Annotated in this window: 48 protein-coding genes and 1 other RNA gene (2 of these 49 cut by a window edge); 22 read left to right on the top strand and 27 right to left on the bottom strand. The window is 73.9% G+C overall.

The features are described 5' to 3' along the window. On the bottom strand, positions 1-1,594 hold the 5' portion of the coding sequence (locus tag AC3CHW_RS26420; protein ID WP_488468133.1) for an MFS transporter. It extends 113 nt beyond the left edge of the window; 1,594 of the gene's 1,707 nt are visible here — the first part of the coding sequence; it begins with the start codon at positions 1,592-1,594; the stop codon falls past the left edge of the window. Between the two features lie 368 nt (positions 1,595-1,962). On the opposite strand from AC3CHW_RS26420, the gene panB reads away from it, so the two are divergent. Further along, positions 1,963-2,910 (top strand): 3-methyl-2-oxobutanoate hydroxymethyltransferase, encoded by a 948-nt coding sequence (gene panB / locus AC3CHW_RS26415; protein ID WP_488468132.1) that lies wholly within the window; start codon positions 1,963-1,965, stop codon positions 2,908-2,910. A 104-nt stretch (positions 2,911-3,014) separates the two neighbouring features. Here the strand turns inward: panB and AC3CHW_RS26410 are convergent, their stop codons facing one another. After that, entirely contained in the window at positions 3,015-4,103 is a 1,089-nt protein-coding gene (locus AC3CHW_RS26410; RefSeq protein WP_488468131.1) for a methyltransferase domain-containing protein, read from the bottom strand. A 475-nt stretch (positions 4,104-4,578) separates the two neighbouring features. Here AC3CHW_RS26410 and AC3CHW_RS26405 point away from each other — a divergent pair, with 475 nt between their 5' ends. Then, complete coding sequence (locus AC3CHW_RS26405) at positions 4,579-5,616, top strand: ATP-binding cassette domain-containing protein (protein WP_398607874.1); 1,038 nt, start codon at positions 4,579-4,581, stop codon at positions 5,614-5,616. Further along, positions 5,613-6,476, top strand: a complete 864-nt coding sequence (locus AC3CHW_RS26400) for an ABC transporter permease (protein ID WP_488468130.1) — start codon at positions 5,613-5,615, stop codon at positions 6,474-6,476. The genes AC3CHW_RS26405 and AC3CHW_RS26400 overlap by 4 nt, the downstream gene beginning before the upstream one ends. A 141-nt stretch (positions 6,477-6,617) precedes the next feature. On the opposite strand, the gene AC3CHW_RS26395 is transcribed toward AC3CHW_RS26400, so the two are convergent. Continuing rightward, the gene (locus AC3CHW_RS26395; RefSeq protein ID WP_488471173.1) at positions 6,618-10,628 is read right to left on the bottom strand and encodes an AfsR/SARP family transcriptional regulator; all 4,011 of its coding nucleotides are present in this window, start codon (positions 10,626-10,628) and stop codon (positions 6,618-6,620) included. A gap of 401 nt (positions 10,629-11,029) precedes the next feature. On the opposite strand from AC3CHW_RS26395, the gene AC3CHW_RS26390 reads away from it, so the two are divergent. Beyond that, the gene (locus AC3CHW_RS26390) at positions 11,030-11,848 is read left to right on the top strand and encodes a site-2 protease family protein (protein ID WP_488468129.1); all 819 of its coding nucleotides are present in this window, start codon (positions 11,030-11,032) and stop codon (positions 11,846-11,848) included. Positions 11,849-11,903: 55 nt separating this feature from the next. On the opposite strand, the gene AC3CHW_RS26385 is transcribed toward AC3CHW_RS26390, so the two are convergent. The 6 genes from AC3CHW_RS26385 to AC3CHW_RS26360 all read right to left on the bottom strand — a co-directional run bounded on the left by AC3CHW_RS26385 (position 11,904) and on the right by AC3CHW_RS26360 (position 17,423). Further along, complete coding sequence (locus AC3CHW_RS26385) at positions 11,904-12,137, bottom strand: hypothetical protein (protein WP_176161317.1); 234 nt, start codon at positions 12,135-12,137, stop codon at positions 11,904-11,906. Positions 12,138-12,257: 120 nt separating this feature from the next. Continuing rightward, the gene (gene npdG, locus AC3CHW_RS26380) at positions 12,258-12,986 is read right to left on the bottom strand and encodes an NADPH-dependent F420 reductase (RefSeq protein ID WP_398607878.1); all 729 of its coding nucleotides are present in this window, start codon (positions 12,984-12,986) and stop codon (positions 12,258-12,260) included. A 57-nt stretch (positions 12,987-13,043) separates the two neighbouring features. Then, positions 13,044-13,892: a carbohydrate ABC transporter permease gene (locus tag AC3CHW_RS26375; RefSeq protein WP_176161319.1), complete on the bottom strand. Its 849-nt coding sequence runs from the start codon at positions 13,890-13,892 to the stop codon at positions 13,044-13,046. Further along, positions 13,889-14,812 carry a carbohydrate ABC transporter permease gene (locus AC3CHW_RS26370; protein WP_187064229.1) on the bottom strand — a complete coding sequence of 308 codons (924 nt, stop codon included), beginning with the start codon at positions 14,810-14,812 and terminating at the stop codon, positions 13,889-13,891. Before AC3CHW_RS26370 ends, AC3CHW_RS26375 begins: the two co-directional genes overlap by 4 nt. A 152-nt stretch (positions 14,813-14,964) precedes the next feature. Continuing rightward, complete coding sequence (locus tag AC3CHW_RS26365; protein WP_488468128.1) at positions 14,965-16,299, bottom strand: ABC transporter substrate-binding protein; 1,335 nt, start codon at positions 16,297-16,299, stop codon at positions 14,965-14,967. Further along, positions 16,296-17,423 (bottom strand): sialidase family protein, encoded by a 1,128-nt coding sequence (locus AC3CHW_RS26360; RefSeq protein ID WP_488468127.1) that lies wholly within the window; start codon positions 17,421-17,423, stop codon positions 16,296-16,298. The genes AC3CHW_RS26365 and AC3CHW_RS26360 overlap by 4 nt, the downstream gene beginning before the upstream one ends. Before the next feature lie 424 nt (positions 17,424-17,847). Between AC3CHW_RS26360 and AC3CHW_RS26355 the strand changes: the two genes are divergently transcribed. Continuing rightward, on the top strand, positions 17,848-18,075 hold the full coding sequence (locus AC3CHW_RS26355) for a DUF5708 family protein (RefSeq protein WP_176165985.1): 228 nt from the start codon (positions 17,848-17,850) through the stop codon (positions 18,073-18,075). A 401-nt stretch (positions 18,076-18,476) separates the two neighbouring features. Then, positions 18,477-19,757: an MFS transporter gene (locus AC3CHW_RS26350; protein ID WP_488471172.1), complete on the top strand. Its 1,281-nt coding sequence runs from the start codon at positions 18,477-18,479 to the stop codon at positions 19,755-19,757. A gap of 268 nt (positions 19,758-20,025) precedes the next feature. On the opposite strand, the gene AC3CHW_RS26345 is transcribed toward AC3CHW_RS26350, so the two are convergent. Next, positions 20,026-20,361, bottom strand: coding sequence for an ArsR/SmtB family transcription factor (locus AC3CHW_RS26345; protein ID WP_488468126.1), 336 nt, complete (start codon positions 20,359-20,361; stop codon positions 20,026-20,028). Positions 20,362-20,532: 171 nt separating this feature from the next. On the opposite strand from AC3CHW_RS26345, the gene AC3CHW_RS26340 reads away from it, so the two are divergent. Continuing rightward, entirely contained in the window at positions 20,533-21,675 is a 1,143-nt protein-coding gene (locus tag AC3CHW_RS26340; protein WP_488468125.1) for an FAD-dependent monooxygenase, read from the top strand. 167 nt (positions 21,676-21,842) lie between these two features. Here the strand turns inward: AC3CHW_RS26340 and AC3CHW_RS26335 are convergent, their stop codons facing one another. Beyond that, the gene (locus AC3CHW_RS26335) at positions 21,843-22,832 is read right to left on the bottom strand and encodes an NADP-dependent oxidoreductase (protein ID WP_488468124.1); all 990 of its coding nucleotides are present in this window, start codon (positions 22,830-22,832) and stop codon (positions 21,843-21,845) included. Positions 22,833-23,023: 191 nt separating this feature from the next. Beyond that, complete coding sequence (locus AC3CHW_RS26330) at positions 23,024-23,227, bottom strand: hypothetical protein (protein WP_176165987.1); 204 nt, start codon at positions 23,225-23,227, stop codon at positions 23,024-23,026. Positions 23,228-23,328: 101 nt separating this feature from the next. Here AC3CHW_RS26330 and map point away from each other — a divergent pair, with 101 nt between their 5' ends. Continuing rightward, the gene (map, locus tag AC3CHW_RS26325) at positions 23,329-24,186 is read left to right on the top strand and encodes a type I methionyl aminopeptidase (RefSeq protein ID WP_398607885.1); all 858 of its coding nucleotides are present in this window, start codon (positions 23,329-23,331) and stop codon (positions 24,184-24,186) included. 106 nt (positions 24,187-24,292) lie between these two features. Here map and AC3CHW_RS26320 read toward each other — a convergent pair whose 3' ends face one another. The 3 genes from AC3CHW_RS26320 to AC3CHW_RS26310 all read right to left on the bottom strand — a co-directional run bounded on the left by AC3CHW_RS26320 (position 24,293) and on the right by AC3CHW_RS26310 (position 28,740). Next, positions 24,293-24,976: a biliverdin-producing heme oxygenase gene (locus tag AC3CHW_RS26320; protein ID WP_187060889.1), complete on the bottom strand. Its 684-nt coding sequence runs from the start codon at positions 24,974-24,976 to the stop codon at positions 24,293-24,295. Between the two features lie 317 nt (positions 24,977-25,293). Continuing rightward, positions 25,294-26,967: an HtaA domain-containing protein gene (locus AC3CHW_RS26315; RefSeq protein ID WP_488468123.1), complete on the bottom strand. Its 1,674-nt coding sequence runs from the start codon at positions 26,965-26,967 to the stop codon at positions 25,294-25,296. A gap of 240 nt (positions 26,968-27,207) precedes the next feature. Continuing rightward, complete coding sequence (locus AC3CHW_RS26310; RefSeq protein ID WP_488468122.1) at positions 27,208-28,740, bottom strand: HtaA domain-containing protein; 1,533 nt, start codon at positions 28,738-28,740, stop codon at positions 27,208-27,210. A 120-nt stretch (positions 28,741-28,860) separates the two neighbouring features. On the opposite strand from AC3CHW_RS26310, the gene AC3CHW_RS26305 reads away from it, so the two are divergent. The 4 genes from AC3CHW_RS26305 to AC3CHW_RS26290 all read left to right on the top strand — a co-directional run bounded on the left by AC3CHW_RS26305 (position 28,861) and on the right by AC3CHW_RS26290 (position 33,114). Beyond that, positions 28,861-29,910, top strand: coding sequence for a heme/hemin ABC transporter substrate-binding protein (locus AC3CHW_RS26305; protein WP_488468121.1), 1,050 nt, complete (start codon positions 28,861-28,863; stop codon positions 29,908-29,910). A 128-nt stretch (positions 29,911-30,038) separates the two neighbouring features. After that, positions 30,039-31,163 carry a FecCD family ABC transporter permease gene (locus tag AC3CHW_RS26300; RefSeq protein ID WP_398607889.1) on the top strand — a complete coding sequence of 375 codons (1,125 nt, stop codon included), beginning with the start codon at positions 30,039-30,041 and terminating at the stop codon, positions 31,161-31,163. After that, positions 31,160-32,035 carry a heme ABC transporter ATP-binding protein gene (locus AC3CHW_RS26295; protein ID WP_488468120.1) on the top strand — a complete coding sequence of 292 codons (876 nt, stop codon included), beginning with the start codon at positions 31,160-31,162 and terminating at the stop codon, positions 32,033-32,035. Before AC3CHW_RS26300 ends, AC3CHW_RS26295 begins: the two co-directional genes overlap by 4 nt. Before the next feature lie 104 nt (positions 32,036-32,139). Continuing rightward, positions 32,140-33,114 (top strand): SCO2278 family lipoprotein, encoded by a 975-nt coding sequence (locus AC3CHW_RS26290; protein ID WP_488468119.1) that lies wholly within the window; start codon positions 32,140-32,142, stop codon positions 33,112-33,114. A 75-nt stretch (positions 33,115-33,189) separates the two neighbouring features. Here the strand turns inward: AC3CHW_RS26290 and AC3CHW_RS26285 are convergent, their stop codons facing one another. Both AC3CHW_RS26285 and AC3CHW_RS26280 read right to left on the bottom strand, forming a co-directional pair. Further along, entirely contained in the window at positions 33,190-33,903 is a 714-nt protein-coding gene (locus tag AC3CHW_RS26285) for a bifunctional DNA primase/polymerase (protein ID WP_176161330.1), read from the bottom strand. 472 nt (positions 33,904-34,375) lie between these two features. Then, positions 34,376-35,035: a TetR/AcrR family transcriptional regulator gene (locus tag AC3CHW_RS26280; protein WP_488471171.1), complete on the bottom strand. Its 660-nt coding sequence runs from the start codon at positions 35,033-35,035 to the stop codon at positions 34,376-34,378. Positions 35,036-35,184: 149 nt separating this feature from the next. Between AC3CHW_RS26280 and AC3CHW_RS26275 the strand changes: the two genes are divergently transcribed. Together AC3CHW_RS26275 and ddaH are read left to right on the top strand one after the other, a co-directional pair. Next, positions 35,185-35,364, top strand: coding sequence for a DUF6243 family protein (locus AC3CHW_RS26275; RefSeq protein WP_398607893.1), 180 nt, complete (start codon positions 35,185-35,187; stop codon positions 35,362-35,364). A gap of 484 nt (positions 35,365-35,848) precedes the next feature. Continuing rightward, positions 35,849-36,673, top strand: coding sequence for a dimethylargininase (gene ddaH, locus AC3CHW_RS26270; RefSeq protein WP_387589206.1), 825 nt, complete (start codon positions 35,849-35,851; stop codon positions 36,671-36,673). 223 nt (positions 36,674-36,896) lie between these two features. Here ddaH and AC3CHW_RS26265 read toward each other — a convergent pair whose 3' ends face one another. The 5 genes from AC3CHW_RS26265 to AC3CHW_RS26245 all read right to left on the bottom strand — a co-directional run bounded on the left by AC3CHW_RS26265 (position 36,897) and on the right by AC3CHW_RS26245 (position 43,009). After that, complete coding sequence (locus tag AC3CHW_RS26265; protein WP_488468118.1) at positions 36,897-38,069, bottom strand: small ribosomal subunit Rsm22 family protein; 1,173 nt, start codon at positions 38,067-38,069, stop codon at positions 36,897-36,899. Between the two features lie 10 nt (positions 38,070-38,079). Then, positions 38,080-39,324 (bottom strand): serine hydrolase domain-containing protein, encoded by a 1,245-nt coding sequence (locus tag AC3CHW_RS26260; RefSeq protein ID WP_488468117.1) that lies wholly within the window; start codon positions 39,322-39,324, stop codon positions 38,080-38,082. Then, positions 39,246-40,802, bottom strand: coding sequence for a Bcr/CflA family multidrug efflux MFS transporter (locus tag AC3CHW_RS26255; protein ID WP_398607896.1), 1,557 nt, complete (start codon positions 40,800-40,802; stop codon positions 39,246-39,248). Before AC3CHW_RS26255 ends, AC3CHW_RS26260 begins: the two co-directional genes overlap by 79 nt. Positions 40,803-41,064: 262 nt before the next feature. After that, the gene (locus AC3CHW_RS26250; RefSeq protein ID WP_381164717.1) at positions 41,065-41,253 is read right to left on the bottom strand and encodes a DUF2795 domain-containing protein; all 189 of its coding nucleotides are present in this window, start codon (positions 41,251-41,253) and stop codon (positions 41,065-41,067) included. Positions 41,254-41,368: 115 nt separating this feature from the next. Then, positions 41,369-43,009 (bottom strand): alkaline phosphatase D family protein, encoded by a 1,641-nt coding sequence (locus tag AC3CHW_RS26245; protein ID WP_488468116.1) that lies wholly within the window; start codon positions 43,007-43,009, stop codon positions 41,369-41,371. Between the two features lie 305 nt (positions 43,010-43,314). On the opposite strand from AC3CHW_RS26245, the gene AC3CHW_RS26240 reads away from it, so the two are divergent. From AC3CHW_RS26240 to AC3CHW_RS26220, 5 genes are all read left to right on the top strand, one after another. After that, positions 43,315-44,247 (top strand): PhzF family phenazine biosynthesis protein, encoded by a 933-nt coding sequence (locus tag AC3CHW_RS26240; RefSeq protein WP_488468115.1) that lies wholly within the window; start codon positions 43,315-43,317, stop codon positions 44,245-44,247. Between the two features lie 197 nt (positions 44,248-44,444). Further along, positions 44,445-45,206, top strand: a complete 762-nt coding sequence (locus tag AC3CHW_RS26235; RefSeq protein WP_187063009.1) for an SDR family NAD(P)-dependent oxidoreductase — start codon at positions 44,445-44,447, stop codon at positions 45,204-45,206. 138 nt (positions 45,207-45,344) lie between these two features. Continuing rightward, positions 45,345-45,953: a hypothetical protein gene (locus AC3CHW_RS26230; protein WP_488468114.1), complete on the top strand. Its 609-nt coding sequence runs from the start codon at positions 45,345-45,347 to the stop codon at positions 45,951-45,953. 236 nt (positions 45,954-46,189) lie between these two features. Then, a complete protein-coding gene (locus AC3CHW_RS26225) occupies positions 46,190-46,639 on the top strand; it encodes a cupin domain-containing protein (protein WP_398607900.1) in 450 nt (149 codons plus the stop codon). A 192-nt stretch (positions 46,640-46,831) separates the two neighbouring features. After that, positions 46,832-47,986 (top strand): Fic family protein, encoded by a 1,155-nt coding sequence (locus AC3CHW_RS26220; protein ID WP_488468113.1) that lies wholly within the window; start codon positions 46,832-46,834, stop codon positions 47,984-47,986. An 81-nt stretch (positions 47,987-48,067) separates the two neighbouring features. Here AC3CHW_RS26220 and rnpB read toward each other — a convergent pair. Then, an RNA gene (gene rnpB, locus AC3CHW_RS26215) (RNase P RNA component class A) lies at positions 48,068-48,494 on the bottom strand. A gap of 220 nt (positions 48,495-48,714) precedes the next feature. Here rnpB and AC3CHW_RS26210 point away from each other — a divergent pair. The 3 genes from AC3CHW_RS26210 to eda all read left to right on the top strand — a co-directional run bounded on the left by AC3CHW_RS26210 (position 48,715) and on the right by eda (position 51,733). Further along, a complete protein-coding gene (locus AC3CHW_RS26210; protein WP_488468112.1) occupies positions 48,715-49,977 on the top strand; it encodes an APC family permease in 1,263 nt (420 codons plus the stop codon). A gap of 154 nt (positions 49,978-50,131) precedes the next feature. Beyond that, a complete protein-coding gene (yaaA, locus tag AC3CHW_RS26205; RefSeq protein WP_398607911.1) occupies positions 50,132-50,938 on the top strand; it encodes a peroxide stress protein YaaA in 807 nt (268 codons plus the stop codon). A gap of 183 nt (positions 50,939-51,121) precedes the next feature. Beyond that, a complete protein-coding gene (eda, locus tag AC3CHW_RS26200) occupies positions 51,122-51,733 on the top strand; it encodes a bifunctional 4-hydroxy-2-oxoglutarate aldolase/2-dehydro-3-deoxy-phosphogluconate aldolase (protein WP_398608002.1) in 612 nt (203 codons plus the stop codon). 116 nt (positions 51,734-51,849) lie between these two features. Here the strand turns inward: eda and AC3CHW_RS26195 are convergent, their stop codons facing one another. The 4 genes from AC3CHW_RS26195 to AC3CHW_RS26180 all read right to left on the bottom strand — a co-directional run. After that, on the bottom strand, positions 51,850-53,076 hold the full coding sequence (locus tag AC3CHW_RS26195; protein WP_488468111.1) for a bifunctional RNase H/acid phosphatase: 1,227 nt from the start codon (positions 53,074-53,076) through the stop codon (positions 51,850-51,852). 5 nt (positions 53,077-53,081) lie between these two features. Further along, positions 53,082-53,825, bottom strand: a complete 744-nt coding sequence (locus tag AC3CHW_RS26190) for a zinc ribbon domain-containing protein (protein WP_387590856.1) — start codon at positions 53,823-53,825, stop codon at positions 53,082-53,084. Further along, the gene (locus AC3CHW_RS26185) at positions 53,822-54,688 is read right to left on the bottom strand and encodes a Nif3-like dinuclear metal center hexameric protein (RefSeq protein ID WP_187063002.1); all 867 of its coding nucleotides are present in this window, start codon (positions 54,686-54,688) and stop codon (positions 53,822-53,824) included. The genes AC3CHW_RS26190 and AC3CHW_RS26185 overlap by 4 nt, the downstream gene beginning before the upstream one ends. A gap of 150 nt (positions 54,689-54,838) precedes the next feature. Next, on the bottom strand, positions 54,839-55,776 hold the 3' portion of the coding sequence (locus AC3CHW_RS26180) for an ABC transporter substrate-binding protein (protein WP_488468110.1). Its footprint extends 112 nt past the window's final position; the window shows 938 of its 1,050 coding nt (coding positions 113-1,050); its start codon lies beyond the right edge, outside the window; the stop codon is at positions 54,839-54,841.

Below are 55,776 nucleotides of genomic sequence, written 5' to 3'. Positions count from 1 at the left end.
CGCCGGGCCCCTGGCCGGCCTCCTTGCCGGGCCCCGCGCCGGCCTCCTTGCCGGGCAGGAACACGGCGACGACCAGCGCGCCGAGCAGCGCGACGCCGGCCGCGCTGAGGGCGGTAACGTGCATGGCGTGGATGAACGCGTCGTGCGCGGGCTCGACCAGCGCCCTGCCCTGCTCCCCCATCCGCTGCACCGCGCCGAGCGTGGCCTCGATGGACTCGCCGGCGGTGTGCCGCTGGGCGTCGGAGAGACCGGGTACGGCCGCGAGATCGTCGTCGATCCCGTTACGGTACGTGGTCGACAGCAGCGACCCCAGGACGGCGACCCCCAGGGCGCCGCCGACCTGCCTGAAGGTGTTGTTGAGCGCGGAGCCGGAGCCGGCCTTGTCGCGCGGCAGGGCCTGCATGATCGCGACGGTGACGGGCGGCATGATGTGCGCCATGCCCGCGCCCTGGAGGAAGAAGAGCACCTCAAGGACCCAGATGGAGCTGTCGGTGTCGAGCAGCAGGAAGCCGGCGAGGGTCGCCGCGATCACCACCATGCCGCCGGTGCACACGGCGCGCGCCCCGAAGCGCTCGACCACCAGGCGCGAACGCGGGGCGAAGAGCAACTGCGCCACGGCGAGCGGCAGCAGCAACAGGCCGGACTCCAACGGGGTGTAGCCGCGCACGCTCTGGGTGTAGAAGACGATGAAGAACGTCACGCCCATGAGCGCGAAGAAGACCAGCGCGATGGCGGCGATGGCGGCCGAGAAGGCCGGCTTGCGGAAGTAGCTGACGTCGACGGCCGGGTGGTCGCTGCGCCTCTCGTGCCAGACGAACAGCGCCAGCACGGCCACGCCCAGGCCGATGGTGCCGAGCACCTCGGGGTCGGTGAAGTCGGCCAGTTGGCCGCCCTTGATGATCCCGTAGACGAGCGCGATGAGCCCCACGATGGACAGCAGCACGCCGATCGGGTCGAGCCGGCCGGGCTCGGGGTCGCGCGAGTCGGGCACCAGGACGACCATCGCGATCAGGCCGACGATCACGACGGGGACGTTGACGAGGAAGACCGAGCCCCACCAGAAGTGGTCGAGCAGGACGCCGCCGGTGATCGGGCCGATCGCGATGGCGAGGCCGACGGCGGCGACCCAGATCCCGATGGCCTTGGGCTGCTCGTCCCGCTCGAAGACGTTCATCAGGATCGCCAGCGTGGCGGGCATCACCAGCGCGCCGCCGAGGCCCATCACGGCCCGGTAGGTGATCAGTTCGCCGGGCGATCCGGAGAACGCGGCGAGCACCGAGCCGATGCCGAACACCACCATGCCGGCGAGCAGGACCTTCTTGCGGCCGTACCGGTCACCGCACAGGCCGGCGGTGAAGAGGAGCCCGGCGAAGACGAGGGTGTAGGAGTTGATCGCCCATTCCAGCTCGCTCTGGGTGGCGCCCAGGCCGGTCGGCTCCGGCGACGAGATGGTCTTCATGGCGACGTTGAGGATCGAGTTGTCCAGCACCACGATCAGCACGCTGAACATGAGGACGACGAGGATCGCCCACCGCCTGCGGTGGATCGCCTCGGGCACGGTGCGGACCGTGGCTATGTCGGAAGGTGTTGCCATGGCGCCCAGGCTACGACTATTCCGATACGGGACCGTCTCGTATTGGAAAGTCTTTACGTAGCGCCACGAGTGGATGATCGACTTCCGTAGCCGGCTTTCCGGCCACGCTCCGGCGCGGACGCGGGGGGCGCGGGTGCGCGCGGGCGGTCGCGGCCCAGCCGGGCCCGGCCGGTCACGCGGGGTCCCACGCCGGCGCGGGTCCCGGGGCGCTGCGGGTGGGGGCGCGGCGGCTGTCCAGATGGCGGGCGTGACCCGTGGGACGAACGAGGGTGGACGACCCTTCCGCAGCAGGTAGGCGGCGTGCCAGCATGGAGGCGGTCCAGGGACGCCGTGAGGGCGCCTTGAGATGACGAAATCGGAGCCATGTCATGACGACGCATGCCTCGCAACAGGCTGCACGCACCACACCAGCCACACCCGTCACACCGGCCGCCCCCGTCACGCCGGCCGCCCCCGCCGCCGCACCGGGCGCCGGCGCGCCCGACGGCGGCAAGGCGCTGTACGGCGGCAAGGGGACCCGGCGGATCACCGTCCGGGACATCGCCGCCGCCAAGGAGCGCGGCGAGAAGTGGCCCATGCTCACCGCCTACGACGCGATGACCGCGTCGGTCTTCGACGAGGCGGGCATCCCCGTCATGCTCGTCGGCGACTCGATGGGCAACTGCCACCTCGGCTACGAGTCCACCGTGCCGGTCACGATGGACGAGATCACCATCCTCTCCGCGGCCGTGGTGCGCGGCACCAAGCGCGCCCTCGTCGTCGGCGACCTGCCCTTCGGCGCGTACCAGGAGGGCCCCGTGCAGGCCCTGCGCAGCGCGACCCGGCTGGTCAAGGAGGCGGGCGTGGGCGCGGTGAAGCTGGAGGGCGGCGAGCGCTCGGCCGACCAGATCGAGTTGCTCGTACGGTCCGGCATCCCGGTGATGGCGCACATCGGCCTCACCCCGCAGTCCGTCAACGCCTACGGCGGCTACCCGGTCCAGGGCCGTGGCGAGGAGGCCGCCGCGCAGTTGCTGCGGGACGCCAAGGCCGTGCAGGACGCGGGGGCGTTCGCCGTCGTGCTCGAACTCGTACCGGCCGAGCTGGCCGCCGAGGTCACGCGCTCGCTGCACGTGCCGACCGTGGGCATCGGCGCGGGCGCGGAGTGCGACGCGCAGGTGCTGGTGTGGACGGACATGGCGGGCCTGACCGGCGGCCGGGTGCCGCGCTTCGTGAAGCAGTACGCGCAGTTGCGCCAGACCCTCGGCGACGCCGCCAGGTCCTTCGCCGACGAGGTCGTCGGCGGCACCTACCCGGCGCCTGAGCACGCGTTCCGGTAGGCCCTCCGGTAGGGCGGTCTCGTCCTACCGGCCCTTCGGGCCCCGTGCCCGGGTCGTGGCGCGCCACGACCCGGGCACACCCGGCCCGCGCGCCAGGCGGCTGCCTACGCGCGGGCCAGCGGCCACCCGCGCGCCGGATCACCGAGCCACACGCGGTGCTCCCGCGCCGTGACGGTCAACCCGAAGTCGAACAGCTCCGGCCGCCCCGCCCGCTCCCACCACGCCAGCGCCGCCGCGGTCTCGTCGGCCAGGTCGCGCGGCCCCCACTGGTACACCGTGCCGTCGCCGGCCGCGTAGGCCCACGCGTCGTGACCGCACCACCAGTGGGCACCGCCCTGCGACCAGTGCGCCACGTCCGCGAGCCGGGTGCCCACCGCGAACTCGGCGTGCGGGTCGCTCAGCAGGCCGACGTCGAAGGTGGCACGGCTTCGCCGACTGGTCTCCCACCGCGCGGCGGAGAAGACGGCGTCGATGCGAGGCCGACCACGTTGGCCGCGCACGGACATGAACGTGGTGGCACCCGTGAAGCGCCCCTCGGCGGTCTCCTCCGACACCGAGAGCCGCACCAGCCCGTGGGAGCAGAAGGCGGTCCGCAACGGGGAGAGGACCAGCCCGCCCGGGCGTACCTGCTCCACCCACGCCCACGGGATCGACGCGACGGAGGCCGTCGCCACCAGGCGGTCATAGGGCGCGCCGGGTTCCCAGCCCCGCTCGCCGTCCGCGGCCACGACCGTGACACCGCCGTAGCCCGCCCGTCGCAGAGCGCGACGGGCACCGGCCGCCAGGTTCGCGTCGATCTCCAGGCTGACGACGCGGTCGGCGCCCACCCGGGTGGCGAGCAGGGCCGCGTTGAAGCCGCTCCCGGTCCCGATCTCCAGGACGCGCTGGTCCGGGTGGAGATCGAGTTCGGCCAGCATGTCCACCACGGCGGTGGGTGCAGAGACCGAACTGGTGGGGACGTCGCCGCCGGCGGGGTCGGGCGCCCCGTCGTCCACCTGGGTCACCACGGAGGCGGTGGGGTCGCGCACCAGTCGCGCCCACCGCTCGGGCTCGCTGCCTCGGTGGAGTCGCCGGTACCTCGCGCCGTCGAGCACCCACACCGTGTCGGGCAGGAAGTCGGAGCGGGACACGGCGTTCCAACCCCGCTCGATCCACGGCTCGGGAAACGCGAGTCCGGCTCCGTACGCCGTCACCTCGGGGTCCTCACTTCCGGTGGGTGCCGCCACCCGGCTCGCGGACGTCGGGGTGTTGTCCGTCCTGATCGCGCGGTGATGGCTGCCGCGCCCGCGGATTGGGCTGTGGCGGCTTTCCGTGCGTACCCGTCGGTCCTCCCCTGTCGACGCCCTGTCGACGCGGACGGGGACAGCATGAGGCGGGTCGGCCGCGGGCGGGAGAGCGCACGGGGGCCCGTGCGCGCCGTGGGATGGGCCCGTGCACGCCGTGGGTGCGCCGTGGGGTGCGCGTCGGCCGGGGCGCGCGGGGCGCGACCGGCCCCGGAGTGGCCGAAGTTGATCGGGAGGGCCGCGCCCGGAATCGCCCCGACAGTGTGCGTAAGGGGCAGGTCAGAGGCGGGCGGAGGAGAGATCGACGGCCTGCCGACACGCGTATGTCGGCTGGCCGTCGGTGGCCTGTAGGTCGATTGTCAGTGGTGTCTGAGAGCGTTACGCCATGACGCGTTCGCAAAACTCACCACACGAGACAAGTCCCGGTCGCGGCAACGCGGTCGAGGTACGGGGGTTGGTCAAGCACTACGGCACGACCAAGGCGCTCGACGGCGTCGACCTCGACGTGAAGGAAGGCACCGTGCTCGGTGTCCTCGGTCCCAACGGCGCGGGCAAGACCACGCTCGTGCGCTGCCTTTCCACGCTGGTCGAGCCGGACTCCGGCAGCGCCCTGGTGGCCGGCTTCGACGTGCGGCGGCAGCCGCGCCAGCTCCGCCGGGCGATCGGCCTCACCGGGCAGTACGCGTCGGTGGACGAGAAGCTCTCCGGCTGGGAGAACCTCTACATGATCGGGCGGCTGCTCGACCTGTCGCGCCGCGCGGCCCGCAAGCGGGCCGACGACATGCTGGAGCGGTTCTCGCTGACCGAGGCCGCCAAGCGGCCGGCGGCCCAGTACTCGGGCGGCATGCGGCGCCGGCTCGACCTCGCCGCGTCGATGATCGGCAACCCCCAGGTGCTGTACCTGGACGAACCGACGACCGGCCTCGACCCCCGCACCCGTAACGAGGTGTGGGAGGAGGTGCGCCGGATGGTCGGTGACGGCGCCACGGTGCTGCTCACCACGCAGTACATGGAGGAGGCCGAGCAGCTCGCCAACGAGCTCACGGTCATCGACCGCGGCCAGGTCATCGCCGGCGGCCAGGTGGCCGAGCTGAAGGCGAAGGTCGGCGGCCGGACCCTGCAGATCCGCCCGGCCGACCCGGAGCAGTTGCACCGGATGGTCGGTGCCGTGGCGCAGGCGGGCCTTGAGGGCGTCGCGGGCGCGCGCGCCGACGAGGCCGAGGGCCTGGTCAGCGTGCCGATCGTCAGCGACGAGCAGCTCACGGCGCTGGTCGGGCTGCTCAGCCAGCGCGGCTTCACCATTTCCAGCATCGACACCCATCTGCCCAGCCTGGACGAGGTGTTCCTGGCCATTACCGGCCGCAAGACCTCGGACGCCGAGCAGGGCCAGGACGCAACCAAGCTTGAGGAGGTCGCCGCATGAGCGCGGCAACCATGACGGCTCCGGACAAGGCTCCGGACCAGCAGCGCGGCCAGGTCGCCGGGGCGTCCGACGACGTCCGGATCGGCCTGCGCGGGAACCTGCGCCACATCGGCGCGCTGGCGCGCCGCAACGTGATGCAGATCAAGCAGGACCCGGGGTCGATGATCGACGCCATGCTGATGCCGATCATCTTCACGCTGCTGTTCGTGTACGTCTTCGGCGGCGCGGTGGGTGGCAGCCTCGGCGGCAACCGCGACGTGTACACCAACTACGTCATCCCGGGCCTACTGGCCATGGGTGGCCTCAACATCGCCATGTCGGTGGGCACCGGCATCAACGACGACTTCAGCAAGGGGGTGATGGACCGCTTCCGCACGATGCCGATAGCCCGCTCCTCGGTGCTGGTCGCCAAGCTGATAGTCGAGGGCGGCCGGATGCTGGTCTCCTCGACCATCCTGCTGCTGGTGGCGTTCATCATCGGTTTCGACCTGAAGACGGGCCCGCTGGAGCTGCTGGCCGCCGCCGGTCTCTCGCTGGCCTTCGGCACGTCGCTCACCTGGATCTTCATGCTGCTCGGCCTGTCCATGAAGACCCCGCAGGCGGTGCAGGGCATCGGCTTCCTGATCCTGATGCCGCTGCAGTTCGGGTCCTCGGTGTTCGCCCCGACCGGGACGATGCCGGGCTGGTTGCAGGCGTTCACCGACTACAACCCGCTGTCCAACCTCGCGGACGCGGTCCGCGCCCTGCTCAACGGCGAGGGCGCGGTGGCCGACCCGGTGTTGGCCACACTGGCCTGGTCGGTGGGGATCACCGTGGTGATCGCCCCGCTGGCGGTGCGCAAGTTCCGCACGAAGGTCTGAGCCGTGGCAGGGCCGGCCGGTCTCCCGATCGGCGACCGCGGGGGTAGGGCACCCGGCGGCCACACGGGGGACGTCGGGCGCCGCCCGCCGCACACCGCGGCGCGGGGGTCGAGCCGGTGGCCTGCCCGGGTCAGCGACGCGTCAGATCAGGGCCGCGGCCTCCGCGAGGGAGAGGCCGCGGCCCGCCGCGTACTCCTCCTCGTACCGTGCCGCGGCCAGTTCGGCCCGAGCCGAGCGCTCCGCCTCGGCGCGCTCCGCCTGGTGCGTCCGGGCGAGGCACACGCCGGGCGGGAAGAGCGCGTCGTGGGCGCCGATCAGCCGGGCGGCGACGCGCGCCCGGTCGGTGCCACCGAGCGCGGTCAACGCGTGCGCGCCCGTGACCAGTTGGGCGACCGGCACCTGCGGCGCGACCAGCCAGCCCACCGCCGACTGGGTCTTGTCCAGGGCGCCCCGCAGCCGCCGCAGGGCCTCGGCCGGCCGGCCCTCCAACGTGTCGAGCCAGGCCAACAGGCCCTCCATGATTCCCTGGAAGAGCTCGTGGCTGCGTCCGCCGAACTCGGTGAGCTGGTGCTCGAAATGGGCCCGCGCCTCGGCGTGGCGGCCCGCTTCGGCGCACCACACGGCGTAGTGCAGGCGCGCGTACGACACGGCCTCGGTGTTCGTGCGCTGGCCATCGGTCATGATCTGGATGAGCATCTGCACGCCCTGCTCGGTCTCCCGCGGGCTCGCGGCGCGTTTGATCATCACGCCGGCGAGCCGCGCCCGCAGCAGCCACACCTGTGTCTGCGCGCCGAGCCGCTCGGCGTAGCCGATCGCCTCCTGGTAGTCGTCGGTCGCCGCCGCGTACTCGCCGCGCTCCTCGCGCGCCGCGCCACGGCCGGACAGCGCCTCGGCCGCGCCCCACGAGTCGCCGAGCCGCGCGAAGATCTCCAGGCTCTCGCCGATGTCCCGGTCCAGGCCCGTGGGGTCGAAGTGCTGGGCGGCGAGCACCTTGGCCCTCAGTTGCAGCATGAACGCCAACTCCCACGGGTCGCCGATCTCCCGGCCGACCCGCACGGAGGCGTCGACGATCTCGCGCAGGCTCGTGGAGTCGCCGACGACCAGCGGCGCGATGAACCACAGCAGGCCCGGCAGCCGGCAGGTCTGCGGCAGACCCGGCCGGTACGCCGCGACCACGCCTTGCAACTCTCCCCGGGAAGCGGGGTCTTCCAGCCCGCGCAGATCACCCTCCAGGAGGGCGAGCCCGATGAGACGCACGCTGCGCCGCGCCTCCCACAGTTGGTCGGGCGGCATGGGCGGCGGCGCGTCGGTGGCCCGCGCCAGCAGCGGCGGCGCCGGCGTGACGGGCGCCTGGAACGGGTTGGGCCCCAGCTCCGCCACGGCCGCCGCCCAGGTGCGCAGATCGGCGCGGTGATCCCGCAGGTGCCAGAACCAGTTCAGGGACAGCACCAGGCACAGCCCCTCCTGCTCGTCGCCGGCGGCGACGGCCCGGCGCAGCGCGGTGCGCAGGTTCTCGTGCTCCAGCTCGAGCCGCCACAGCCAGCCGCCCTGCGCGGCGCCGCGCAGCAGCGGATCAGCGCGGCGGGCGAGTTCGCGGTACGCGACGAGGTGTCGCCGCTCCACGGCCGCCCGCTCCCCCGCCTCGTCCAACCGCTCGGCCGCGTACTCGGCGACCGTCTCCAGGAGCCGGTAGCGCATCCCGTCGTCGTACGCCGGATCGGCCGGCCCGCCGGCGCCCGCCCCGGTCGCTCCCGCGTCTCGGGGCGCCCCCCGCCCACCCGTCGGGGAATGCGGCCCGGGCTCCCGCACGCCCGGCCCGCTCGCCTCGGCGGGGGCCGCGACGACCAGCGACTTGTCCACCAGGGAGCCGAGCAGGGCGGCGACGTCGCGCGGGTCGACGCCCGCGTCCACGCCGCCGTTCGCGGCGGCGCCCGGCACGCCGGTCCCAGCGGGCACACCTGCCTCGGCGGGCACACCGGCCCCGGCGGGGTCGTCGGTCCCTGCGGGGTCGTCGGCGCACACGGCCTCGGCGGCGGCCAGGTCGCAGCCGCCGGCGAAGACGGACAGGCGCCGCAGCACGGCCCGCTCCCGCGCGTCGAGCAGGTCCCAGGACCAGTCCACGACGGCCCGCAGCGTCTGTTGCCGTGGCAGCAGGGTGCGGCTGCCCGTGGTCAGCAGCCGGAACCGGTCGTCGAGCCGGTCGGCGAGCTGCCGGGGCGAGAGCAGCCGCAGGCGCGCCGCGGCCAGCTCGATGGCCAGCGGCAGCCCGTCGAGGCGGCGGCAGATCTCCGCGCACGCGGCCAGGTCGTCCTCGACCCGGAACCCGGGCCGGGCCGACGCGCCCCGGTCGGCCAGCAGGCGCAGCGCGACGGGCTGCGGCAGCGGCTCGACGGAGCGTACGACCTCGCCTGGGACGGCGAGCGGCTCGCGGCTGGTGGCGAGCACGGTGACGCCGGGGCAGTGCGCGAGGAGCGTCTCCGCCAGTCGGGCGGCGGCCTCGATGACGTGCTCGCAGTTGTCGAGGACGAGCAGCATGCGGCGGGCCGCGCAGTGTTCGGTGAGCCGGGTCAGCGGGTCGAGCGCGGCCCGGTCGGCCGCGGCGTGCAGCCCCTCGGCCGCGGTGCTGCGGATGACGGTCTCCCGTGCGCCGAGCGTCGTCAGGACCGTCTCCACGACGGTGTCGGGGTCGTGCGCGGGAGCGAGTTCGGCGAGCCAGGCGCCGTCCGGCCAGTCGTCGGCGACGCTGGCGGCGGCCACCTTGGACAGCCGGGTCTTGCCGGAGCCGCCCGGCCCCAGCAGCGTGATCAGCCGGTGCGCGCCGAGGTCCGCGCGCAGCGCGTGCAGGTCGCGCTCGCGCCCGACGAAGCTGGTGAGCGACGCCCGCAGGTTGCCCACCGGCCGGGCGGCGCCGGGCGCGGCGGGGGCGGTGGGCGTGGCGGGAGCGGTCGGCGCGGCCGGGGCCACGGGCCGGTCCGCGGTGCCGTACGCGGCGGGATAGCCGGCCGGCCCGGGGCTCTTGTCCGCGCTCACGGCCGCGTGCGGGCGCGGGTCCGTCCGCGCGGCCGTGCTCGTGCTGGTGCTCGTGCTCGTACCCGCGTCCGGGCCCGCGCTCGCGGCCGGGGTGGCGCGGTCCGTCGCGTCGACGCGGCCCGACGGCTCCCCGTGGCCCGGTTCCTCGGGGCCGCGCCGGTCGCCCTGTCCGTCGCGGGCGGCGGCCCCGTCCCGTGCGGTGCGGCCGTCGTCCGGTCCGGTCGCGCCGGGCGACGCGTCGGGGCCGGGCAGCGGGTCGTAGCTGGTCAGCGGGGTGGGGCCGGTGAGTTGGCCGGGGGCGGGCCGGTCGGCGGCGCGGTCGGGCGAGCCACCGGGGCCGGCCGGCCAGCTCCCGTCGGTCGGGGCGCGGCCGGCGTCCGGGGTGAGGAGTTCGGCGTGGAGCGCGCGCAGCTCCGGCCCGGGGTCGGTGCCGAGGCGGTCGACGAGTTCGCGGCGTACCTGTTCGTAGGCCGCGAGCGCCTCCGCGGCGCGCCCCGTGTCGCGCAGGGCGCGGATGCGCAGCGCGTGCAGCGGCTCGTCCAGCGGGTGGGCCTCGCACAGTTCGGTGAGGGCGGGCAGGGCGTGGGCCGCGCGGCCGAGGGCGAGGTCGGCCCGGGCCCGGTCGCGCCGCGCGTCCAGGTGCCGCGCCTCGGCCCGCGCCGCGGACGCCGTACGGCTCGGCAGGTCGGCCAGGGCCGGGCCGCGCCACAGCGCCAGGGCCTCGTCGAGGAGGGCGGAGGCCCGGCCGGGGTCGCCGTCGGCCAGCGCGCCGGAGGCGTCCCGGGCGAGCCGCTCGAAGCGGAACAGGTCGACGGAGTCCGGGTCGGTCCGCAGCAGGTAGCCGCCGTCCACGGAGACGATCGCGGTGCGTCCTATGGCCTTCCGCAACCGGCCGATCAGGGCCTGGAGCGCGCCGCTGGCCTGCCGCGGGGCGCTGCCGGGGGCGCCGGGCTCCGCGTCCCACACCTCGGCGATCAGGGCGTCGGCGGAGCACACCCGGCCGGGGCGCAGGGCGAGCGCCGCGAGGAGCGCACGCAGCCGGGCGCCGCCGAGCGCGACGAGGGTGCCGTCGTCGTGATGGGCCTGGGTGGTGCCGAGTATGCCGTAGCGCACGTCGTCCATTGTGGTCGACGGCCAACTGTCGACGTTCACGGGTCCTCGTTCGTCGGCTTGGATGCGGCGCTGTGCGCCGGGGCGTTGTCGCATTCCTCCGAAACCTCCCGCGAGCACTCTCGCGGCGCGCTCCCCGTGTGCTCGTTCCCGTCCTCGGCCTCGGCCCGCGCACGGCGCGACCCGCCGCCGCGCCGGCCGGGCGCCGCACCCCGCGCCCCCGACATCCCCGTTGCGTGTACCCACGGGCCCACTCTGCCTGGAACCCCGTGCCCGTCGCGCGTCGTTTTCGCTGCGCCGGGCCCCGGCCGCGGCTACCGTCGCCCGGGGCACCGCCGCGCGCGGGCCCCGCGCCACCCCGTCCGGCACCGACCCGCCCGTACCCCTCGCCCGCATCCCTGGAGCCGCGTCCCATGACTGCGCCAGCCACCCGCCGTGACCTGCGTGTCAGCCCCGTCTTCCTCGCGATCGTGGCGGTCATGGCGGTCTCGGGTTGGGCGGTGTGGACCGAGGCCGCGGGCAGCACCGGGTTCGCGGTGTTCCTGTTCGTGGTCTCCGGCTGGGTCGTCTCGCTGTGCCTGCACGAGTACGCGCACGCCCGCGCGGCCCTGCACAGCGGCGACCTGTCGATCGGGGCGAAGGGCTATCTGACGCTCAACCCGCTGCGGTACACGCACCCGCTGCTGAGCATCGGGCTGCCGCTGCTGTTCGTGGTGCTCGGCGGGATCGGGCTGCCGGGCGGCGCGGTCTTCATCGAACGGCACCGCATCCGGGGGCGGTGGCGGCACAGCCTGATCTCGGCGGCCGGGCCACTGACGAACGCGCTGTGCGCACTGGTGCTGACCGCGCCGTTCTGGCTCGGCTGGCTGGACGGCGCGCCGCCGGTGTTCCGGGCCGCGCTGGCGTTCCTGGCGCTGCTCCAGGTCACCGCGGCGATCATCAACGCGCTGCCGGTGCCGGGCCTGGACGGCTACGGGGTGATCGAGCCGTGGCTCTCGTCCGGGGTGCGCCGGCAGGCGGCGCCGTTCGCGCCGTTCGGGCTGCTCATGGCCTTCGGGTTGTTGTGGATTCCCGAGGTCAACCACGCGTTCTTCGACGCGGTGGACGCGATCCTGCGGGCGCTGGGGGTGACGGAGTCCGAGACGCGGTACGGCCTGGACAGCTTCCGCTTCTGGCAGGAGCAGAAGGAGGACTTCGACTGGTCCCCCACCTGGCAGCAGCCCACGCGGTGAGCGCCTGCCTGCCGTGAGTGCCTACCTGTCGTGAGTGTCTGCCTGCCGTGAGCGCCTACTTGGGGAGCGGTCCGCCGAGCCCGCCCTGTGCGGCGGCCCGCTCGGTGCGCACCTTGCGCAGGTAGATCCACCACAGGTTGCTGGTGAGCCCCGCCAACAGGACCCACACGACGCCCAGCCAGCTCCCCTTCACGAAGGACACGACGGCCGCGGCGGTGGCGAAGGCGCACACGACGAGCGCGTACAGGGCGATGCGCCGGGCGGGGTCGGGCTTGGACTGGGCGGACATGCGGTGGCTCCTGCGGGGCGGGGGTGTGTCCCCGCCATTGTCCCCCACCCGCGCGCCGCGCCGGGGCCGGGTGCGCCGCCCCGCGCGCTGGTCGTACGGCGCGCGGGGCGGGCGGGGCGCTCAGACGTCCGTGACCCGCAGGCCGGCGTGCGCCTTGTAGCGGCGGTTGACCGAGATGAGGTTGGCCACCAGCGACTCCACCTGGTGCGCGTTGCGCAACCGGCCGGCGAAGACGCCGCGCATGCCGGGGATGCGGGCGGCCAGCGCCTGCACGATGTCGGTGTCGGCGCGGCGCTCGCCGAGGACCAGCACGTCGGTGTCGATCTCGGCGATGTCGGGGTCCTGGAGCAGCACCGCCGACAGGTGGTGGAAGGCGGCGGTCACGCGCGAGTCGGGCAGCAGCGCGGCGGCCTGCTGGGCGGCGCTGCCCTCGTCGGGCGTGAGGGCGTAGGCGCCCTGCTTGTCGAAGCCGAGCGGGTTCACGCAGTCGACGACGAGCTTGCCCGCGAGGTCGGCGCGCAGCGCCTCCAGCGTCTTGGCGTGTCCGTCCCACGGCACGGCGACGATCACGATGTCGCTGCGCCGCGCGCACTCGGCGTTGTCGGCGCCCTCGACGCCGTGGCCCAGTTCCTCGGCGGCGGCCCGCGCGCGCTCGGCGGCGCGGGAGCCGACGATCACCTTCTGGCCCGCCTTGGCCAGCCGGTAGGCGAGGCCGCGGCCCTGGTCGCCGGTGCCGCCGAGGACGCCGACCACCAGGTCGGACACGTCGGGCAGCGCCCACGGGTCCTTGGCCGGCGCCTTGCCCCCGGCCGGTGCCGGGGCCTTGCTCGTGTCATCAGGAGAAGTCATACGGCGATCCTGCCAGCCGCGCGCCAGCCAGACCCTACTGGCCGGTAGTGTCGCGGCTCACGTCTTGACGCTGCCCTCGGCCAGGCCGGTGCGCCAGTACCGCTGGAGCACGCCCATCAGCACCATCAGCGGGATGACGGACATGAACGCGCCGCCGACCGTGTACTGGTACAGCTCCGGCGCCCGGTCGGCGTAGCCCTGCCAGCCGACGAGGCCGAGTTGGATCGGGTAGAGGTCGGAGTCGTTGAGCATGACCAGCGGCAGGAAGAAGTTGTTCCAGATGTGGACGAACTGGAAGAGGAAGACGGTCACCAGGGCCGGGCTCATCAGCCGCAGCACCACCGTGCCGAAGATCCGCGTCTCGCCCGCGCCGTCGATCCTGGCGGCTTCCAGGAGCGAGTCCGGCACGGCGGCCGAGGCGTAGATCCGGCAGAGGTAGACCCCGAAGGGGCTGACGACGCTCGGCACGAGCACCGCCCAGTACGTGTTGGCGAGGCCGACCTCGCTGAACAGCAGGTAGAGCGGGAGGGCCAGCGCGGTGCCGGGGATGAGCACGCCGGCCAGGATCACGTTGAAGATCGCCTCTCGGCCGCGGAAGACGAACTTGGCCAGCGCGTATCCGGCGGCGGCCGACAGCAGGGTGGCCGCCAGCGCGCCGACGCCGGCGTACAGCAGGCTGTTGAGCATCCAGGTGACGTAGATGCCGTCGTCGTAGGTGAGGACGTCGTGCAGGTAGTCGACGGGGTGCGGGTTGGCGAACCAGAAGCCGAAGGTGCCGAAGAGGTCGCCGGTGTCCTTGGTGGCCGAGACGGTGAGCCAGTAGACGGGCACCAGGAAGTAGATGGCGGCGACCGAGAGCAGGGACAGGGTGATGATGCGGTGCCGCAGCGGCGGTTGCTGACTCACTTGCCGTCCCTCCCGTCCCGGGGACCCCGGCCGACGAGTTTGAGGAATCCGAACGACAACACGCAGGCGACCAGCGCGAGCAGGACCGCCTCGGCCGCCGCGATGTGCTGGTTGTTGCTGGTGAACGCCTCGTTGTAGGCGTGCAGGTTGGGCGTGTAGCCGGAGTCGATGGAGGTGCCGAGCGGGCGCAGCACCATCGGCTCGGCGAAGAGTTGCAGGGTGCCGATGATGCTGAACACGGTGGTGAGCACCAGCGCCGGCTTGATCAGCGGCAGCTTGACGTGCCGGACGATCTGCCAGGCGCTCGCCCCGTCGATCCGCGCGGCCTCGTACAGGTCGCCGGGGATCGCCTTGAGCTGGGCGATCAGCACGAGCATGTTGTAGCCGGTGAACTGCCAGGTGACGATGTTGGCGATGGACCACAGGACGGCGTCCCGACCGAGGAAGTCCACCTGCCAGCCGGCCGAGTCGGCGATCTCCACCAGCGGGCTGATGCCGGGCACGTAGAGGAAGCCCCACAGGATGGAGGCGATGACGCCGGGGATGCCGTACGGCAGGAAGAAGGCGGTGCGGAAGAAGCCGACCCAGCGCGCGGACGCGGCGTCGAGCAGCAGCGCGAGCGCGGTGGCGAAGACGAGCATGACCGGCACCTGGACGATGCCGAACAGGAGCACGCGACCGAAGCCGTTGATGAACCGCTCGTCCTCCAGCGCGTGGCTGTAGTTGGACAGGCCGGCCCACACCTCGTTGGTCGGGCCGCCGATGCCCAGCGGAGCGGGCCGCTCGACCTTGAGCAGGCTCTGGTAGATGGCGTAGCCGATGGGCGCGATGAAGCAGAGCAGGAACACCGCGAGGAACGGCAGCAGGAAGCCGAAGGCCGCGCGGGCGTTGCGGGCCTCGGTGCGGGTGGGTCGCTTCACGTTGCGGTACTCCTATCGACCGGCAGTCCGGCGGGGTCTGCGGGCGGCGAGCGGACGGCCGGGGTCACGCGCGGGGGAGCGGGCCTGGCGGGCGGGGCGGGGGCCCGGCGGTGGGCGCCCCGCGCACCGGTGGCACCCCGCGCGCCGGTGGGTCACCCGCTGGCCGAGCCCTGGCCGGCCTCGACCTTGAGCCCCTTGTCCTTGAGGTCCTCGATGGTCTCGCCCTGCACCTTCCTGAGCACCGAGCGGAAGGCGGTGCCGTCCCCGATGGCCTCCAGGAACGCGTCGCCGAGCCGCTGGTAGAGGGTGTCCACGGTGGGACCCCACTTCCAGCTCGTGTCCACGGCCTTGCCGGCCTCGATGAAGATCCGGCTGTAGTGCTGGCCGCCGAAGAACTCCCGGCGGCCCTCCAGGTCGGCGGTGCTGTAGCCGGAGACGGCGCTGGGGAAGCCGTAGCCGCCCTTGATCAGCAGTTGGACGGCCTCCGGGGCGGAGTTGAGCCACACGGCGAAGGCCAGCGCGTCCCTGGGGTAGGTGCAGTCGGTGAACACCGCGGTGGTCGAGCCGCCCCAGTTGGCCTGCGCGTTCTCGCCCCGCTTCCACTGCGGCAGCGACGCGGCCCGCCACTTGCCCGCCGTGTCGGGGGCGTTGCCGGTCAGCAGCGCGTCGCCCCAGCTCGCGCCCAGCCAGGAAACGATGTCACCGGTCTGGATGTCCTTGTACCAGGCGTTCTGCCGGTCCGGGATGGTCTTGATCAGCTCGTCGTCGACGAGCCTGCTCCAGAAGTCGGCGACCTTGAGCGAGGGCGCGTCGTCGATGGCGACGGTCCAGGTGTCGCCCCGGGTGCCGAACCAGCGCCCGCCGGCCTGCCAGGCCAGGGCGGCGAAGCGGTTGCCGTTGGTGGCCGAGAAGGTCTCGATCCAGGCACCGTGCTTGCGCACCGCCCGGGCCGCGTCCGCGTACTCGGCCCAGGTCCGCGGCGTCCTGATCCGCCACTCGTCGAACAGGTCCTGGCGTAAGAACAGGCCCATCGGGCCCGAGTCCTGCGGGATGGCGTACACGGACCTGCCGTACACCGACTGCTGCCACTGCCAACCCACGAAGCGGGACCGGTAGCGGTCGCCGCCGTACGCCGACAGGTCGACCAGGGCGTTGTCGAGGAGGAAGCTGGGGACGACCGAATACTCTATCTGGGCGAGGTCGGGGGCGTCGCCGGCCTTCACGGCGGCGTGCATCTTGGCGTACTGGGCGCCGCCCACCGCCGAGACCTTCTCCAGGTTGATCCGCACCTCGGGGTGGTGCTCGTTCCACAGCGCCACCGGGTTCTCGATGCCCGGCACCCAGGACCAGAAGTTGAGCGTGATCTTCTCGCCCTTCCTGCGCTCCCTGACCTCGTGGCCGTCGTCGCCGCAGCCCGCGAGCGCGGCCCCGGCCGCCGCCGCTGCCGCGCCCACGACGGCGCGCCGACCGGGTCCCCGTGGGCTCATGTCAGGTCCTCCACGGGGACGCGGCGGAAGGTGAGGGTCGAGTAGGCGCTGAAGTCACCCGTCTCGTAGAGCAGTCCGACGGTGTCGTCGTCCAGTCGCGCGAGGTCGGAGTAGGCGGCCGGCAGGCCGTCCACGGTGTGCGCCGTGCGCCAGGTGACGCCCCCGTCGTCGCTGGCCCGCACGGTCATCAGGGCCCGGTAGTCCGGCGTCGCGGGCCCGGAGAACAGCAACGTTCCGCCGCCGGGCGCGCCGGGGCGGTCCAGGTGCAGGACGCTGCCCTGGACGACGGGCGTGACCAGGCCGGCCTGCGGGCGGAACGGCTTGACCAGCGAGGCGCCACCGTCGGTCGAGTAGGCGTCGGCCCGGTTGCCGGGCGCGGCGGCGTCGGTGCGGGTGTTGAAGTAGACCCGGCCGTCCGGGAGCTGCGCGGCGGTCGTCTCGTTGACGTTGACGTAGCCGTCCGGGTTGTCGTCCACGTAGCCCAGTCGCCAGGTCGCGCCGCCGTCGTCGCTGAGCAGGTCGTGGCCGCCGTTGTACTTGCCCTCCGTGCCGCTGTCGGCGCCGAAGGGCGGCAGCGAGTGGTTGGCCGGGACCACGACGCGCCCGGCGTGCGCTCCGTGGCGCAGGTGGAGGGCGTGCCCGGGCGTGGTGGCGTACCAGCGCCACTCGGGGCGCTTGACGTGCTCGGTGATCTCGCGCGGGGTCGACCAGGTCGCGCCGTCGTCGTCGCTGTGCTGGACCCACACCCGCCGGCCGTCGGCCGGCGAGACCTCGCCGCGGCGGATGCGGTCCTCGGTGGCGCCGGCCGCGCTGTGCACCTGCACCAGGACGATCCGGCCGCCGTCGATCACCACCGGCGCGGGGTTGCCCGCGGTGCCGTCGCCGTTGCGGCTGACGATCTGGAGCGGGCCCCAGGTCCGCCCGCCGTCGGCGGAGCGCCGCAGCACCAGGTCGATGTCGCCCCAGTCGGCCGACGAGGCCACCCGCCCCTCGGCGAAGGCGAGCACGGTGCCCCGGTCCGTGACGACCAGCGCGGGAATCCGATAGCTCGCGTACCCATCGGTGCCGGCGCGGAAGGGGACGGACACTTCGTAGGTCTTGTACGCCGTCATATCGCTTGCCATCAGACCCTCCCGATGCCCCGGTGCAATCGAGCGCCAACGACAGGACGTAGGACGTCCCTTGTGTGCGGTGACCATAAGGAGCGCCTTACAGAGCGTCAAGACACGGCACATGAACAGTTAGCAACGCAGCTTGAGCGATTCCGCCAAAGGATGCAGTCATACCGGTCGCGTTCTCGTGCCCTGGGTCGAGGCGCGGGCGCCTGCCGAGACCTAGCGTGAACGGCGTGAAGGGGGCGCCCGCGCACCCGGCCCGACACCGGTCGGGACCGGTCGGCGCGTGCCGCGAACGAGTCGCCGGCACGGCTCGCCCGAAGGGCCGCCGGACGGCGCGCGAACGGGTGACGCGCGCCCCTCGGCGAGCGCCGTTCGCGCGGCGCACCAGAGATGCGTGCCGGCGGGGACCGGCGAGGAGAGGGGCGTACGGATGTACGAGAAGTGGCGGAGCGCGCGCGAGGGCGGCCGGCCGGTGGTCAAGCACCTGGTCGAGGGGGCGGCGACGGCCGTGGTCGGTCTGGCCCTGTGGCTGTTCACCGCGGACGTGCACACCCCGGTCATCACGCTGCGCAAGGTGGGCGTGGTACTGATGTTCGTCGGCGCGGCCCAGCTTCTGTACGGCGCGTACGTGGGGGCCTCGGCGCGCGACAGGCGCTGAGGCGCGCGGCGACCGCCGAGGCGCGAGGCGGGTACCGCTCAGGCGCGGGGCGGGCGCCGAGGCACGGGCCGGTACCGTTCAGGCGTGCGGCGGGCGCGCGGCGGCGCGGGAGCGGCGGCGGAGCCCGTGACACGAGGGTGGCCCGACCTCGCGCCGGCCGTGTGCGAGGTCGATCGATATTCGGTTGCCCGTGTTCGCTGGTCGGCGGACGATGACCTCTCGTGACCCATCCCGAACAGCCCGACGTGGCAGATGCTGATCGTTCCCCCGTCGAGGCTGTCGAGACCGGTGGGGCCGCCGAGATCCCCCGGCCCGCCGGTGGCGACCCGGGCGCGGACGCGGGCGAGGGCGGCGAGGCCGCGGGCGGGAAGCCGCCGCGCCCCGGCGGGCGCGTACGGGCGCTGCTGCCCGACCTGTCGCCGTGGCGCTCCTCGCGGGACTTCCGGCTGATCTGGATGGCCGGCGCCGTGACCTCCTTCGGCAGCTTCCTGACCATGATCGCGCTGCCGTTGCAAGTCAAGGAGTTGACCGGCTCGGCCTTCGCGGTCGGCGCGATCGGCGCCGTGCAACTCGTACCGCTGATCGTCTTCGGCCTGTACGGCGGCGCCCTCGCCGACGCCATGGACCGGCGCACGCTCATCCTCCTCACCGAGCTGGGCCTCGGCGTCCTCACCGTCCTGCTGCTGGTCAACAGCCTGCTGCCGCACCCGATGCTGTGGCTGCTCTACGTGGTGGCGGGGCTGACCAGCGCGCTGGCCGGCATCCAGCAACCGGCCCTTGACGCCCTGATGGCCCGGATCGTCCCGCACGACCAGCTCACCGCCGCCGCGGCGCTCAACTCCATCCGCTGGCAGCTCTCGGCCATCGTCGGGCCCTCGGTCGCCGGGCTGATCGTCGCGTTCGCCGGGTTGCCCGTGGCGTACGGGCTCGACCTGCTGACCTTCGTCGTCTCCACGCTGCTCGCGGTGCGGCTCGCGGCGGCGCCGCCCGCGCACGACGCGCAGCGCCCCTCGCTGGCCGGCATCTGGGCCGGCGCCCGCTACGCGTGGCAGCGCAAGGAACTCCTTGGCACCTACGCGGTCGACATGGTCGCCATGTTCTTCGCCTACCCGAACGCGATCTTCCCCTTCCTCGCCGACGACCTGGACGCGACCTGGGCGCTCGGCCTGATGTACGCGGCGGGCTCGGTCGGCTCCGTGCTGGTCAGCCTGACCAGCGGCTGGACCTCGCGGGTGTACCGGCACGGCCGCATGGTGGCGGCCGGCGCCGCGCTGTGGGGACTGGCCATGGCCGCGGCCGGGGCGCTGCCCAACATCTGGCTCGTACTGCTGTGCCTGGCGGTGGCCGGCGGCGCGGACATGATCAGCGGCCTGTTCCGGTCCACCCTGTGGAACCAGACCATCCCGGACGAGCTGCGCGGCCGGCTGGCCGGCATCGAGCTGCTCTCGTACATGACGGGCCCGCAGCTCGGCCAGGTCAGGGCCGGTTCGATGGCCGCGCTGACGAGCGTGCGGACCTCGGTGTGGTCGGGCGGCGTCGCGTGCGTGGCCGCGGTCGGGCTGCTGGCGGCCTCGCTGCCGAAGCTGATGGCGTACGACTCCCGGACCAACCCGCACGCCCTCAAGGTGCGGGCGGCCCGCGAGGCACGTGAGGCGGGCGAGGCGAGCCCGGCGGCGCAGTGAGGCGTGCGCGGCGGGCGGTGCGGGGGCGGGCGGTGTGCCCCGCCCGTCGCGGGCCCCACCCGCGCTCGGCGGATGCCCCGAACCCGCTCACTCCTCCTCGCCGTCCGGCGCCGGAACTCAAGCCAGGCGTTCAGGGCCGGGTTGTCCGATCCGACGCGATCCAGTTCCGCGTCGTGCTCGGCTACCCGCGAACCGGGCGCGGGCTGGACTCGGTCGAGCTCGCGACTCAGGGCCGACCCGGACTCCCCTCCGGTGTGCCCGTCCGCGCTCAGCGAGGAGCGGTACCACCCGGGGGCTCTGCTCCCAGGAGCGCGAGCAGCCCGGGGAACCTCCTCTCGATGTCCGCGCGTCGTAGTCGGATGCCCTTGCGGTTGCCGTAGTCGATCTCGTCAACGAGACCCGCCTCGCGCAGGACGCGGAAGTGGTGGGTCTGGGTCTGCTTCGAGATCGGAAGATCGAACGAGTTGCAGCCCCGCTCGCCGTCGCTGTGGTCGGCGGCCAACCGCGTGATGACCGAACGACGGTGCTCGTCGGCGAGGGCGCGAAACACCGCGCCCAGATCGAGTGCGTCGGCCTCCGGGCCGACCAGGTTCTTCCCGGCCACGCGCCACCTCCTCCAGGTACGACTTGAATCGTACCTGAAAGGTGTGCTCCACTGAGGTACGAAATTCTTCGTACCTGATCCGATCGCGCTACCCCGTGCCGCCGCTCCCCGAGACCAGGGCCGGCACTCGCCGGGGATGGCTGGTCATCGACACTCCGAGAGGTCATCGTCATGAAGAAGCCCGAGGTGCTGATAGTCGGTGCCGGTATCGCGGGGCCCGCACTCGCGTACTGGCTCTCCCGGAACGGCTACCGGCCGACGGTCGTCGAACACGCCCGGCAACTGCGCTCCGGTGGTAGCGCGATCGTCGTGAAGGGGCCCGCGATCCCGGTCGCCGACCGCATGGGCGTCCTCCCGCAGCTCCGCGGGCTCGCCACCCGCAACCGGTCACTGACCCTGCTCGACCCCGGCGGCAGGCGCGTCCTGCGACTCCCGCTCGCCTCGGACAAGGCGCCGACGGTCGAGGTGACCCGGGCCGACCTGTCCGAGGTGCTGCACCGGTCGGCGCAGGCCGAGGCCGAGTTCTTGTTCGACGACACCGTCACCGCCCTCGACCAGGACGGAGGAGGAGTTGACGTCACCTTCCGGCGGTCCGCGCCACGGCGCTTCGACCTGGTCGTCGGTGCCGACGGGATGCACTCCACCGTACGGCGCCTGGTATTCGGACCCGAGCGGCAGTTCGCGAGCGACCTGGGCCTGTACGGCGCGACCGTCCCGCTGGAACCCGACGCCGTCGAGGACCCGAGCGAGATGACGATGCTGACCGTGCCGAACCGGATGCTGGTCGTCCACCCCTCGCGGACCACCCCGCTCGCGATCTTCACCTTCCGGGCCGCGCGACTGGCGTTCCACGACCGCAAGAACATCGCCCTGCACCAGCAGACCGTGGCCGACGCCTACGCCGACGTGCGGTGGCGGGCACCGGAACTCGTGGCCGCGTTCCTCGACCACCCGGCTCCGTTCTTCGACCGCCTGACCACCGTCCGGATGCCCTCGTGGTCCCGCGGACGGGTCGTACTCCTCGGGGACGCGGCGGCGGCGACGGCCCTGCTGGGCGACGGGTCCAGCATGGCGATGGCGGGCGCGTACGCCCTCGCGGAAGAACTCGCCGCCCACCCCGGCGACCACGCCCGCGCCTTCGCCGCCTACGAGTCGCGGCTCCGCCGCGAGGTGGGCCCACGGCAGCGACGCGTCGGTCCGCTCTCCAGGCTCATGGTGCCCCGCACCCGGCCGGGCCTCGCGGTGCGCAACGCGGTGGGCCGCGCCGTCGGTCGCGCGATCCGGATCACCTCTCGCCAAACCGCGAACTCGTAGACCGGGTCCGCACCGACCGCTCACCGGTCGGTGCGCGACTCCGCGGCAGCTCTCAGCCCTCCGCTCGGCGCGTGCGTCCGGGAGTACGCCCCGGTCTCCGCCCCGGTCTCCGCTCCGGCGCGCCGGCCCCGAGCGACCGCGCCGGGCCCCGCCCGCGCGGCGCGGCCTCAGCCCGCCGCCGGCGCGTCGGCGACCTGGATCAGGGGCTTTCCGGGGGTGTGGCGGCGGGCGGTGAAGGCGGTGGGAGCGTCGGCCAGCGGGTAGACCGTGCCCACCAGGGGCCGCAGCCGCCCGTCCTGGACCCGTCGCGCGAGGTCGGCCAGGCGGCGCCGGTCGGGCTCGACGATGAAGAAGACCGACCGCCCGCCCTCGGGGCGGACCGTGGTCGGCGCGGCGATCGTGACGAGCGTGCCGCCGGGTCGCACCAGGCGGGCCGAGCGTTCGAGCGCCTCACCACCGATCACGTCGAGGACCAGGTCCACCGGTCCGGCGTCGGCCAGTTGACCGCCCACGTCGCCACCCCGCTCGCCACTCCGCTCGCCGTCCCGCGCGCCGTTCGGCTCGCCGTCGAGGTCGACGAAGACGTCGGCGCCGAGTTCCAGGGCCGTGGCCCGGTCCCGGGCGCGGCCGGTGGCGACCACCCGGGCCCCGGCATCGCGGGCGAGCTGGACCGCGATGCTGCCGACCCCGCCGGCCGCGCCGTGGACCAGCACGCTCTGCCCGGCCACCAGCCGCCCGTGGTCGAAGAGTCCCTGCCAGGCGGTGAGCCCGGAGATCGGCAGCGCCGCGGCCTCCAAGTGGCTGACGGACGCCGGCAGTGGCGCCAGGTCGCGGGCCTCCACGGCCACGTACTCGGCCAGCGTCCCGTCGCGCGTCCAGTCGGTCAGCCCGAAGACCCGCTGGCCGACGGTGAGGCCCGTGGTGCCGTACCCCAACTCGGCCACCACGCCGGACACCTCGTGGCCGGGGACGGAGGGCGTGCGGTCGCGGCCGGCGCGGTCCGTCCAGGTGCCCGGCCACTCCAGCTCGCCGGGTGTGAAGCCGGCCGCGTGCACCCGGACGATCACGTCGTTCTCGGCCGCGTGCGGGTACGGGGCCTCCTCGTACATCAGCCCGCCGGTCCCGGCCGCCCGGTCGCGCACCCTGATCGCCTTCATGGCCACTCTCCTCCCCACAGCCGGGCTGGTCCCCGCGCTGCTCACGGAGGCGACGCTAGTCGCGCCCTTGACCCGCTCCGTGGTCCAAACGCGGGCCGGGATCATGGGCCAAGTCGCGGGCGCCGGGCGCGTGGCCGGTGCGCTGACCCGCCCCGCCGACGGCCACGACCGGGACCGGGCGGCGCGCGGCGCTAGTCGTTCCAGCGCGGGTCGTTCTGCCAGTCGCGCTCGCGGTCCCGGGTGTGCTCGATCGCCTGGGCCGCCTCCTCGCGGGTGGCGTACGGGCCCAGCCGGTCGGCCGCCCGGCACTCGGGGCCCTCCTCCACGCGCCCGTGGCGCACGCAGTAGTACCACTCGCCGGGCTTGCCGGGCGTGCCCTTCGAGAACAGCGCCATCTGTGCCTCGCCTTCCTCAGATGTCTCCACCGCACCGCCTTCACGTGTGCTGGCTCACTTGCCGCCATGGTGCCCGATGGGTCCTGGATACACTCGCTGGCATGTCTGGCCAGTCGCTTCTAGTCCCGGGGCAGCTCTCCCCCCTCCGCACCGTCCCCGCCGCCATTCCGCGGCCGGAATACGTGGGCAAGGACGCCCCCACCCCGTACACCGGCCCCGAGGTGCAGGACGCCGAGACGATCGAGCGGATGCGGGTCGCCGGGCGCATCGCCGCGCAGGCGCTGGAAGAGACCGCGCGGCACATCGTGCCGGGGACCACCACGGACGAACTCGACCGGGTCGCCCACGAGTTCCTCTGCGACCACGGCGCGTACCCGTCCACGCTCGGCTACCGCAAGTACCCCAAGTCGCTGTGCACCTCGGTCAACGAGGTCATCTGCCACGGCATCCCCGACTCGACCGTGCTGCGCGACGGCGACATCGTGAACCTGGACATCACCGCGTACATCGGCGGCGTGCACGGCGACAACAACGCCACCTACCTGTGCGGCGACGTGGACGAGGAGTCGCGGCTGCTCGTGGAGCGCACCCGGGAGTCGCTGGCGCGGGCCATCAAGGCCGTCAGGCCGGGCCGGCAGATCAACATCATCGGGCGCGTCATCGAGTCGTACGCCAAGCGCTTCGGGTACGGCGTGGTGCGGGACTTCACCGGACACGGCATCAACACGTCGTTCCACTCGGGCCTGATCGTGCCGCACTACGACAGCCCGCACCACACCACCGAGATCCGGCCGGGCATGACGTTCACCATCGAGCCGATGCTGACCCTCGGCACGCACGAGTACGACATGTGGGACGACGGCTGGACCGTGGTCACCAAGGACCGCAAGCGCACCGCGCAGTTCGAGCACACGCTCGTGGTCACCGAGACCGGGGCGGACATCCTCACCCTGCCCTGACGCGACACCGGCCTGCCGGCCCGCGGCCACCACCGCGACGAGGACCACGACGCGAGCCCGCCGCCCCCTCACGGGGCGGCGGGCTCGCGTCGTGGAGCGGCGGGGCTCAGGCGCTGAGCGCGCCCGGGCCGTCGGTGCCGAAGAGTTCGCCCAGCTCCCGGAAGACCCCGGTGTTCAGCGCGAAGGCCCGCTTGCACTCCTCGATGACGCGCTGCTTCTCCAGGTCGTCCACCGGCAGCGCGTCGAGCAGCGCCCGGTACTCGCGCTTGAACGCGGCCGGGTTGCCGATCTCCTCGAAGACGTAGAACCGCACGCCGTCGCCCTTGCGCTCGAAGCCCCAGGTCTTCTCGGCCGTGCCACGGATGATCTGGCCGCCGGAGAGGTCGCCGAGGTAGCGCGTGTAGTGGTGCGCGACGAACCCGCCGGGCCACCGCCGCGCGCACTCCTCGACCCGCGCCACGTACGCCGCGGTGGCCGGCAGCGGCTCCAGGCCCGCGCGCCAGTCGGGGCCACCGAGGAAGGCCAGGTCGCGCTCGAGCTCGGCCGTACGAGCCAGCTCGGGCCGGATGAACGGGCCCGCCACCGGGTCGTCGGCCAGCGTGGCCGGGCCGCTCTCCAGGGCCCGGTAGACGAACCAGAGCTGCTCCGTGTACCGCCGGAAGGCGGTCACGCCGAGCTGGCCGCCGAGCATGGCGCTCATGAACATCGAGGTCTCGGCCTCGGTGTGCTGCGCGTGCGAGGCGGTGCGGATGACCGTGGAGAACGGCTCGGGTGCGGGTGCGGCGTCCAAGACGGACCTCCGGGTGCCGATGGGACGTGAGCGAGCGGGCCCTGCATGCCGAAAAGCGACATGAAAAGCCGAAAACACGGGATACACCCGCTTCGCGGGCGGCCCCACCGGCAATTCTGTCTACTTAGGTTTGCCTAAGTCAATGACTTCCCGACGACTTGTCGGTAAAACCCTACCGCCGCGACCGCCCTCGGGCGAGTGGCTTCGCGACGGTGGTCGGGGCGGGGGCAGCCGCGCGCCCGCGCCCACCGGCCGGGGCCGGGGACGCGGGCGCGGAGTGGGGGGGCGGGTTCGCGCGCGCCGGGCGCGGTGCGGGGTCAGCCCTGGGCGGGGGTGGCCGCCGCCCGGCGGCGGACGGCGAAGGCCGCCGCGCCACCGCCGGCGACGAGCACGCCAGCGGCGCCGAGCAGCACGCCGGTGGGCACGTCGGCGCCGGTGGCGGCCAACGAGCCGGAGCCGCCCGTGCTGCCGCCACCGCCGTCGCCACCGGTCACGCCGCCGGTGCCGAACGCGTCGGTACCGGAGCCCGTGCCGCCGGTGCCGCCCGCGCCGCCGGTGCCGGAGCCCGAGGTGCCGCCGGAGCCGGCGGTGCCGCCCGGCAGGCTGGCGTCCTTGTCCAGCGAGACGGCGAGGTTGATCGGGTCGAGCGCCTCACCGGCCTCGTAGTAGCCCGCGAACGCCCTGGCCCCGCCCGGGGTGAGGGTGGCCGGGACGTTGTTGAGGGAGATCACCTTGTCGGTGCCGGTCAGCCCGCCGGCGGGCAGCTTGAGGTCGGCCAGCGTCAGGTCGTCGCTGCGGGTGACCTTGCCGGTCTTGATGTCCTTGGAGGACAGGTCGGCGACGAGGGTGCCCCGGGCGCCGTGCGCCTTGACCTTCAGGTCGCTGATCCTGAGGTCCAGCTTGCCCTGGTGGCCGGTGAAGCGGACGGCGCCGGCGAACTTGGCGTCCAGCGACTTGGCGTCCGCGTCGTACTTCCCGCTGCCGTCGGGGAAGCGGTAGACGTCGCCCTGCTTCCTGGCACCGGCGGAGAGTTCGACCTTGCCGCTCGCGATCGGTCCCGTGACGTACGTGCGGAACTTCTCCTTCACGCCCCAGTCGAGGTTGCCGGAGTGGATCTCGCCGCTGACCCCGGGCTGCCCGGTGGGGTCGCTGGTCGGCTTGGACGTGGGCTGGTCGGTGGGCTGGTTCGTGGGGGTGTCCGTCGGGTTGTCCGTCGGCCGGTTGGTGGGCTCGTCGGTGGGCTTGTCCGTCGGCTTGTCGGTCGGCTTGTCCGTGGGCTTGTCGGTGGGCTTGTCCGTCGGTTCCGGCTTGACCGGGCCGCCGGGGGTGACCGTGAGCGTGGCCGGGTCGAGGTCGTCGCCGGCCGCGTAGAAGCCGCTGAACGCCTTGGCGCCGTCCTCGGTCAGCTTGGCCGGGATGTTGGCGAAGACCATCGCGCCGCCCGCGCCCTGGCCCGGCCGGACGTTGGTCAGGTCCAGGTCGGCGAGCCGCACGTCGTCGCTGTTGGTGACCTTGCCGGTCTTCATGTCCTTCGAGCTGACGTCGGCCGTGATCGCACCCTTGGTCCGCTCGGTGCTCAGCTTGAGGTCGCTCAGCCTGAGGTCGAGCTTCTCCTCATGGCCGGTGAAGCGGACGGCGCCCTTGAAGGCGGTGTTGACGGCGTGCGTGCCGGTGTCATAGGTGCCCGCGCCGTCGACGAAGGTGAACGGCCCGTTGCCCGCCGCCTGCTTCGCGCCGTCCGACACGGTGATCTTGCCGCCGGCGATGGGCCCGGCGACGTACTTGCGGAAGCTCTCCTTCACACCCCAGTCCAGGGTGCCGTTCTTGAGCTCCAGCTTCGGCGGCCCGGCCGGCTTGTCGCCGCCGTCGCCGGCGGCGAACGCCGGCAGGCTCAGCGCGGCGGCGCCGAGCGCGGCGGCGGTGGCTATCGCGGCGGTCCGCGCGACCGTGGTACGTCGCGCTCCGCGAGGTGCGGGGTGGGTGGCGGACATCGTCAGATCTCTCCTCGAATGGGTGGTGGGGCCGGCCGCCGGGGGATGCGGCCGGGCCCGTTGCGTGGTGGGCGGCGCCCGGCGTGCACGGGCCGGGTTGGCCTGGGCCGTGCGGCGGGGCGAGCCGGTGAGGGCCGGTCGCCCGTCGCGCGGCTGCCCCGTTCGGGGGCTCTCGCGTGGGGGGTACGGGGCCCGCGCGGCGGGGCCGCGCGGACCGGGGCTGGTGGGGCGCCGGGGTCGTCAACCGCCGGCGGGCGCGCCGTCGGTGTCGGTCGGCGTGCTGGCCGCGGCGGTGCGGCGCCTGCGGACGACGAGCACGGTGGCCGCCGCGACCGCGGCCAGCAGCGCGGCGCCGCCGGTCACCAGCGCCGGCGTGGAGGGCCCGGCCGAGTCGTCGGCGGCCTGACCGTCGTCGGAGTCGGCCGGCGCCGCGACCGCCGTCGCGGAGCGCTCCGGCCGTGGCGTGGCCGTGGGTTCGCTGCCCAGGTCGGGCAGGGGCGGCAGGGTGGCGTCCGCGTCGGTGGCCACGGCCAGCGAGAGCGGGTCCATCGCGGTGCCGGCCCGGTACATGCCGCCGAACGCCTCGGCGCCCTGCCGGGTCAGCTTGGTCGGCGCCTCCGCCACCGTGACCAGGCCGTCCTTGGCCGTGGGCGCCTTGAGGGCCGCGGCGTCGAAGGTGACCAGGGGGACGTCGCGGCGGGTGGCGCCGTCGGTGGTGACGTCGGCCGCGAGGGTGCCGAGGCCGTCGGCGACCTGGACCCGTACGCCGCTCAGCGCGAGGTCGAGACGGGCCCCGGTGAAGTGCGTACGGCCGGTGAACGTGGCGTCCAGGGACCCGGTGCGGCGGTCGTAACTGCCCTTGCCGGCCGGGAAGCGGAACAGCGCGCCGCCGTCCCGCGCCCCGTCCGTGAGCCTCCAACGCCCCTTCGCGATGGGGCCGGTGACGTACTCCCGGAAGGTGCGGCGCACGCCCCAGTCGACGGCGGCGTCCTCGATCCTCCCGCCGCCCGTGGCCCGGTCGCCGTCCTTGTCCCCCTTCTTGGCGTCGCTCTTGGCGTCGTCCTTGGCGTCGCCCTGGTCTCCGTTCCTGGCGTCGTCGGCGGGCTTGTCCTGGTCGGGCTTGCCGCCCTTGTCGTCCATCGCGCCGGGCGCGATGTCGGCCGAGAGGTTCAGCGGGTCGAGCGGGGTGCCGGCCGTGTAGTAGCCGGCGAACGCCTGCGCGCCGCGGGCGGTGAGGGTGGCCGGGATGGACTGGAGGACGACGGCGGTGCCGCCGCCGCGCATGTTCACGCGGGACAGGTCGAGCGATGCCAACGGGACCTGGCTGGCGCTGGTCACCTTGCCGGTGGCCTTGGCCTTGCTCACCATGTCCGCGTACAGGGTGCCGGTGCCGTTGCCCGAGGTACGCACCGTCAGGCGGCTGAGGCTCAGGTCGAGTTCGTACGCGCCGCTCGGCTTGCGGTGCCCGACGAAGTGCACCCCGCCGGAGAACGCGGCGCTGAAGGAGCCGCTGTCCGGGTCGTAGGAGCCCTTGGCGGAGTGGAAGCGGAACTGGCTCTCGCCCACCGTGGCGGCGCCTTGCCGGAGGCTCCAACTGCCCTGGGCGATCGGCCCCGTGACGTAGCGCTGGAAGGAGGACTTGAGGCCCCAGTCCAGGCGCCCGCCGGCGACCGTGCGGTCCGCCGCGTGGGCGGCGGTGACCGGTGACAGCGCGCCGAGCAGCCCGGCGAGAAGCACGAGCACACCGGCGCGGGTGGGTCTGGCTGGCAGCATCAGATGCCCCTCCCGGAACGTAGCGATGCAGGTAAGGCTAACCTAAGCTACAGCTCGGCCTGGTCGGAACCCCGGGGCCGGCGACCCCCGTGGACGGCAGGACGACAGAGAGGCGAAAACGTGCAGCAACGGCAGTCGGCGAGGCCACCCGCCCGCGTTCCACGCATCGTCACCGCCCTCGCCGCCACCCTCGCGCTCGCGCTCGGGCTCGCCGGCTGCGGCGGGTCCGACGGCGGTTCGGGCGGCGGGAAGAACGGGGGCGAGGGCGCCTCCGCGACACAAGCGGAAGCACTGGAACCGCTCGCGAGCAAGCCGAGCCCGCGCCTCCCGGCCACCGTCAGTTCGGCCGACGGCCACCGCACCACCGTGACCAGCGCCGACCGGATCGTGCCGCTGACCGGCTCGCTCTCGGAGATCGTGTTCACCCTCGGGCTCGGCGACCGGGTCGTCGGGCGGGACGTCACCGCCGACTTCGCTCAGGCCAGGAAGTTGCCGGTGGTCACCCGCGCGCACGACGTGTCGGCCGAGAACGTGCTCTCCCTGAAACCGACCGTCGTCCTGGCCGACACCAGCACCGGACCGGCCGAGGCCATCGACCAGATCCGCGACGCGGGCGTACCGCTGATCGTCCTCGCCCCGGCGAAGGAACTCGCCGACGTCGGCACCCGCATCGACGCGGTCGCCGCGGCGCTCGGCGTGCCGGACGCGGGTCGGGAGTTGCGCGAGCGCACCGAGCGCCGGATCGACGCCGTCCGCGCCGACATCAGGCGCCCGGCCGACGGCAAGCGCCCACGGGTGGCGTTCCTGTACCTGCGCGGCTCGGCCGCGGTCTACCTGCTCGGCGGGCGCGACTCGGGCGCCGGCTCGCTGCTTGAGGCGGCCGGCGCGCGGGACGCCGGCAAGGAGTCCGGCCTGAAGAAGGACTTCACGCCGATCACCAGCGAGGCCCTGGCCAAGGCCGCGCCGGACGCCATCCTCGTGATGTCCAAGGGACTTGACTCGGTCGGCGGCGTGGACGGCCTGCTCAAGCTGCCCGGCGTCGCCGAGACGCCGGCCGGCATGGACCGCCGCGTCGTCTCCATCGAGGACGGCAAGCTGCTCAACTACGGGCCGCGCACCGACCAGGTGCTGCGCTCGCTCGTGGACCAGTTGTACGAGGACGCGCCGTGACGCTCTCCACCGGGCCGTCCCAGCCCCCGCACGCCCCACGGTCCCCGGGAGCGGCCACGTCCCCGGAAGACCGGAAGTCCGCCCCGCCCCCCGGGACTTCGGAAGCCGTGGCGGCTTCGGAGGCCGTGATGGCTTCGGAGGCCGTGGTGGCTTCAGAGCCTCTGAAGGAATCGCCGGCCGAGTCCGCCGCCGCGCAGCCGCCGAGCCCCACGGTGGCCGGGCGGCGCCGCGCGCGGGCCGCGGCGCTGACCGGGGGGCTGGTCGTCGCGCTGGTCACGCTGTGCCTGGTGGCCGCGGGCACCGGCGCGTACGACATCCCCATCGGCGACGTCGCGCGCTCGGCGCTGCACCGGGTGGGGCTCGGCGGGGCGCCGCTGGACCGGGTCGGCGAGAGCGTGCTGTGGAACGTGCGGCTGCCGCGCGTCGTGCTCGCCCTGCTGGTCGGGGCGTCGCTGGGGTGCGCGGGGGCGCTGATGCAGGGCGGGTTCGGCAATCCGCTGGCCGAGCCCGGGGTGATCGGCATCTCGGCGGGCGCCGCGGTGGGCGCGGTGGGCGCCATCGCGCTCGGCCTCACCTTCCTCGGCGACTGGACCGTGACCGCCTGCGCGTTCGGCTCCGGACTGCTGACCGTGCTGGTCGTGTACGCGCTCTCGCGGTCGGACGGCAAGACCGAGGTGGTGACGCTGATCCTGACCGGCATCGCGGTCAACGCCTTCGCCGGAGCGCTGATCGGCCTGTTCATCTTCTTCGCCGACAACGCCCAGATCACCCAGATCACCTTCTGGCAGCTCGGCAGCCTCTCCCAGGCCACCTGGCCCAAGGTGCTCGCGGTGCTGCCGTGCGCCGTGGCCGGCCTGGTCCTCGCGCCGGTGTACGCGCGCCAACTGGACCTGCTCGCCCTCGGCGAGCGCCCGGCCCGGCACCTGGGCGTGGACGTGGAACGGCTGCGGGTCGCCGTCGTGGTGCTGGTCGCGCTGCTGACGGCCGCCGCGGTCGCGGTCGCGGGCATCATCACCTTCGTCGGCCTGCTCGTACCGCACCTGCTACGCATGGCCGCGGGCCCGGGCCACCGGTTCCTGGTGCCGGGCAGCGCGCTGGGCGGGGCCGTCGTGCTGGTCGCGGCCGACCTCGCGGCGCGCACCGTCGCGCAACCCGCCGAACTGCCGCTCGGCGTGCTCACCGCGCTGTTCGGCAGCCCGTTCTTCTTCTGGCTGTTGCGCAGGACCCGTCGCAAGCAAGGAGGTTGGGCATGAGCGTGCGCTCCCTGACGGGCCGGCTGACCGGCCGCGCCCGGCGGCTGCCGGGCCGCCCCGCGCCGGGCGAGGCGGCGGCCGAGGTGGCCGACCTGCGGGTCCTCCTCGGCGGCCGGACGGTGCTGGACGACGTGTCGTTGCGGGTCACCGCGGGCGAGGTGCTGGCGCTGGTCGGGCCGAACGGGGCGGGCAAGTCCACGCTGCTGTCCGCGCTCGCCGCCGACCTGACCCCGGCCGCGGGCACCGTACGCGTCGACGGGCGCCCCGTGGCCGACTGGAGCCCGGGCGAGTTGGCGCTGCGCCGGTCCGTGCTGCCCCAGTCCGCCGCGCTGTCCTTCCCGTTCACGGTGGAGGAGGTGGTACGGATGGGCCGCGCCCCGTGGACGGGCACGCCGGCGGAGGACGAGGACGATCCGGCGGTGGCGGCGGCCATGGTCACCACGGAGGTGGCCGCGTTCGCCGACCGCCCCTTCGGCGCGCTCTCCGGCGGCGAGCGCGCCCGTACCGCGCTGGCCAGGGTTTTGGCCCAGCGCACGGCCCTGCTGCTGCTCGACGAGCCGACGGCCGCGCTGGACCTGCGGCACCAGGAGTTGGTGCTGCGGGTGTGCCGGGAGCGGGCCGCGGCGGGGGACGCCGTCGTCGTGGTCCTGCACGACCTGGGGTTGGCCGCGGCGTACGCGGACCGCACCGCCGTGCTGCACGGCGGGCGGATCGCGGCCGACGGGCCGCCGGACGAGGTGTTCGGCGAGGAACTGCTGTCGGCCGTCTACCGGCAGCCGGTCGAGGTGCTGCCGCACCCGCGGACCGGGGTGCCGCTGGTGGTGCCCCGCCGCGACGGCCGGGGCACCGAGGCGCCCGCCCGGCTCGGCTGACGGGCCGGTCCCCGGGGCCTGGCCCGGGCCCGCCCCGTATAGGGTTGCGCCGTTCGTGGCGTCCTCGGTGCAGAGCGAGGCGCACCCGAAGGAGCAGGAGCACCATGATGGAGAGGTTGCCCCGCCTGCGGTTGACGGCGCTGACCACCGCGGCGCTGCTGACGCTGACCGGCTGCATGACGGTGCACGGTGAGCGGGAGGTGATCCCGGCGGTGAGCCAGGAAGAGGCCCCGAAGGTCCTCCGCCACTTCACCGACACGTACAACAAGGCGTGGCGCGCGGCCGATCCGAAGCTGATCGCCCAGGCCGAGACGGGGCCGCTGCTCGCGATCGGCAAGGCGGACCTGACGGCCGAACGGGCGGAGCACCCGGACGGCAACCCGCAGGTGGGCGCGCTGGAACTCAAGAACGCCCGCTTCACCATCCCCAAGCAGGCGGGTTGGCCCAAGTTCTTCGTCGCCGACGCGGACAGCAACCGAGGCACCGACCGCTGGATGCTGATGTTCACCCGGGGCGGGCCCGACGAGCCGTGGCGGGCCGCCTACCTGTCGCTGCTCAGCGAGGACGAGGTGCCCGACTTCGCCCTGGACGCCGACGGCTTCGCCAAGCCGGTGCCCACCGGCGCCGACTCGGGGCTCGCGGTACGCCCGGACCGGCTCAGCTCCTCGTACGTGAACTACCTGATGACGGGCGAGGGCACGGAGTTCGCGGACGGGCCGGCCACCTCCGGGCTGCGGGCGGAGCGCCAGAAGCACGTGCGCACGCCGAAGTACTGGACCGAGTACATCGACACCCCCGCGCACGGCGGCGACTTCGCCCCGGTAGGGCTGCGCACCAAGGACGGCGGAGGCGTGGTCTTCTTCGCCTCGTACCACCGCCAGAAGCAGACCGCCGCCAAGGGCTTCCGACCCACCCCGCCCAAGCGCGTGGAGGCGGTCATGACCGGCGAGGTCCGCAAGGCGATCACGTTGACCCGGGTCTTCGAGTCCTCCGTGCGCGTCCCGGCCAAGGGCGCGGCGGAGCGCGAGGTGGTCTTCCTCAACCGGCTTGAGGGCGTCACGGCCGCCAAGGGCGAGTAGCGCCGCGGGGGCGACGCGCACCCGGGCCGGTGGGACTGGTGGGGCCGGTGGTCAGGGCCGGCGGTCGGCGCGGGCTCAGTGGCCGATCGGCCAGGCCGCCGTCTCGTGGTCCGCGTCGTCGCTCGCGTACAGCGCGCACGCGTCGGTGAGCGTCTCCAGCAGGCTGAGCGGGTCGGGCAGCGGACGCTCGGGGCCGAGGAGCCAGGCCACGTGCCCGTCGCCCGGCAGTCGGGCCGGCGGCACCAGCACGTAGCTGCCGCGGCAGTGCCAGCGCAGCCCGGGGTGCTCGTCCATGGTCTCGGGGTGGCAGTCCAGCTCGCAGGGCCACCACTCGTCCTCGTCGTCCGGGGTGCCTCGGGTGGCGGTGAAGAACAGCATCCGGTCGGGGCCGCACGTGGCGACCGGGCCGACCTCGACGCCCGCGGCGCCGAGCCGCTCCAGGGCGTGCCGACCGGCGTCGACCGGCACGTCGAGCACGTCGTGGGCGATGCCGGTCGCGGTGATGAAGTTGGCCTCCGGCTGGGTCCGCAGCCAGTGCGTGACGCGCTCCACGTCGGTGGTCGCCTGGGTCTGCCAGGCGAACGAGAGGGGATGTCGGGCCGGCGTGGGACAGCCGACGCGCTCGCAGGAACACCGGTAGCCGGCGGGGTGCGCGGCGGGGGCGAGCGGGAGCCCGGCGCTCGCCGCGGCCAGCAGCAGATCCTCACGCGTGCCCCCGGCACTCGCGGCCGGGTCCGAGCCGCCCCGGGGTCGGCGCAGCCACTGGGAGAACCTGCTTTTGCGTTCCATCTATCCCCTCGCTTCGCCGCTGTCCTGAGATCAATGCTGCCACCATCCTGCGCCCCAGGTGACCGCGGTGCGGAGCCGGGGCGGCAGAGACTATCCCGGTGCCCGGTGCGGAGAGCGGGCAAATCCCGATTTTTAGCCCTAGCGTTTTGCTTATGATCACTCGGGGCGTTGTGCTGGCCGTCCGTACGCCATCCCTGAGCGTTCCGCCGCCGTGGGACGGGCCAGCTCCGCACGCACCGGCGGCGCCCGCCGCCGGCGGGAGGCGGCGGGCGCACGCGACGGACCGGGCCGTCTCGGACCATCCCTGACCGGGCTGCTTCGCACCAGTTCGGACCGGACCGGTTCAGCTCTCGGACCGGACCGGTTCAGTTCGAACCGTTCGGGCCGGAACTCGGATCGGAGTGCGGACGAGGAAGGCGGCCGGCGGGCCGCGCGGGGAGTCCGGGCCTGGAGTCCGGGCTAGAAGTCCGGGCTAGGAGTCCGTCGGACCCGGGGTGGCGACGGGGGCGGGCGCGGGGGCAGGCGCGGAGGCGGGCGGCGTGGCGATGCCGCCCAGCACCTGGTCCACGATGGCGTCCGCGTACGCGTGGCTCATCGGCAGGGTCCGCAGCGACCAGCGGTGGAAGATCGGGCCGACGAGCATCTCGACGGCGACCCGCAGATCGGCGTCGGGAGCGATCTGGCCGGCCTGCTGCGCGGCGCGCAGCCGGCCGGTCCAGGCGGCGAGTTGCGGTTCGAGTACCCGGGCGTTGACCTCCGCGCCGAGTTCGGGGTCGCTCTGGCTCTCGGCGATCAGCGCGCGGGTGGGCAGCGCGTACTTGGGGTCGTCCATGGTGTCCACGGTGGCGCGCAGCACGTCCTTCGCGTCGGCGACGATGTCGCCCGTGTCGGGCAGCGTGATCTCCGCCCCGGCCCCGCCGCTCTGTTCGAGGAAGGAGTCGAAGAGCACGGCGGCCTTCGAGGGCCACCAGCGGTAGATCGTCTGCTTGCCGACCCCGGCGCGGGCGGCGATGGCCTCGATGGTGAGCTTGCCGAAGCCGACCTCGCCGACGAGTTCGAGGGCGGCGTCCAGGATCGCGCGGCGCGAGCGCTCGCTGCGGCGACTTGAGTCGGGGGCCGTCTTACGGGCCATGTTCTGGGTCATGGGGGCAATCTACCAATCGCGAGGCGAGACGTATCGTCTTGACAAGACGATACGTCTCGCGCAGACTCGACGACATGCGAGACGCCTCGTCTCGTTCATCTCGTACCTCACCACCTCGCACCCCAAAGGGAGACCCCATGAGCAAGGGACGTTCCGGAAGCATGCTCGGCGTCGGCGGCACCCGCGCCAACCTCTCCCGCTCCGCCCTGCGCGGCGGGCGCGGGCGACGCGGCGCGCAGGGCGACCTCGACCCGATGGCGCAGAAGCGGGAGTTGCTGCGCAAGCTCCAGGAGAAGAACCGGGCCACGGACGCGTGACCCGCGGGCCGCCGGCGCGGCCACGCGCCGCCGCCGGCCCCGCGGTGCCGGGCTGCCGGCACGGCGCCACTCCCCCGGCTCCGACACCAGCACCAGCACCAGCACCAGCACCAACCGCGACACCTCGTACGCACCGCACCGGACACGGGCCCGTAGCCACCATCGGCTGCGGGCCCGTGGCGCGTCGCGGGCCGCTCGCGCCCGGTCGTCGGCGCCGCTGAGCGCGCCCGCCGCGCCCGGCTCGGCCGGGTACGGTGAGTGTGCTCTGCGTACGCCGGCGCACTCGGTCGTCGGTGGCCGCCTCACGACCGCCCGCGCGCGAAGGTTGCGTACGGTGTGATACCGGTGCATAGCGGCTGCTCAAGGGGTCAGCCCGGGCTAGCAGCAAATGGCCCGTTCGGTCCATGTACCGCGGTCCATAAGGATGGACGATTTTGGTGCGCACGCGATCCGTGCGTAGCCACCCCACCGGGAGGAGCCCTCTTTGCGTACGTCTGAGCGCCGCGCGACTCCGCGCCGCTACCTGATGTGCCCACCCACGCACTTCAAGGTCTCGTACTCCATCAACCCCTGGATGGACCCGAACAAGCCCGTGGACCTCGCGCTCGCCCGCACGCAGTGGGAGGTGCTGCGCGACCGGTACCGCGCGCTCGGGCACACCGTCGAGGAGCTGAGCCCCGATCCCGCGCTGCCCGACATGGTGTTCGCGGCCAACGGCGCGCTCGTGGTCGAGGGGCGGGTGCTCGGCGCCCGCTTCGCCCACCCGGAGCGCACGGCGGAGGCCGCGGCGCACGCGGCCTGGTTCCGCGCGCACGGCTACACCGACGTCTACGAGCCGGAGCACATCAACGAGGGCGAGGGCGACTTCGCCGTCACCGCGACCCTGCTGCTCGCCGGGCGCGGCTTCCGCAGCAGCCCACTCTCCCACCCCGAGGCCCAGGAGTTCTTCGGGCGCCCGGTCATCGGCCTCGACCTCGTGGACCCCCGCTACTACCACCTGGACACGGCGCTGGCCGTGCTCGACGACTCCACCGACGCCGACATCATGTACTACCCGGGCGCCTTCTCCGCCGGCAGTCAGGCCGTGCTCGCCCGGCTGTTCCCGGACGCGCTGCTCGCCAGCGAGGCGGACGCGGCGGCGTTCGGCCTCAACGCCGTCAGCGACGGGCGCCACGTGCTGCTCCCGCAGGAGGCGGTGGGCCTGTTCGAGCCGCTGCGCGAGCGCGGCTACGAGCCGATCGGGCTCGACCTCGGCGAACTCCTCAAGGGCGGCGGCAGCGTCAAGTGCTGCACCCAGGAGCTGCGGTAGCGGCCCACCGGTCCGCGCCGCCCGGCCACCGGTCCGGCGCACCCCCAGCGGGCCCTCTCCCGCTGATCCCCACCCTCACCACCATCCGCCGGCCCCACTGATCCCGCTGGCCCCGCTGGCCTGGCGCGCGGGCGCGCCCTCGCGTACCCGCGTCAGGCCCGCCTGACGACCGGCCCGCCGCGACACCGCACCGCGCGCGGTGGGTCGGACCAGCACCCGTGGGTCAGGCTTCCCCCGACCCCGACCGCGATTCCGCTCCCGACCCCGACCCCGGCTCGGCCCCTGACTCCGGCTCCGGCTCCGGCTCCGGCTCCGGCTCGCGCGCCGGCGGCCAGCCGTCGCCCCACGCCACGTCGCGGGCGGCCCGGTAGAGCGCCCCGCGACGCTTGGTGACCACTTCCCGGCGCAGCTCGCCGTCCGCCGCGCACAGGTCCAACAGCACCTGCCCCTTGCGGATCTGCGGGTGCCGCACCACCCGGTGCTCCGGCGCCCGCCCGGCCACGTCCGGCCGCGCCGCCACCACGTAGCTGAACTTCTCGTCCTCGTACGCCAGCGAGCCGCCCTTGACCTGGCGGTGCAGCGACGAGCGGCTGACCCGGGCCGCGAAGTGGCACCAGTCGCTGCCCGGGGCGATCGGGCAGGCGTCACCGTGCGGGCACGGCGCGAGCACCCGCAGCCCCGCCGCGACGAGTCGCTCCCGGGCCCGCAGCACCCGCAGGTACCCCTCCGGCGTGCCCGGCTCGACCACCGCGACGGCGCGCCCGCTCTCCGCCACCGCGCCGATCACGGTCTCCCGGTCGGCCTCGGTCAGCTCGCCGAGCACGTACGAGACCGTGATCAGGTCGGCCGGCTCGGGCAGCGTGAAGCCGGCGCCGATGGGGCGGCGCTCCCACCGCACGGCGCGCAGCGCGGCGGACCCGGAGTCCGCGGCCAGTTCGCGGCCGAGGGCGAGTGCGGGCTCGGCCCAGTCGTAGACGGTGCCGGCCCGCCGCTCGTCGGCCCAGGTCGCGGCCGTGGCCCAGGTCGCGGCGCCGGTGCCGCCGCCGATGTCCAGGTGGCTGGCGGGCACCCAGTGCGGGGCGGCGGCGCGCAGCGCCCCGAGGGCGTGCCGGACCGCCTCGAAGGTGGCGGGCATCCGGTACGCGGCGTACGCGGCCACGTCGGAGCGGTCGCGCAGGACCGGCGCGCCGGTCGGGGTGCGCCCCCGGTAGGTGGCGATGAGCCGCTCGACGGCCTGGGCGGCCTGCTTGGGCGGCAGCCCGTCGAGGAGGGTGGCGAGCGCTATGCGCAGGCTCTCGCCGGTGACGGGGCCGTCGGCGGCGTCACCGACGCTGTCGGCGGGGCTGTCGGCGGGGCCAGCGAGGGGGGCGCGGGCGGCGGGGCGGGGGGCGTGCATCCGGTGGAGTTTAGTCCGTGCGCCCGGTCGCCCGCCGCGCGCCGAGCGCGCGAGCCAGGCGGGTGGCGGCGGCGGCGCGCGGCCCGTTGTCGGCCGGCCGGCGCCGCGGGTGCACGGTATTGGCCAGCAGCACCAGGTAGCCGCCGGTGGCCCGGTCGAGCACCAGGCTGGTGCCCGTGAACCCGGTGTGCCCGGCCGCGCCGCGCCCGGCCAGCTCCCCCATGAACCAGGGCTGGTCCACCGCGAAGCCGAGCCCCGGCGGCGCGAGCAGCGCGGCCACGGACTCGGGCGACAGGATGCGCGTACCCCGGTGGACGCCGCCGGCCAGCAGGGCCTGGCACAGGATCCCCAGGTCCCCGGCCGGCGCGAAGAGGCCCGCGTGCCCGGCCACGCCGCCGAGCGCGTACGCGTTCTCGTCGTGCACGACGCCGCGCACCGGACCCCGGTCGAGCTTGCCCCACGGCGCGCGCTGGTCCTCGGTCGCGGCGATGGTCGGCCACCAGGTGGCGGGCGGGACGAAGCGGGTGCGGCGCATGCCGAGCGGCCCGGTGACCATCTCGCGGACCAGCGCGTCCAGCGGGCGCCCCGTGGCCCGCTCCAGGACCCGCTGAAGCAGCAGCATGTTGAGGTCCGAGTAGCGGTACGGGCCGCCCGGCGCGGTCAGCGGCGCCTCGCGGGCCACCGCGGCCCACCGGGCGGCGGCCGGGTCGTCGGCGGGGCCCGCGGGCAGCGCGTACAGCGGCAGCTCGGGTCGCAGCCCCGAGGTGTGCGTGAGGAGCTGGCGCACGGTGATGCCGTGCGCCGCGGCGGCGGTCAGCTCCGGGGCGTACGCGGCGGCCGACCGCTCCAGGCAGACGGCGCCCCGCTCGGCCGCGCCGACCGCCACCAGGGCCGTGCACAGCTTGGTCAGCGAGGCGAGGTCGAAGACGGTGTCGGCGCGCATCGGCACCCGCTCCCCCACCGGCAGCTCGACGCCCCGGTCGGTCGCCTCGTCGTACGCCGCGTACCGCACCGCCCAGCCGAACGCCTCGTGGACCAGCGTGCGGTCGCCCTGCCCGGCGAGCACCACGACGCCCGCGCACCAGGGCCGCTCGCCCGCCGGCAGCGCGGCCACCTCGCGCACCAGCGCCGTGAGCTGGCCCCGGTCCAAGGTCGCGGCCCGTGCGGGCCGGCTGGTCAGCTCCGGGCCTGGCCGCCCGGTGCCGGGGGCGGCTGGACCCGCACCGTCTCGTTGTCGCTCGTCGCGCGCTGCCATGGGCGGCACAGTCCCATGAAAGCGGCGGCGGCGGCGAACGTGCAGCCGACCTGGACCACCGTCATCGGCACCGCCGTGTCCTCGCCCGCGATGCCCACCAGCGGCGAGGCGATGGCGCCGACCAGGAACGAGGTGGTGCCGAGCAGCGCCGAGGCGGAGCCCGCGGCGTGCGGGGTGCGCATCAGGGCCTGCGCGTTGGTGTTGGGCATCACCAACCCCATCGCGGACATCAGCACGAACAGTCCGGTGGCCATCGGCACCAGGCCGACCTCGCCGAAGACGCCACAGGCCATGAGCAGCAGCGCCACCGAGGCCACCATGATCACCGCGATGCCGACGGACAGGGCCTTGTCGAGGCTGACCCGGCCGACGAGCACCTTGCCGTTGAGCTGGCCGACCGCGACCAGGCCGATCGAGTTGAGGCCGAACAGCAGGCTGAAGGTCTGCGGCGAGGCCCCGTAGATCTCCTGGATGACGAAGGCGGAGCCGGAGACGTACGCGAAGAGCGCGGCGAAGGCGAAGCTGCCGGCCAGCGTGTAGCCGGTGAAGACGCGGTCGGCGAGCAGCCCGCGCATGGTGCGCATCGTCTCCGGGAGGCCGCCGGTGTGCCGCCGCTCGGGCGGCAGCGTCTCGTCGAGGCGGCGCCAGACCACCACGGTGAGCAGGACGCCGATGACGGTGAGGACGACGAAGACCCCGCGCCAGTCGGTGAGCCGCAGCACCTGGCCGCCGATCACCGGCGCGATGATCGGCGCGACGCCCGAGATCAACATCAGGGTGGAGAAGAAGCGGGCCATCTCGACCCCGTCGTACAGGTCGCGCACGACCGCCCGGGCGATCACGATGCCCGCCGCGCCAGCCAGCCCCTGGAGCAGCCGGAAGGCGATGAGCAGTTCGGCATTGGGGGCGAACGCGCAGATGGCGGTGGCGATCACGTAGATCACCATGCCGATGAGCAGCGGCCGGCGGCGGCCCCAGCGGTCGCTCATGGGGCCGACGACGAGTTGGCCGAGGGCCATGCCCGCCAGGCAGGCGGTCAGCGTGAGCTGCACGGTGGCGGCCGGGCTGTGCAGGGCGTCGGTGACCTCGGGCAGCGCCGGGAGGTACATGTCCATCGACAGCGGCGGCAGCGCGGTGAGGCCACCGAGGATGAGGGTGACCAGCAGGCCGGTGCGGCGCTGCGCGACCAGGTGCGGCGCGGCGGACTCGGCACCGGCGGACGTGCCGCCGGTGGCCTTGTCCGCCGCCTTGGCCGCCGCGGCCTTGGCGTCCGCGACCCCGCCGTGCGGGCCGGACGAGCGCTGGCCGGGCAGGGTGGGGGTGGCGGGGTCCGGGCGCGCCGGCCGCCCGGGTATGACGGGGTCGGCGGTGGCGGCCGGGGCGTCGGCGACGCCGGCGGGGGCGTCGGGAACGGTGACGGGAGTGGAGGTCGGGGTGTCGGTGGTGGGCTCGGCCGCGCGGGGGCCGGGGTCCGTCATGCGTGACTCCATAGTCGTTTGATGGCCTAACCATGTTGTCACGAGGACGCCGCCGGCCTCGCCGAATTCGCCGCTTCCGCACGTGATTCCCGGCTCAGCCGGGCCGGCCGCACGTCGCGCGACCCGCCGCGCCGCCGACACGGGACGGGCCCGCGGCGGGGCGGGAGCGCCGGGAGCGCGAGCGGGTGCCGGTGTCGCCTCGTGCGGCGACACCGGCACCCGCTCTGCCCGGCCGGGGTCGGCTGGGATCAGCCGGGGTCGGTTACTGCTGACTCACTTCCTTGTTGATGGCGGCGGGCGAGTCGTACTCCTTCTCCGGAAGCGACTTCAGGGCGCCCATGACGTCCTTGCCCGCCCCGTGCTCCTTCGCCTGGTCGACGATCTCGCGCTTGGAGGCGGGGTAGTGCACCCCGCCCAGGCACTTCTGCATTTCGATGGGGTTCACGTCCATACCTCCAGCACAGTGGCAGGCCGGCGGCACGGCCAACGGGCATCCGCCAAACGGGTGAGCCGGTCGCGGGGGCACGGGGGCGGGCCCCGCGGCCTGGGTCAGCTCGACCGGCCGGTCAGACCTGGTGCAGGCCCGGGTTGCCGGCCTCGGTGGCGTAGGAGGCCACGGTCTGGATCGGGGCCCCCGGCCTGGTGATGTAGGGCACCGTCTTGTAGTCGGCGCGGGCCTGCTCGCCGTCGAGCGTGAGGGCCACGTAGCCGCGCTTGCCGTTGTAGAACTTCAGGTGCGGGTTGGCCTTCATGTACCGGTCCCAGTTGTCCGGCTTCTCCACGCCGTCCTTGCCGCTGGCGACCGACGTGGTGACGAACTCGACGCCCACGGTGCGCGAGTCGGGCTTGGCGAAGTCGCGCTTGATGTCGAACGCGTAGTGCACGTGCACGTCGCCGGTGAGGACCACCAGGTTGTCCACGCCCGCGGACTCGGCGCCGGCGAGCACCCGCTCGCGGGAGGCCGGGTAGCCGTCCCAGGAGTCCATGCTCAGCTTGTAGCCCGGCTTGTCGGTGCTGCGCCGCTCGGCGAAGGTGACCTGCTGCGGGACCACGTTCCACACCGCGTTCGAGCGCCGCCAGCCGTCGATCAGCCAGCGCTCCTGCTCGGCGCCGGTGATCGTGCGCGACGAGTCGGTGGACTCGGGGCCCGGGACCTGCCAGCCGTCGCCGTACGCCTGGTCGGAGCGGTACTGGCGGGTGTCCAGGATGTCGAACTGCGCCAGGCGTCCGTACTGGAGTCGCCGGTAGAGCCGCATGTCGGGACCGTCGGGGCGCTGCGGGGCGCGCAGCGGCTGGTTCTCCCAGTACGCGCGGTACGCGGCGGCCCGGCGGATCAGGAACTCGGCCGGCGGCACGTCGTTCTCGGGGGTGTCGTCCGCGTAGTTGTTCTCCGTCTCGTGGTCGTCCCAGGTGACGATGAACGGGTGCGCGGCGTGCGCGGCCTTGAGGTCCGGGTCGGTCTTGTAGAGGGCGTACCGCAGCCGGTAGTCCTCCAGCTTCACGGTCTCCCGGTTGAAGACCTCCGGCAGCGTGCGGTCGGTGTAGTTGCGGGCGCCGCCGACCGAGTTCACCGCGTACTCGTAGAGGTAGTCGCCGAGGTGGAAGACGGCGTCGAGGTCCTCGTCGGCCAGGTGCCGGTAGGCCGTGAAGTAGCCGTCGTGGTACGCCTGGCAGGAGACGAGGCCGAAGCTCAGGTCGGAGACGCGGGCCTGGGCGGCGGGCGCGGTGCGGGTGCGGCCGACCTCGCTGATCCACTTCCCGGTCCGGAAGCGGAAGTAGTACGTGCGGCCCGGCTCGAGCCCGACCGGCTCGACGTGCACGGTGTGGTTGAACTCGGCGTACGCGCTGGCCGTGCCGCGCCGCACGACCCGGCGGAACCGCTCGTCGTGCGCCACCTCCCAACGCACCTGGACCTTCTTGCGCGGCAGGCCGCCGCCGACCTCGAACGGGCGCGGGGCGAGCCGCGTCCACAGCACCACCGAGTCGGAGCGCGGGTCGCCGGAGGCGACGCCGAGGGTGAACGGGTTGTCCGCGATGCGCGCGGCATCGTAGGTGCTCGACGCGGCCTGCGCGGTGCCGGGCAGGTTGGTGGCGAAGGCGAGCGCGGCGGCGGCACCGGTGACCGTCAGGAACCGCCGGCGACCGAGGTGCGCCGCCGCGGCCCGTATCTCCCGCTCCACCTGGTCGTCATACGATGAGTGCGTCATCTGCCCCTCCTGGGCTCGTGTGGGTCGCAGGCGATTGGAGCGGTGACGGACGGCCGCACGCTGACCCGTGTACGACCCACACATGTCGGGTGCGTGAGTTCCCTTCCCGTAACGGGCGTTTGTGGCATTCCGTGACGGCTGGCCGCCGTCACAGGGGTGCGCGGGGGTGTCCTGGACGCGCGGGGGTCCGCCGCCCGGGGGCGCGGGGTGTGCGGGACACGCGCCGTCCAGCCGGAGCGCACGGGCGGGCGATGCCCCCGGGGCGACCCCGGAATACGTCGCTGACCTGGCCAGTTGGTGGGAACATGACGACGCGACACGATCCCGAACCCCACCTCGCCGAGACGGCACCGGCACCGGCCGACCGACCCGAGGTGCTGCGCTACACGGCCTTCTCCCGCGATCCGCTGGGCGGCAACCCGGCCGGGGTCATGCTGGACGCGACCGGCCTGACCGACGCGGAGCAGCTCGCCATCGCGGCCGAACTCGGCTATTCGGAGACGGCGTTCCTCACCGCGCCGCCGCCGGGACTCGGCGGGGAGCCGGGCCGCGCGTACACGGTGCGCTTCTTCAGCCCGCTGGCCGAGGTCCCGTTCTGCGGCCACGCGACGGTGGCCACCGCGGTGGCGCTCGCGGACCGGATCGGCCCGGGCGACCTGCTGTTCGCCACCCGGGCCGGCACCGTCCCGGTGGCGGTGACCGAGCGGGACGGCGTCGCGTACGCCACGCTCACCAGCGTCGAGCCGAAGGTCTCCGAGGTCGCCGCCGCCGACCTCGCCGAGGCGCTGGCGGCGCTCGGCTGGGCCGCGGCCGACCTCGACCCGCGACTGCCCGCGCGCATCGCGTACGCGGGCGCGCGCCACCTGGTCATCGGCGCGGCGACCCGGGAGCGGCTGGCCGACCTCGACTACGACTTCGACCGGCTCGCCACCTTCATGCGCGCCCACGACCTGACCACCCTGCAACTGGCGTGGGCGGCGCCCGGCGGCACGAAGCGGTCGGCCACCTTCCACGTGCGCGACCCGTTCCCGGTCGGCGGGGTGGTCGAAGACCCGGCGACCGGCGCGGCGGCGGCGGCCTTCGGCGCCTACACCCGCGCCCTCGGCATCACCACGGCGCCGGCCACGCTCACCCTCCACCAGGGCGAGGACCTCGGCCGGCCGGGCCTCCTCGAGGTCCACATCGCCGCCGGCGACCCGCGGATCGCGGTGACGGGGGCGGCCACGCGCATCCCCTGACTCCGCGTCGGGGCAACGCCGGTGCCGGGCGGCGGTCGCCGCCCGGCACCGCGCTCACCGTCGCCCGCGACCGGCCCCGATCTGCCTGTCCGTTTACCGCCAGCACGCCACGACACCGCGGGCGAAGCTTTCCTCATCGCCGAATTCGCCGAACGAATTCGGAAGCCAGCACCGTATTGAGGAAAGGAATATCCGTCATGTCAACGCGACTGGAATCCAAGGTCATCGTGGTCACCGGCGGCACCTCGGGAATGGGCAGGGCGGTGGCCGAGCGGATCGCCTCCGAGGGCGCGTCGGTCGTGCTCGCGGCGCGCCGCAAGGACGTCGGTGACGAGGTGGTGGCGGGCATCCGGGCCAACGGCGGCAACGCCCTCTTCGTACCGACCGACGTCACCGTGGAATCCGACATGGCCCACCTGGTGGAAACGGCGGTACGGGAATTCGGGCGGCTGGACGGCGCGTTCAACAACGCCGGTGGCGTCAATTCCTTCGGCCCGCTCCAGGAAACGGCGACCGAACGGTGGTCAGCCGAGTTGGAACACAACCTGACGAGCGTCTTCTTCAGCCTCAAGCACCAGCTCCCGGCGATCGTGGCGGCCGGCGGCGGCTCCGTCGTCGTCAACGCCTCCAACCTCGGCGTCGTCGGCATGCCGGGCGTCGCCCCGTACGTGGCGGCCAAGCACGGCGTCGTCGGCCTGGCCCGGGCGGCGGCGCTGGAGAACGCCGAACAGGCCGTACGGGTCAACGCGTTGATCACCGGCGGCGTCGACACCCCGCTGTTCCGCGGCACGATGGGCACCACCCCGGAGGCCGTGGCCCAGATCGCGGCCCTGCACCCGCTGGGCCGGATCTCACAGCCCGAGGAGATCGCCGCGTTCGCCGCGTTCCTGCTCAGCGACGAGGCCAGCTTCGTGACCGGCGCCGCGCTGGCCATCGACGGCGGATTCACGGCCCGCTGACCGACCCCGGCCGGAAACCCGCGAGCCCGCGCGGGGCGGCGAAGGATTTCGCAGTTTGCCACCCCGCCGGGCCGGGCCCGCGCGCGAGATGCCGGGCTTTCCGCCCCGATCAACAGCTCACAGCGGCATCATGGCTCCATGACCCCACCCGGTCCCGCCCAGCGGCTCGCTGACCACATTCAACGCCTCCTGGGCGAGGGGCCCTTCACCCCGCCCGGCGGATGGGCCCACATGGGCGCCGTCATCTGCGACGTCAGCTTCCAGGCCCGCTGCCGGTACGAGGCGACGCTCCGGCCGCGACTGCTCCGACTCCAGGCCGACTGGCCGGACGCGGCGACGGTCCAGGGCTTCCAGCGGCGGCTCGCCGTCGAGGACCTCGCCGTGGCCATGAGCTTCAACTCGCCCCGGAAGGTCGCGACGGCCCACGCCGTCACCGACCTGCTGGCCACCCACGGCGTCGACACCCGCGACGACCTCCGCGCCTGGCTCGACGACCAGACCCACCGCGCCCTGCTGCGCACGGTGCGCGGGGTGGGCGCGAAAAGCATCGACTACGTCGGCAACCTCGTCGGCCGTTCCCAGGTCGCCGTCGACGTACACCTACGCGCCTTCGCCACCCAGGCCGGCGTGTCCGACCTGCGCTACGAGCAGCTACGCGGCGCGTACGAGGAAGCCGCCGCCCTCCTCGGACACGACCAGTCCGGGCTCGAACACGCCGTCTGGCGGTACCAGTCAGTCGCCGCATAGCGAGCAGACGACCAGCCCCCGCCGCACGACGCGCCCCGAGCTCGCGACTGACGTCCGGACGCGGCGGCGGGGCTTCCGCAGACCGCCGTCTCCCCGGGCCGAGCGTCCCGACGCGACACCCATCCGCTCCGCGCCAGCGCACCCGCGTTGCCGGAACAGCAACGATAATTGCTCGTCCGGGGAAGGGAGTCGCAGCCTGGTGCCAGCCGAGACGACCACACCCGAGAGGCCGCACCATGACGACTCCACACGACGCCGCCCCCGCGACCCCCTCCGAGGCGGACACCCCGCTCAACGATCGCGTCCACCGCGTCGGAAGCGGCGAACTGGACGGCTACGCCGCCATCAGCGGCGGCACGGTCGGCTCGAAGCGGCTCTGGATGGGCCTGGTCGAGAACCCGCCGCTCAGCTCGACGGACAACCACCACCACGGCGACTCCGAGGCGGGCGTCTACGTGGTCAGCGGCCACCCGGTGTTCGTCTACCACGACGGCACCCGGGAGGTACGCCTGGAGGGCCACCCCGGCGACTTCTTCCTCGTGCCGCCGTTCGTACCGCACCGCGAGGAGAACCCCGACCCGAACGAGCCCGCGGTCGTCGTCATCGCCCGGACCACGCAGGAACCGATCAAGGTCTCGGTGCCGGAGCTGTACCGGCTGGAAGCGGCGAACACTCCGCCGCGCTGACCGACCCGGCCGGCACCTCTGCCTACCGAAGCGGCCCCTGATCGGCGCATGCGCTGATCAGGGGCCGCTTCGGCGACGGACGAGTCGGCCATATACGCCGGGTTCTGTCTCCCCGTGGCCTTGCGGCGCGCGGGGGAGGCGGCCATCCACGGCCCGGTCGCCGGAATGACACCCTGTGGGCATCATTCCACCGTGCTGTACGCGACCCCCCGCCTCACCGCCTCCGACCAACACGTCCTGGGCGAGATCGCCACGATGCGTCGCGACCTGCGCCACGCCGTCCAGCAAGCGCCCACCAAGTGGACCCTCGACCTTCGGCGCCATCTGACCGCATCGGCCATTGCCGCTTCCAACACCATCGAGGGTTACGAGGTCGACGCCCGGGACGTGGCCGACCTCATGGATGACGCTCAGGAGAAGGTGGATGTCACCGAGGCGAACCGCGCGGAGACGGTCGCCTGTCAGCAGGCGATGACCTACATCCAGTCGCTGCACGGCGCTCCCGATTTCGCGTACAGCAAGGGCCTGCTCAACGCCCTGCACTGGATGTTGCAGGGGCACCACCACCCTCACAAGCTCGCCGGGCAGTGGCGGCGGGGGCCGATCTACATCACCGCGGCTGGTGATCCGCACGCGACGGAGTACGAGGGACCGCACGAGGACGATGTGCCTGGCCTGATGGGTGAGTTGGTCGACTGGCTCAACACGGGCGACCTGGACGCCGACCCGCTGGTCCGCGCCGCGATGGCGCACTTCAACCTCGTCAAGATCCACCCGTGGGCTGACGGCAACGGCCGCATGTCCCGCTCCCTGCAAACCCTCCTGATCTCCCGAGAAGGTGTCCTCGCGCCTGAGTTCTCCTCCATCGAGGCGTGGCTGGGCATGCCCGGCCACACATGGGACTACTACAAGGTGCTGCGCGAGGTCGGTGGGCCCGTCTACAGCCCGAAGCGGGACACCGCTGCGTGGATGCGCTTCAATCTGCGCGCCTATCACGAGCAGACCCAGAGCGTGCAGCACCGCGTCAACCGATCCAACGGGTGCTGGCTCCAGCTCGACGAGCAGCGGGACGCCCTCGACGTTTCCGAGCGCCAGGTCACCGCTCTGCACGAAGTCGCGATGGTGGGACGTGTGCGTCGTTCGCGGTACGAGAAGGCGGAAGGGATCAGCGAGCAGCAGGCGCAGCGGGACATGCAACATCTGATGCGTCGGGAGTTGCTGACGCCCGTGGGCAACACGAAGGGCCGCTTCTACGTTCCGGGCGCTCGTTACCCGCAGGAGGTTCTGGCCACCGCTGCCGCCCGGCACACCATCCGCGACCCGTATGACGGTGCCGCCTCACCGTAACCCCTTGACCAGGGCCTCGGCTGGGAAAACTGCTGGCCAGGGGCCCGTGTACGGCCCCGCCCCTGGTGGGGCGGGGGGCGACGGACGAGTCGGCCATATACGCCGGGTTCTGTCTCCCCGTGGCCTTACGGCGCGCGGGGGAGGCGGCCATCCATCTAGGACTGCCGTTGCCGACAGCCTCGTGCGGTCTACCCGCGAACTCGGGCGGGCAGCCCTCAGGCGTTCGCGCAGAACCGCCAGTCGGCGGTTCCTCTTGACCTTGCTCCGGGTGGGGTTTACCTAGCCGTCCGAGTCACCTCGGACGCTGGTGGTCTCTTACACCACCGTTTCACCCTTACCGAGCGCCTGACGGCCCTCGGCGGTCTGTTTTCTGTGGCACTGTCCCGCGGGTCACCCCGGGTGGGCGTTACCCACCACCCTGCCGTGTGGAGCCCGGACGTTCCTCGGCGGGCAGCCTCCGCACTCCGAGGAATGTGGTACCGCCCGACGCGACCGCCCAGCCGACTCGTCCGTCGTGCGCACCATGCTACCCGCCGGTCGGCGCGCGGTCGGCGCCGGAGGCAGGGGAGTCCGGAGGAGGCGTAGGCGGGCGGGGACACCGGCGGTACCGGGGGCGGACGCGTGGGGTCGCCCAGGCGTCTCGGCCCCGTGGCCGGGCGCCGGGGCGTGGGGTGTCCGGGGGTGGGCGGCCATGGCGTCGCGGCGCGGCGGAGGACAGAATCAACCGCATGACGACCGAGGCTGGGCTCCGCCGCGAGCTGGGCACTTTCGACGCTGTGATGACCGGGCTCGGGGCCATGATCGGCGCCGGTGTGTTCGCCGCCTTCGCGCCCGCCGCCGACGCGGCGGGCTCCGGGCTGCTGCTCGCCCTCGGCCTGGCCGCGATCGTGGCGTACTGCAACGCCACCTCGTCGGCCCGGCTCGCCGCCCGCTACCCGGCGTCCGGCGGCACCTACGTGTACGGGCGGGAGCGCCTCGGCCCGTTCTGGGGGCACCTGGCCGGGTGGGGTTTCGTGGTCGGCAAGACCGCGTCGTGTGCGGCGATGGCCCTGGTGGTGGGCTCCTACGCGTGGCCAGAGCACGAGCGTGCGGTGGCGGTCGCCGCCGTCGTGGTGCTGACGGTGGTCAACTGCCTCGGGGTGCGCAAGGCCGTCTGGCTCACCTGGACGATCGTCGCGGCGGTGCTCCTGGTGCTGGCCGCCGTCTGCGTGGCCGCGTGGAGCGGGGACGGCACCCGGGCCCCGTGGGCGGCGGACGCGACGGCCCCGGACGTGACGGTGGGCGGGGTGCTGCGGGCGGCGGGGCTGCTGTTCTTCGCGTTCGCCGGGTACGCCAGGATCGCCACCCTCGGCGAGGAGGTGCGCGATCCGGCGCGGACCATCCCGCGGGCCGTCCCGCTGGCGCTCGGCATCGTCCTGGTGGTGTACGCGGCGGTCGGCTCCGCCGCGCTGGCCGTGCTCGGGCCGGGCGCCCTGGCGGACGCGAGCGCCCCGCTCACCGACGTGGTGCGCGCGGCGGACGCGGGGTGGCTGGCGCCCTTCGTACGGACCGGTGCGGCGCTCGCCGCGCTCGGCTCGCTGCTGGCGCTGATCCTCGGCGTCTCCCGTACCACCCTGGCCATGGCGCGCGACCGGCATCTGCCGGCGCCGCTGACGGCGGTCCACGCGCGTACGGCGGCCCCGTACCGGGCGGAGATCGCGGTCGGCGCGGTGGTGGCCGTGGTGGCGGCGACGGCGGACCTGCGCGGGGCGATCGGCTTCTCCTCCTTCGGCGTGCTCGCCTACTACGCGATCGCCAACGCCAGCGCCTGGACGCTGACCGCCGACGAGTCCCGGCCGCCCCGCGCGGTGCCCGTCATCGGCCTCGCCGGCTGCGTCGTGCTCGCCTTCGCCCTGCCGCTGACCTCGGTTCTGGTGGGTGCCGGCGTGCTGGCGGCGGGGGCGCTCTCGTACGGGGTGCGCAGCCGCTGGGCCGGTGCCGGGCGGAGCTGACGGCCGGGGCGGAAAGGGCGGTTTCGTGGCATCGGTGCGGTCGGCATAGGCTGCGGCGGGGCCGCCTGCCGGTCGCCGTTCCGGACCCGGCGTCCCGACGCGGCCCCGACACACCGCGTCCCCCGCGTCGTCGGTCCGGATGAGGAGAACCACCGTGCTCGTACTGTTGCCGCCGTCCGAGGGGAAGGCCCCCAGCGGGTCGGGTGCCGCCCTGAAGCTGGAGGGGCTGTCGCTGCCGGAGCTGGGGGCGGCGCGGGCCGCGGTCCTCGACGAGCTGGTGGCGCTGTGTACGGGGGACGGGAGCGACGAGGACAAGGCCGCCGAGGTGCTCGGCCTCAGCCCGGGGTTGCGCGGCGAGATCGCCAAGAACGCGGAGCTGCGCACCGCGGGGACCAGGCCGGCCGGCCAGATCTACACGGGCGTCCTGTACGACGCGCTCGACCTGGCCACCCTCGACCCGGCGGCCCGGCGCCGCGCGGCCCGCTCGCTGCTGGTGTTCTCCGGGTTGTGGGGCGCCGTGCGGATCGGCGACCGCATCCCCTCCTACCGCTGCTCGATGGGGGTCAAGCTGCCGGGCCTCGGCGCGCTCGGTGCCTACTGGCGCGGCCCGATGCGCGAGGCGCTGCCCGCGGCGGCGGGCCAGGGGCTGGTGCTCGACCTGCGCTCGGCGGCGTACGCGACGGCGTGGAAGCCGGCGGGCGAGGTCGCCGAGCGCACGGCGACGGTGCGCGTGCTGCAGTCGAAGGTGGTCGCCGGCGTGGAGAAGCGGACGGTGGTCAGCCACTTCAACAAGGCGACCAAGGGCCGCATGGTGCGCGACCTGCTGACCTCGGGCAGCGCGCCGCGCGACCCCCGGGAGCTGGTCGAGGCGCTGCGCGAGCTGGGTTACGCCGTGGAGGCCACGCCGCCGGCGCGACGGGGCGCCCCCTGGGCGCTGGACGTGATCGTGACGGAGCTCTGAAGCGGCCTCCCCGATCCACACATTGCGTTATGCGCAACGGGCATTGCGGATAGTGCCGTGCGGGCGGAGGATGGCCGGGTGACTGGTGCTGCTTCCTCCTCCCCCGCCGCGGCCTCCGCCGCCTCCTCCCCCACCGCCGGCGCCACGGCCCCGCCGCCCGCGGCCGGCTCGCCGGGCTCGGTCCTGGGCCTCGCGCCCGTGATCCCGGTGGTCGTCATCGACGACGCGGCCGACGCCGTACCGCTCGCGCGGGCCCTGGTGGCGGGCGGGCTGCCGGCGATCGAGGTGACGCTGCGTACGCCGGCGGCGCCCGACGCGATTCGGGCCATCGCCGCCGAGGTCCCGGACGCCGTGGTCGGCGCGGGCACCGTGCTCACCCCGGCGGACGTGCGGACCTCGGTGGCGGCCGGCGCGCGGTTCCTGGTCAGTCCGGGCTGGACGGAGCGGCTGCTCGGCGCGCTCCAGGGCTCGGGGCTGCCGTTCCTGCCCGGCGTCTCCTCCGCCTCGGAGGTACTGGGGCTGCTGGAGCACGGGGTGCACGAGATGAAGTTCTTCCCGGCGGAGGCGGCCGGCGGCGCCGGCTACCTGCGCGCGCTGTCCGCCCCGCTGCCGCAGGCGCGCTTCTGCCCCACGGGCGGCATCGGCCTCGCCTCGGCGCCGGCGTATCTGGCCCTGCCCAACGTGGCCTGCGTGGGCGGTAGTTGGATGCTGCCGGCGGACGCGCTGCGGGCCCGGGACTGGTCGCGCGTCGAGCACCTGGCCCGCGAGGCGGCGGCACTGGCCCCGGCCGCGTAACCCGACCGCCTCATCCGGCCGCGTAGCCCGGTCGCGTAGCCCCCGTGGCGTAACCCGGCGGCGTGGCCCCTGAAGGCGGGCCGGCCGGTCGGCACGGGTGCGGGCGTGGATCGGTGTCAGCGCAGGTGTGAGGTGTCGTTCAGCAGGCGCAGCGAGGCGTTGCCGTCGCCGAAGTACGCCACGGCCGACAGCGAGGCCGCCGAGAGTTCCATCCGGAACAGGGACTCCGGCGGGGCCCCGAGCGCCAGCCGGACGAGCGTCTTGATCGGCGTGACGTGCGTGACCACCAGAACCGTGCGGCCCGGGTACTGCCCGATGAGCGCGTCGCGGGCCGCTGCCACCCGGTGGGCGACCGCCGCGAAGCTCTCGCCGCCGCCGGTGGGGGCGGCCTTGGGCGAGTCCAGCCAGGTGGTGAGGTCGGCCGGGTACCGCTCGCGCACCTCGGCGAAGGTCAGCCCCTCCCACGCGCCGAAGTCCGTCTCCCGCAGCCCCGCGTCCACCTGGACTTCGAGGCCGAGCCGGTCCGCCACCGCCCGCGCCGTCTGCCGGCAGCGCCGCAGCGGCGAGGTGACGACGGCCTCGATGGTGCCCCGGGCGGCGAGCGCCGCCGCGGCGTGCTCGGCCTGGCGGAGCCCGACGGGCGACAGTTCGGGGTCGGAGCCGGTGCTGCCGGAGAACCGCTTCTGCGGGGTGAGCGCGGTCTCGCCGTGCCGCAGCAGTACGAAGGTGGTCGGCGGGCCCAGGTCCGGGGCGGGGCTCCAGCCCATGGTCCGGGTCGCCGGCCGCGCCTCGGTTGCGCCGGTCGCGTCCGGTGCGGCGCTCGCGCCCAGGTCGGCGTCCGGGGCCGGGACCACGCTCGCCCCGGCGCCGGTGCCCGGCGGGCTCGCCGGGCCGGCCGCCGGCGGGGCCGTGGCCGGGCGCCAGGGCTCGCCCCGCCCGGCCGCGTCCATCGCCTCGTTGGCCAGCCGGTCCGCGTGCTTGTTCCGCTCGCGCGGCACCCAGGCGTAGCTGACCTGGCCGGCCGGGAAGATCGCCGCCGCCTCGGTGGCCAGCGGGCGCATGTCGGGGTGCTTGATCTTCCAGCGGCCCGACATCTGCTCCACCACGAGCTTGGAGTCCATGCGGACCAGCACGTGCGCCGCCGGGTCCAGGGCGTACGCCGCGCGCAGGCCGGCGATCAGGCCCTGGTACTCGGCCACGTTGTTGGTCGCCGTACCGATGAACTCCGCGGCCTCGGCCAGGGGTTGGCCCGTCTCCTCGTCGAGGACGACGGCGCCGTAGCCGGCGGGCCCCGGGTTGCCCCGGGACCCGCCGTCCGCCTCCACCACGAAGCGGCGCGGCATCCGGCTCAGAGCCCCGACTCGGGCGTGCGGACCAGGATGCGGCGGCAGTTCTCGCACCGCACGACCTCGTCCGGCTTCGCGGCCTTGACCTCGTTGATCTCGGTGATGTTCAGCTCCAGGCGGCAGCCCTCGCAGCGGCGCTGGTAGAGCCGTGCCGCGCCGACGCCGCCCTGCTGGGTGCGCAGCTTCTCGTACAGCTTGAGCAGGTCGGCCGGGATGGAGCCGGCGACCACCTCGCGCTCCTTGGTGGCCGTCGCGATCTCGGCGTCGAGGCTCTCGGTGGCGGCGTCCCGGCGGGCGGTGGCGTCCACGGTCTTGGCCTCGACGGCGGCGACCTGCTCGGTGAGTTCGGCGGCCCGGGCCTGGGCGGACTCGCGGCGCTCCATGATCTCCAGGACCACGTCCTCCAGGGCGCCCTGGCGCCTGGCGAGCGAGGCGATCTCGCTCTGCAGGTTCTCCAGGTCCTTGGGCGAGGTCACGGCGCCGGAGTCGAGGCGCTTCTGGTCGCGGGCGGCGCGCTGGCGGACCTGGTCCACGTCCTGCTCCGCCTTGGTCTGTTCGCGGGCGGTGTCGCTCTCCTCGGTCTGCGCGGCGACGAGCAGGTCGCGCAGTTGCGTCAGGTCGGCGTTGAGGGTCTCGATCTCGGCGTGCTCGGGCAGGCTCGCGCGCTTGTGGGCGAGCTGGGAGAGCCGTACGTCGAGCGCCTGGACGTCGAGGAGGCGGATTTGGTCGGCGGGCGCGGCGTTCAGTTCGGGGCTCCAGAGGGCTGAGTCGTGTGGGCTGGGGATGTGGCGGACGCGTGCGCGGTCCAAGGGTCGGTGACCGTGTGCGAGATGTGCGTACGCAGGCCCCACGCGTTCCGGTCGGAAATCTCGTCGAGCTGGGCCGCGGCCTGCTCGACCCAGGGCCACTCGGTGGCCCAGTGCGCGGCGTCCACCAGGGCCGGCGGGCCGGTCTCCCGGGCCTCGGAGGCCGGGTGGTGGCGCAGGTCGGCGGTGACGTAGGCGTCCACGCCGGCGGCCCGCACGGCGTCGAAGAGGCTGTCGCCCGAGCCGCCGCAGACGGCGACGGTGCGCACGGTGGCCTCCGGGTCGCCGGCGACCCGCACGCCCTGCGCGGTGCGCGGCAGCCGGGCCGCGACCCGCTCGCCGAAGGCGGCCAGGCTCAGCGGCGCGTCCAGCTCACAGATCCGGCCGAGGCCGCGGCGGCCCGCCGGGTCGCTCGGGTCGGGCACGAGCGGCGCGGTGACGCGCAGGTCGAGCGCCCCGGCGAGGGCGTCGGAGACGCCGGGGTCGGCGCGGTCGGCGTTGGTGTGCGCCACGTGCAACGCGACGTCGTGCTTGATCAGGGTGTGCACCACGCGCCCCTTGAACGTGGAGGCCGCGACGGAGGTGGTGCCGCGCAGGTAGAGCGGGTGGTGCGTGACGAGCAGGTCGGCGCCGAGCCGTACGGCCTCGTCGGCGACGGCCTGCACGGGGTCGACGGCGAACAGGACACGGGTGACGGGCTGGTCCGGGTCTCCACAGACCGTGCCGACGGCGTCCCACTCCTCGGCCCGCTGCGGGGGCCAGAGGGCGTCGAGCGCGGTGAGAACTTCAGCGAGTGCGGGCACGGGTCAGAGGTTACCTGCCCGCCCCGCCCCCACGCCCCTGAGCTGTGGCACCCCGCCTCCCGCCGGTCCCGCCGGCGGGAGGCGGACCGACGGGGCCGGGCGGCCGACGTCGTGGCCGTACGAAGGAGGACGGGGCGGGGCGGGCGGGCGTCACGGCGCCAGGTGGCCGCGCAGGTCGTCCAGGACGCTGCGGGCGGCGGTGACGCCGAGGCCCAGGTACCAGGTCTCGTCCGGGACGTCCTTGGCCTGCCCGGCCCGTACCGCGCCGAGCTTCTTCCACAGCGGGTTGTCCTCGACGCGGTCGCGCTTGGTGGTCTTCGGGTCGCCGTAGACGCCGGTGAAAATCCAGTCGGCGTCCGCCTCGTCGATACGCTCCGGGCTGATCTCCGTGGCCAGGTCGTTGACCTGCTGGTTCTTCGGGCGGGGCAGGCCCACGTCGGCCAGGATGGTGCCGATGAAGGACGCCTTGGCGTAGAGCCGGGTGAACTGCGGCATGTAGCGGAGCATCGTGACGGTCGGCTTGTCGGGGCCGATGTCGGCGCCGAGCTTTTTGGCCGCCGCCTCGTACGCGGCCAGCTCCTCACGCGCCTTCTCGGTCTTGTCCAGGGCCGCGGCGTTGAGGAGGTAGTTCTCCTTCCAGGTGAAGCCCGGTCGGATGGAGAAGACGGTCGGGGCGATCTCCGCGAGCTTCTTGTACTGGCCCTCGGCGCGCAGCTTGCTGCCCAGGATGAGGTCCGGGCGCAGGGCGTGGATGGCCTCCAGGTTGAGGCTGTTGATGGTGCCGACGCTCTTCGGGTTCCCGGCGGCCTTCTTCAGGTAGTCGGGGATGCCGGCGTCGCCCTCGGACGCCGCGTAGCCGACCGGCCGCACGCCGAGCGAGACGACGTTGTCGAGCTCGCCGACGTCGAGCACGACCACGCGCCGCGGCGCGGACTTGATCTCCGTCTCGCCCATGGCGTGCGTGACGGTGCGCGGGAAGGCGCCGGGCCGCGCGTCGGTGCCCATCCGCGCGGTCTCCTCGGCGGCCTTGCCGAAGTCCTTGCCGCCCTGCGCGACGGACTTCGAGCCGCCGCCCGAGCCGCCGTCGT

It is taken from the genome of Streptomyces sp. MGP-BFMKR1 (assembly GCF_057766585.1).
Note: the sequence above shows the minus strand (reverse complement) of the source record. Positions and strands in the feature narration are given on the sequence as shown.

What these genes read in the sequence shown, in the direction of transcription:
- panB (WP_488468132.1), top strand. Translation starts at nt 1,963, where the DNA reads ATGACGACGCATGCCTCGCAACAGGCTGCACGCACCACACCAGCCACA.
- AC3CHW_RS26405 (WP_398607874.1), top strand. Translation starts at nt 4,579, where the DNA reads ATGACGCGTTCGCAAAACTCACCACACGAGACAAGTCCCGGTCGCGGC.
- AC3CHW_RS26400 (WP_488468130.1), top strand. Translation starts at nt 5,613, where the DNA reads ATGAGCGCGGCAACCATGACGGCTCCGGACAAGGCTCCGGACCAGCAG.
- AC3CHW_RS26395 (WP_488471173.1), bottom strand. Translation starts at nt 10,628, where the DNA reads ATGGACGACGTGCGCTACGGCATACTCGGCACCACCCAGGCCCATCAC.
- AC3CHW_RS26390 (WP_488468129.1), top strand. Translation starts at nt 11,030, where the DNA reads ATGACTGCGCCAGCCACCCGCCGTGACCTGCGTGTCAGCCCCGTCTTC.
- AC3CHW_RS26385 (WP_176161317.1), bottom strand. Translation starts at nt 12,137, where the DNA reads ATGTCCGCCCAGTCCAAGCCCGACCCCGCCCGGCGCATCGCCCTGTAC.
- npdG (WP_398607878.1), bottom strand. Translation starts at nt 12,986, where the DNA reads ATGACTTCTCCTGATGACACGAGCAAGGCCCCGGCACCGGCCGGGGGC.
- AC3CHW_RS26365 (WP_488468128.1), bottom strand. Translation starts at nt 16,299, where the DNA reads ATGAGCCCACGGGGACCCGGTCGGCGCGCCGTCGTGGGCGCGGCAGCG.
- AC3CHW_RS26360 (WP_488468127.1), bottom strand. Translation starts at nt 17,423, where the DNA reads ATGGCAAGCGATATGACGGCGTACAAGACCTACGAAGTGTCCGTCCCC.
- AC3CHW_RS26355 (WP_176165985.1), top strand. Translation starts at nt 17,848, where the DNA reads ATGTACGAGAAGTGGCGGAGCGCGCGCGAGGGCGGCCGGCCGGTGGTC.
- AC3CHW_RS26340 (WP_488468125.1), top strand. Translation starts at nt 20,533, where the DNA reads ATGAAGAAGCCCGAGGTGCTGATAGTCGGTGCCGGTATCGCGGGGCCC.
- AC3CHW_RS26335 (WP_488468124.1), bottom strand. Translation starts at nt 22,832, where the DNA reads ATGAAGGCGATCAGGGTGCGCGACCGGGCGGCCGGGACCGGCGGGCTG.
- AC3CHW_RS26330 (WP_176165987.1), bottom strand. Translation starts at nt 23,227, where the DNA reads ATGGCGCTGTTCTCGAAGGGCACGCCCGGCAAGCCCGGCGAGTGGTAC.
- map (WP_398607885.1), top strand. Translation starts at nt 23,329, where the DNA reads ATGTCTGGCCAGTCGCTTCTAGTCCCGGGGCAGCTCTCCCCCCTCCGC.
- AC3CHW_RS26315 (WP_488468123.1), bottom strand. Translation starts at nt 26,967, where the DNA reads ATGTCCGCCACCCACCCCGCACCTCGCGGAGCGCGACGTACCACGGTC.
- AC3CHW_RS26310 (WP_488468122.1), bottom strand. Translation starts at nt 28,740, where the DNA reads ATGCTGCCAGCCAGACCCACCCGCGCCGGTGTGCTCGTGCTTCTCGCC.
- AC3CHW_RS26300 (WP_398607889.1), top strand. Translation starts at nt 30,039, where the DNA reads ATGGCTTCGGAGGCCGTGGTGGCTTCAGAGCCTCTGAAGGAATCGCCG.
- AC3CHW_RS26295 (WP_488468120.1), top strand. Translation starts at nt 31,160, where the DNA reads ATGAGCGTGCGCTCCCTGACGGGCCGGCTGACCGGCCGCGCCCGGCGG.
- AC3CHW_RS26290 (WP_488468119.1), top strand. Translation starts at nt 32,140, where the DNA reads ATGATGGAGAGGTTGCCCCGCCTGCGGTTGACGGCGCTGACCACCGCG.
- AC3CHW_RS26285 (WP_176161330.1), bottom strand. Translation starts at nt 33,903, where the DNA reads ATGGAACGCAAAAGCAGGTTCTCCCAGTGGCTGCGCCGACCCCGGGGC.
- AC3CHW_RS26280 (WP_488471171.1), bottom strand. Translation starts at nt 35,035, where the DNA reads ATGGCCCGTAAGACGGCCCCCGACTCAAGTCGCCGCAGCGAGCGCTCG.
- AC3CHW_RS26275 (WP_398607893.1), top strand. Translation starts at nt 35,185, where the DNA reads ATGAGCAAGGGACGTTCCGGAAGCATGCTCGGCGTCGGCGGCACCCGC.
- AC3CHW_RS26265 (WP_488468118.1), bottom strand. Translation starts at nt 38,069, where the DNA reads ATGCACGCCCCCCGCCCCGCCGCCCGCGCCCCCCTCGCTGGCCCCGCC.
- AC3CHW_RS26260 (WP_488468117.1), bottom strand. Translation starts at nt 39,324, where the DNA reads ATGGCAGCGCGCGACGAGCGACAACGAGACGGTGCGGGTCCAGCCGCC.
- AC3CHW_RS26255 (WP_398607896.1), bottom strand. Translation starts at nt 40,802, where the DNA reads ATGACGGACCCCGGCCCCCGCGCGGCCGAGCCCACCACCGACACCCCG.
- AC3CHW_RS26250 (WP_381164717.1), bottom strand. Translation starts at nt 41,253, where the DNA reads ATGGACGTGAACCCCATCGAAATGCAGAAGTGCCTGGGCGGGGTGCAC.
- AC3CHW_RS26245 (WP_488468116.1), bottom strand. Translation starts at nt 43,009, where the DNA reads ATGACGCACTCATCGTATGACGACCAGGTGGAGCGGGAGATACGGGCC.
- AC3CHW_RS26240 (WP_488468115.1), top strand. Translation starts at nt 43,315, where the DNA reads ATGACGACGCGACACGATCCCGAACCCCACCTCGCCGAGACGGCACCG.
- AC3CHW_RS26235 (WP_187063009.1), top strand. Translation starts at nt 44,445, where the DNA reads ATGTCAACGCGACTGGAATCCAAGGTCATCGTGGTCACCGGCGGCACC.
- AC3CHW_RS26230 (WP_488468114.1), top strand. Translation starts at nt 45,345, where the DNA reads ATGACCCCACCCGGTCCCGCCCAGCGGCTCGCTGACCACATTCAACGC.
- AC3CHW_RS26225 (WP_398607900.1), top strand. Translation starts at nt 46,190, where the DNA reads ATGACGACTCCACACGACGCCGCCCCCGCGACCCCCTCCGAGGCGGAC.
- AC3CHW_RS26210 (WP_488468112.1), top strand. Translation starts at nt 48,715, where the DNA reads ATGACGACCGAGGCTGGGCTCCGCCGCGAGCTGGGCACTTTCGACGCT.
- AC3CHW_RS26195 (WP_488468111.1), bottom strand. Translation starts at nt 53,076, where the DNA reads ATGCCGCGCCGCTTCGTGGTGGAGGCGGACGGCGGGTCCCGGGGCAAC.